We start from the raw sequence: 57,671 nt of genomic DNA on the forward strand, positions 1-57,671 counted from the left end.
TACTTCAAATTCTTCGCCAGTCTTTTTATTTTTGAGTTTTCTGGAAATTGTAGTTTTAATTATTTCAGTAGTGTTTTCTAAAATCTCCAAATAATTTGCTTCTTTTATAAAAAACAATGGCATCGCCCCCCTCGTCCTAAAAGTTCATATAATTCTATTTTTGGACACCATAACCAAATTCGATCGGACAGAGGGCTTTTATGTTATGGTGCCTAAAAATAGAACTATATTATTTTTTATGTGTTAGTTAAACAAAACAAACAATCACATATTAAATTAATTGCTTTTTAAAAAGAAAAAAGCAGTAAACTTAATTACTACTTTTTTTCAAATAAAATTTTGTGTCACCTATGGGGTACATTCTCTGTTTTGGTTTAAATTTATCGCCAATATACGAACCAAGTAAATAACATGGCAATGAAACAAAGCCGTAAACAGCTCCCGCAAATGAATATTCACTTGCTGACAAACGCAAATTGGCATTAATATTTGGGATATAGCTTTCCATAAAAAATGGAATTGCCATAATCACAACATAAGTTAAAGCCAATATCATTATCGGGAAATTACTTTTAAAGAAAGTTTTATACCGATTTTCCTTTTTAATTTTTATTTCCATAGAATCCTCCAATTCTAATAAAAATAAATTCCTAAATTAGTCATTCATGAGCTTTTAAGCAAAAATAAAGTAGTGGTATTTACCACTACTTTATTTTTATAAGTTTTTATCTTTTTCTCATCAATTTTCTAAAGATAAATTTTTCATGATTTTTATACATTGTCACATATAGAGTTAATCCAGCAATCAACCCAAAAGTAGCAAATCCCACAACTGTTAAAAGGATCAATTGATTTCCTCATTGACTAGCAACAATTGATTCATATCCTGTTGCAGGATCAACAATTGTCATTGTGTGTTTTCCTTCAATTTGAGCTTTGATAAGTCTGAAGAATGCATCTGGTGTAAAGGCAATTACCGAAATAAAACTTACTCCAGCTGCATAATTCTTATTATCAATTTTTAATTCAGCTCCAATTGGTGATCATCTAATAGTTACTAGTGCTCAAGTTAATAAACCTAATACTAATAAGTTTACACAAGCCACTACCGCCATGATAGTTTTAATAACCCCTTTGTCTTTGAAATCATTTCCAAATCCAGGTAGTATAACCGCAATCAACACTAGAACTATCCCAACGAATAGTCCAAGACATATTAGTCAAATGTAGGAATGTGATTTATCTGCTCTTTTACCAGCATATGACGAAATCATAAATCTCATTACATAAGATCTAAACACTCCCAGTAAGGTCGCTACAATAGTCATTACTCCAAAGATATTTGTTAAGTAACTCATGTATGAACTTAGTCCCATTTGAAGCATATAAACCCCAAGTACTAAAAAACCAAGTAATCATACTTTTCATGATTGAATAACCCTTAACAAAGCTTTGACAGAAAATGTTCGATCATTATTATCATCAATTCCTTTGATGAAGAATATTGTTAATAATAGTGAAGCTATTATTAGTGCCACATAAATAGTTACCAAGATAAAGAAACCTAAACTAATAGATTCACCTTTGTAGTCAATTGTTGGGAATTCTCCACTATTTGATAAAGCTAATAACAACATTCCAAGTAATGCTAAGAACAGACCAATAAATCCATTTGTAGCTCCTTGAAGCCCATTATTTGCTCCAACTCTTTTCTCTTTTTCATCTCCGATTAATTGTTCTGTATTATGGTTTTTAACAACTTTTCAAAGTGGAGCTCATAAAAGTCCACAAGTAGTAAATGCAAAACAACCAAAAATAATATACAGTTGAATCATCGTAGCTAAACTTGATGTATTAAATGGTAATGTCATATATCAAATTCCTAATAAACTTGTTAAAGATAACGAAATTATTAGAAGGTGTTTAGATTTAAATCTATCACCAATATATGAACCAATTAAATAACAAGGTAGTGATGCAAATCCATAAATGGCATTTGCATACGAATATTGATTGGCATCAAGACGTAAATTCTGACCGATATTAGGAATATAGTTTTCCATGTAGAATGGAATCGCCATAATAACAACATCTGCTAATGCCAGGATAATAATTGGAAGATTCAATCTAAAGAAACTTCCAAATTTTTTGAAACTTAAATTTTTTATATTAAATTTCTTTTGCTCCATAATTAATCTCCAAACTAGGATTATCACTGATAAATCCATTTAATAGTTCTCTCGGATATAAATTAATTACCTCTATTGCTTGATAGTTCTCTTTGAATGTTCAAATATTCATTTTCATATTTAATTCAGTGAAGAAATGTACATTTTTAAATCTCTTTACTAATCCATAATATGGATGGATGTAGTCAAATCTTTTAACTAAGTTTTTATCCATTTGACTCATTGTTTCAATTAAATACCCTTTTTTAAATAGTTCCCCATCTAATTTAGATATTCATATTAATGTGTTTCTACTAAATGAAGAAACAACAATTTCAGCTTCAGTTTTATCTCTCAAGATTTTTAAAGCTGCATATATTATGCCATAGTCTTCTTCTTTGTAATTGCCCGCTTTAATTTCAACATTTATAAAATCATACATATAAGCAATTCCGAAAATAAATTCTTCGACAAATCTTGGTGGCATTCAACGTGGATTTTCTTTGAAGAAATCCAATTCTAAGATTTCATTATAAGTTAAATCTCTAACCAATTTGTCAGTATTACCTATTCTTTTAAAATTATGATCATGGAAAATTATTAATTGTTTGTCCTTTGTTAATCTAATATCAAATTCAACTGCACTACAAGTTTTTAACGCTTGGATAAAATCTTCCATGCAGTTTTCACCCTTAGGACTTCTAAAGCCTCTATGTGCTACTAACATATCAATATTCCTTTCCGTGAAATAACCTTTAGTTACTTCTACTTATATTATTAACCTAAATTAAATGATTTAATATAGTTTTTATCTCCATTAGAAATGTATTAAGGACTGAAAAACAATTAAAAGATAGATTCGTTTAATTATATTTTATATCATAGAACAATATGTGAAGTTTATAAAAAATACCACACACTTTTGTGAATGGTATTTACTTAAAGTTTTAATAATGCTAATGCGATATTGAATTGATTTTTTCTATTAACAATTATCTCATCTATCATTTTTTTAATAATAAGTTTGGGTGAATTAGAATCAAATTCATTACCGCTTTCTTCAATTTCTTCTAACTTGAATACATGATATATCAACAATAAATCGTCAAGAACTTTATCAGAATTAAAATCGGCTCGATAGTCACAGTATCATTTAACTTTCGCTAGTTTTAAAATAATTGCCAAATAATCATCAAAAACAATTTGGTTTTTCTTTTCATTATTAAAGATATTAAAAATATCTTCATCAATCCCATTAGTTAGTGATTCCAAAAACATATCATTATCTGCAATTTCGTGCTCTTTTTTAACAAAAATATAAAATTCTTCAAATTGAGATTGTGTAATCCTATTTTGTCTTAAAAATATTTTAAGAACGTCCGATAATAATTTATTATCGCCCACAATATTGATATTATAATTTGCATAAACTCAGATTTTAAAGTGTTCTAAATAAAATTCTTCATTAAAGTGGTATTTTATTCTGTTCGAAAATTTAATATCTTTTGCAAATTCCAATCAATTGATGGCATTTTTAAAAATAAGTTTATAACCTTCGATTAGATTTTCTAAATCTTCATTATCATGAGAACCATTTTTGAAATCATTCTCCAGTTCTATCATTTTTTCTAAAGTATCAATATTGAAATTGATAAATTCTTCAATATCATCAATCGATGATAATTTCATATTCTTTTCTAAACTTCTCTCTGCTAAAAAATCTATTAATTTATTAAAATTCTCCACATATTCTCCTATATATTTTTAGTTAATTATTCTTCTAGCTACAATTGATAAATCAGTGGCTGCTTTTGGTAAGAATTGGTCAAATTGCAATTCATTTGTTTCATCCCCACCAACAACATCACTAACAATTTTTAAGGCTGCAAATGGAACATTGAATTTATATGCTGTTTGCATAAAAGCTGTACATTCCATTTCAGCAATTGATACTTTAGCATCAATTCTATTTGTGAAGTTATTAATTTTATCTTGTGATTCAAAGAATGTATCACTTGATGCAGTATTTCCAACGATGTATTTAAAACCATCTAAACTAGCTTTAATTTTGTTGATTAATTCTTGATTTGAAGTATAGAAAGCAGGCATTGATGGAAGTTGTCCATATGCATATCCCATTCCAGTTGAATCAGCCATTGAGTAGTATCCGTTTTCAACAACTACAAAATCTCCTTGGTGTAATTCGTTTTTATCTAAACATCCAGCAGTTCCTAAGTTTATAACGTATTCAACTTGTCCTTGATATTTAGTTAATAAATAAGCCAATCCTGTTGAAGCATTTGCTAACCCAATTCCAATTCAAGCAAGAACTACAGTTCCCTCTTCATTGATAAATTCATTAACAATCGATCCTTCAACTTTTTTCATATTTAAATCACTTGCAATTTCATGTAATTCTTCTTGCATAGCTCCAATTAAAATTTTCATAATATTCTCCTATTCTGTTTCGTTTTTTATTCAGTATTTAACTGTATTATTTAGCATCTTACCAATGCTATCAACTCCATGAGCTTCAACTGCTCGATCATATTGCATTTGTAATAATTCTTTAAATCCTTGATCTAAATCTTTAAAACATAATGCTCTATAGTATTCAACTTCAGGATAATCTCTTTCAACTGATACTTTATCAGCACAAAAGACAATTTTATCTAAGTTAGTCATATCTGGAGAACCAACTGTGTGGTTAAAGACCGCTTGTAAGATTTCTGGATCTTTCATTAATCAATCTTTTTGTAAATGTAAGTATCCTGTAAATGAATGTCAAACCGGAGTTGGTTCTTCTAAAAGAACTGGCATATATCTTTTTAGATATCATACAGCCTTATCAACATCTCAACGTTTTGTAACATCGTGTAAAGTTCCGGCAATAAACGCTTTCTCTTCATCTTCACCATGTGAATTTGCTAACATTTTAGCCATCTGTCCAACATTTAAACAATGTAAGTAACGTTCTTCCTCCATTTGTTTTTCAACGCGTTCATGAATGTACATTAAGTTATAGTTAACATAATCATTGATTTCAGGAATTTGTTTATTTAAATCAATTAAGTTTCTAATATTTGTTGATGATAAGAAATTATTTTCAAAATCAAAAACTTCTAAATTATATTTATCGATAACCTCTTGATTAATATCTTCACTTCTTCTAAAAACTTTGAAATCAATCATTTTGATTAAATCATCAAAATGATCTCAGTTTTCAAAACTATCTAATTGATCACTTCCCATAATAAAAGCAAATTGATGTTCTTGATAGTTTTCCAAAATATAACTAACTGTTTCATGAGTATAAGTTGGACGATGATTTCTAATTTCAAATTCGTTAATTCTAATGAAGTCATTTTGTTCTTCAACAATCTTCAACATTGATAAACGATCTAAAATTGTACTGTTTTGTTTCTTTTTAAAAGGATTTAAATAAGCTGGTATTAATCAAACTTCATCAAAACCAAGTTTGTCGTGACAAGCTTTAGCAATATTTACATGATCTGTATGGATTGGATCAAATGATCCCCCAAATAAAGCAATTTTAGCCATTGTTTCTTACCATTCCTTCTAAAACTTTCCCAACACCGTTGTTTTCTATATTATCACACACTTCGTACGCAACTGCTTTTAATTCTTCAACAGCATTTCCAACCGCATAACCTTTGTTAACTCCACTAACCATTTCAATATCATTATGATTATCTCCAAATGTGACAATATCACGATAATCAACTCCGATGATTTCAGCTCACTTTTTAATCCCAGATAATTTGTTAGTACCCTTATTCATAGCATTAAACATTTGTGGTAATGATTGAGCTGTATCGAAGATATCTGTATATTTATCAAAAATCATTCTAGCTACTTTTTGTTTAGTTTTGCTTGATGAAAAGACTACTAATTCAACTGGTTTAACCTCTTCATTTTCAATTGCATCAGCAATTGCATTTAAATCAGGATAATAGTTGATATCAAATTTTTCTTTTTTCTTAACGGTTGTTAAATAGTTTTCTCAAGTAGTAAGTCTTTCACTACCTTTAACCCCAACCATAGCTCCAGGAACATAAGCAATAATATCAATCTCTAATGTAGCAGCTTCTCTAAAAACGGCCGCTGTTGCTGTTTTATCAAGATAATCTGCAAATAATACATCATTTGTAATTAAATCAGTAATAATCGCCCCATTACAGGCAATTATCGGCATTTGCACTTTAAGTTGTTTAGCAATTTTACGGTTTGCAACATCAAGTCTTCCAGTTACAAAAGCGAATTTATAACCACTCTTCTTTTGATATTGTTTAATTGATTTAATCGTATCTTTATCAATACTTAAATCATGGTGTGAAATTGTTCTATCACAATCAGACAAGACAAATGGTAATTTATTACCAAGCATTAGTCTTCAATTCCTTTTCAGTTTCCTTCAGGAATGTAGTTTTCACCTTTTTGAACTTCCACTTGACTTAAATCTAAATAGTCTCATTGACGTAAAACTTCATAAGAGACAATTCCAACACAATTTGAAATATTAATTGAACGAGCTTCAGCTACCATCGGAATTCTGAAAGTTGTCTCGAAGTTATCTTGTAAGATTTGTTTTGGAATTCCTGTTGATTCACGTCCAAACATAATAAAGACATCATCATTTATTTCTTTAAAGTTGTAGTTACTAATTGGACCTTTTCCATATCTTGATAAACAAAATAATGTAACATTTGGATTTAACTCTTCAAAGTGAGCTCAATCATCGTATCGAACCATATCTACATATTTGTATTCGTTAGCACTTGGTCTTGATAAGTGTCTTTCATCAAAAGGAAATCCTAATGGTTCAATAATATGTAATTTAGCATTAGTAGCTACACATGTTCTCATAATAGCTCCAACGTTTTGAGCAATTTCAGTTTCATATAAAACTATATTTAATCTTCTTTTATCTGTATTCATCTTAAGCCTCTTGTTCTATAACGTAATTAATCAACGCTAATAATTCTTCTTTTACTTCTCTTGGTGTTTCAAACTCATATTGAAAGAATTCCATATCAATTGGAAATTCATTTACAAAGTCTAATTTTTGTTCATCATCCATTTGATCTAAATAAATTCCAGTTTCAGCAATTTGCTCTGTTATTCATTCTTGGATAATTTCTAATTGTTCTTCATTAAACATCTTATACCTCGTAATTATTAATAAATTCTTTAAAAGCTCTCACAGCTAATTTTCTACTTGAACTTTTGTTTTTAGTTTTACGTCCAAGTTCAGCATATGTTTTATGACCTGGAGTTGGAATGAAAATATTGTCATACCCGAACCCTTTATCAGATCTAATTACTTGTTTAGCAATTTTTCCAACGACACTTTTCTTAACCATATACTCTTGTTGGTTTCTAGCATCATAAAATGCTAAACAAGTAACCATTCTAGCAACACGCTTATTTGGTGTTGCTGATTCATCTATTTTATCTACTAAAAGTTGAGAAATTTCATTTCAATCAGTTAATGGTTCAGCTCATCGTTTTGAATGGATCCCTGGAAAGTTATCCAATGATTCAATACAAATTCCTGAATCATCTCCCACTGCAATTCCTTTTACATGGATTGCTAAGTCTTTAGCTTTAATCATGGCATTCTCTTCAAATGTAGTTCCATCTTCTTCAATGTCATGATAATCTGTTAAGTCCAATAAAGTCTTAACCTCAAATTCTGGTAATAAGTGTTTGAACTCATCAGCCTTTCCTGGATTACTTGTAGCAATTCATAATGTCTGTCTTTCCATTTAATTCTCTCCTTGGTGTAAAATAAATTTATACATAAGTATATTTTAGAGGTTTAAGCATGGAAAATAAACAATTTGAGGGATTAACTAACGAATTATTTTTAGATAATGGTTATTTAATAAAAAAATCTAATAAAACAAGTGATTATTTCTTAGATCGAGCAAATGAAATCAATTTATACGAACAATTAAAAAACAATCCCAATAAGTTCTTTTTAACTCCTTTATCTTGAGAATTTAACAAAGATAATAATTTCATCTCTAAATATCAATATTATCCAGAAGCTTATACTTTACATGATGTGTCAATTTGCAAAAACAAAATGCGCATGGTTGTTAATTTAATTGATAAATTTCACCATCAAGATGTGGTTATTAAAAAGTTTAATCCCAAAGAAATATTAGATAAGTTCAAATCCAAAACTAACCCTATTTTTGATTTAAGTCAATGAGACCGACAAGTTGAAGAAATTATTAATAACTATGAAGATGGTTCTCAATTTGTATTAAGTCATAATGATTTAGTATTAGGAAACTTTTTAAAGGCTAAATCAAATTGAATCTTAATTGATTTTGAATTTGCAAGCATGAATCACTACTTATTTGATTACGCTAGTTTTATGGGTGAATCTTTACCAATGTCTAAATGAGATAAGTTCTTATCTATTTTGAATTTAAATGAAGCTGAGACAAAGAAACTTTTTGATTTAATCACTTATCAAAACTATCTTTGAAGTTATTGAGCTGCATATATGTTTCAAGAAACAAATAATGAGATTTTTAAAGAAATTGCTTTAGATAAATTAAAAAAACTAGAAGGTTAATCCCTTCTAGTTTTTTGTTAGTTCATTAATTAATTCAATAGTATTATCAAATTTTTCTTTTTCTAAGACACTTTTCAAAAGTCCAAGTTTACTTAATTGTCCTAATTCTTGAAGATACATTTCTTGGAAGTTTTCATAAACCTTTTTAGGTAAACTATCAAGAATTTTGTAATCTCATTCTTTTTGTTTAGGAACTAAAACTTTATTGAAAGTGTCTAAATACATTTTATGATACTTAGTTCCATTGATATTCAATGGTATTAATCCTAGATGCATTAGCATAGCATCCATCACCATTCTCCCAATTCTTCCATTCCCATCCACAAAAGGATGAATTAACTCGAAATTAATATGAAACAGAATAACTGCATTAAATTTATCAATAATGTTAATTTTAGGATTGCTGATTACTTTATTATAGTTATTTAATATCGTTGTAATATAACCTTCAATTAATCGATAATTCAAAAAATGAATTTCCCCTTTAGAGATATTTATAGTACGATACTTTCCAACTTCAGACATTTTAGTAAATTGATGAGTTTTCTTATCTAAATAACTTGCAAACCCCGGAACAAATTCTTTAGCAATAAATGTATAGTCCATTCCCGCTAAAAGAATTCTACTTAGATCTAAAATATCTTTTTGGGTAACTAAAACATCCTTTTCAAAGATCTCTCTTTCGAGATGAAAAATAGTACGACGATAATTGGTAATTTCTAATTCAGTATATAGTTCCAATTTTTCTTCTTCACCCATTTCATATCATTGTCTTCAATCTTTTGCTTTATCCAGTATTAATAATGAATAATAACTATTATTTACATAATGTAAGTATTTCTCTTTTTCTAGTTTAGGATTCTCTAATAAATTGCTGTTATAACCACATTCATCTCGTCAATATTTCATATAATTTTCCATACTATCACGCTCCATCTATCCCCATCATATCACTTGTTTTTAGAAGTTTAAGATATGAAATTATTGGTAAACAATTAAAAAACTAGGAAGTTGAAATTCCTAGTTTTCTTATTATTATTTCTTAGAAAGAGCTAACAAAATCTTAATCATTCCTGGTTCTTTTATTATGTCTTGGGCATTCTTGTCAGTGTTCTTGAAAAATACTGAAGAATCAACTTTTTTAATCTTTATCATGTGGTAACTCCTTCTTATAATATTCATGGCTTATCAATAGAATGCTATCGAGAAATTCCATTACACTTTTTAAGATATCGACAATCCTATCTCTTCTTTCATGTCTTTCGACTATTTGATTGATTAGATCTTCTCATTTACTTTCATTATGATAGACAGAATTATATTTCACAAGTAACCCTGCATTCCTTAAGAATAATATAAACGTAAACATCGCTGTTCTTTTATTCCCGTTATAGAAGTATTGATTAGTACTTAAAATGTATAACAAATTTATCGCCATATCTAGTAATCCATAGTTATCATCATATCTCATGATAATAATTCATTTTTGTACCAAACCAAATATCATCGAACTTAAATGTTCTATGTTTTTAACACCATATAAATCACTTTTATTAGTCCCTATTTTAGTAGATATTACATGAGCCTCCACAATCAATTGAGTTAGTATTTCACAATATTGTTCATCTAAATTAATAAGTAATAATTCTAAATCCATTTTACACTTCAATTGTGGAAGAACTGTAAAAGTTATGTGATCCATTTTATTTTCATTAACTTCGATACCAGGAGTTATTCTGCTTAAATACTTAAATACTTCAAAATCACTTTCTGAAAATAACAATCATTGATATTTCAAGATCACCACCCCTATCTATTTCCATCATATCACTTGATTTTGATAGTTTAAGGTATGGAATTATTGGTAAACAATTAAAAAACTAGAAAGTTTATCTTTCTAGTTTTTCTTATCTTTATTTCTTTGTTTAGCTTCTTTAGCATTAAGTTTTTCAAGTCTTTTTTTAGCTTTGATATCTTCATCTCTTTTATCATATGATTCAATTAACTTCTTATCTAATTCAAATTGGAATTCTTCAAGTTCTTTTCTGCGTTGTTCTCTTTCAAGTTCAGCTTTTTCAGCTCTTTGAATTTTTAACATCGCTTTACTTGGGACTGGAAGTCCAGCTCGATAAGCTTCTAAGATTTGTTGTTGATCTTCTTCAACTTTGTAAACATGGTTTCTAGCAAATGTTGTAATAAACACTCCTAGGAAAGTAGCCATTGAAGCTACTCCAATTGTTATTGCAAATCTTACTAGGATTTTAATCATTTGATTTTGAATGGTTCAATCATAAATTCAAGAACCATTCAAAATAATACAAGCACCAGCAAAAGCTAGTCCTGTAGTATATGTGAAACTATCGGCTCTTTGAAGTTTTAAAACCACTGTAACAGCATTTAACCCTAAAGATGTAATTATATAACCCAACAGGATTAAAGTTAAGAATCCAGCATTATTATTCCCTAGTTCTAAGTAATGGTTAAAGCTATATTTTTGAAAATCAGCTCCTAAGAATAATCAGATTAGGATAAACGGAATAATTGTAAATAATACTTCAAATCCAAAGTTGACTCAAAACCCAGTACGATACATTGCAAAGTGTCTCATCTTAGATCAATAACTATCTTCATTTGTTTTAATGTTATCTTCCATAAATCCTCCTGTATTTAATAATTATATAATTTTAGATAAATAAAAAAAGGAATATAGATAATCTAATAAAAATCAAAATAAAAAAGTGAGATGTTCTCACTTTTAAAATTAATATTATTGGGCATATTACTCAGATGAAATAACTCCTTCAAGATGTCATTTAAGTTCAGGCGGAAAACTTGTTTCAATAAAATTGTCATCTTCCATTTCGAGAGCAAAACTCATGTATTTAATTTCTACTAATATATCAATGAAATCAGTTCCTTCTCTGTATGATTCTTGATAAGTTATTTCAAGATCTTCAGCTTCGCTATATTTAATAAATTCAGGAATGTCTCCGTAACCCTTTTCTTCCAGGTTTTGAAAAACCTTTTCTATTACGCTACTTCAAATAGAGTCTTCATATATACTCCTCAGGTATATACATTCCGGTACGATAAACCCCATCATTAACGTTGTCAACGACAGATGAACGTAAATCTTCCAAGATTTCAGCGTATAATCAACGATCTTCATCAATTTCATTTCTAAGCTTAACTTCTTTTTTTCAGAATTTTATCTTCTTAACATCATTGAGATCGTTTTTGTTTGTTATTGTAACTGTTGATTGGTAATTAAGGTGAATATCTATTTCAATTTCAAATTCCAAACCATCTGGTATGTCATTATTCTCCACAATTGTTTTACGAATTAATTCTTCGTCAACGCTTCTAAATTCCGAACTCAGATAAATTGTTCCTAATTTTGAAATTGAATCTTTTACTGTTGGACCAGTTTCTGCTCGAACCACTTCTATTGTGAATTTTCCTTTGATTAATTCTGAATCTTCATTTGCAGCCACAGTTATTAAATTACCTGCCGCACTTGTGTCTCCATCTATCGAGTAGTCTTTAGAAATTTCTGCATTCTCTGATATTTTTTTGATTTCTTTATCTATATCTTCTTTTAACATTTCAAAAGACAAATCAACAGATACAGATGTCATATCAATACCACTAATCAATTGGTGTTTCAGGATCTGTTCCTGGTTCTTCGCGATCAATTCCTGGTTCTTCAGGTTTTTCACCAGGATTTTCTGGTTTAAGTTCTGTATTAGTATCTTTCAAAAAACAATAATCCGATTGGTGATGACACCAAAATAGGTCCTCCTAATAAAGCTAATTATTTCTTCATATAATTTTCTCCTATATTTTTTTCCTTTTATTATTTGTCATATTTTTATAATCTTCCAATACTTTAATTTGTTCAAATGTGAAATTTGGTTTAGGCTCAGTTCATGAATCTGCACCTGTAGCAAAATCTCTAGCACTTGTTACATTTCCAACTTTTCAGCCACTTAAATTTCGATTAAAATCTATCGAATCCATGAACATCTCATCCATGTTTTTAACATTTGACGTATCTCAATTTTCGATATCGTGTTCAATCCAAAACCTTACCCCTTTAAATAAACCTGACATATCCTCAACATTTGAGGTATCCCATTCTGCAATCTCGGGATTATCCATATGTTTTTCAGTTGAATCTTCCAAATAAATTTGTAGTTTTTTAATTTCTGGAGATATCCAGTTTGGCAATTTTCAAAAATCCAAAAATGTAGATGATGCCCCATTTTCATCATATCCTATTTGTAATATTCATAAACTGAACAAAGTATCTTTATCATAGATATCCTGTTCTCCTCCAGGATAGATTTTAAAATCACCATAAAAATCAATAGCTAAATTATCATTTTCCTTAAGTTCTTCTGGGAAAAGTAATTTGAAAGTCAAATCAACAGTTCCTGTATGTTTTGGACTTAAATCAGACATATCTCATACTATCGATTCCGTTGTTCTCGTGTTTCATAGAACATCTTCTCTTAAGTAATTTTGTATATCTTCAAGAGTTTGATCAGATAAATGGGGATTTTTAAGTTTAACAGCGGCTGCTAGTGTTTCTGTTTTAATATTTTTAACGTCTCCTAAATCAACATTTGTTATTAATTCTGCAATATCTATTTTAATAACATTTATATGAGAATTAAAGATTTCAACTTCATCATTTCAGTATCTGTCTTTTGATTTAATTTTAGCTTCGAAAGTCGTGTCACCACTGCTATTATCTCTCTCAAATCCAATAACATCCAAATCATTTTTCGCTTCTTCTAAATCATCATATAGCCCAGGATTTTCTTCAAATAAAACTCTTTTTAGTTCTTCTTCGTTATTGTCTGTGTCTTTTATGACATAACCTCCGTGTTTCTTAATAGCTTTAGATAAAGTTATTTTAACAACAATGCTTGTTTCTCCAGTTAACAATTCAGAATCTTCTATAGACCTAACTACAATAATACCCTCCCCATTCATGTTTCCAATAACCGTAAAGTCAGTATCTATTCTTGCCTTTGGTTCTAATACTTTGATTTTTTCACTAATCATTTCTATAATTTCATCATATTTCTTACCATCTTCATGAGATGAGTCGGAAAGAACTGGTTCAAATTCTATTGTAGAAATATTTTTTCTAATCGTTGTTCAATCAGATGTAACTATTCATGTTAAATTCACAGTTCCGTCATATAATGAAGAAGCCAAGGTCTTTCCTCTCAAGATTAAAGAATCCAAGAAATCTTCTTTAACTATTTCCAATATTTTAAATCCATCGTTTTTATTATTTAATTCTCAAACTTTTTCAAATATTTTATTATTATTGAAATCTTCACTAGCAAATTCACCTAAATCAATCTCGGTAATTAATTTATCAATAGTTCATTTCTCAGCAGGTTCAATTGGAACTCAAGGATCACTTGGATTTCCTGGCTCTTCAGGACCAATTCCTGGTTCTTCAGGTTTTTCACCAGGAATTTCTGGTTTAAGTTCTGTATTATTATCTTTCAAAAACATCAATCCGATTGGTGTTGATACTAAAATCAACCCTCCTAATAAAGCTAATAATTTCTTCATATAATTTTCTCCTAAGTATCATTTTGATAATTATATAAAAAAACTACTCAAAATAATCCATTTTGGAATATTTTGAGTAGTTTTATATTCTATTCAGGCAAATTAGGTTTTTTACTTTCTTCTCAAGCAATAGCGCCTTCACTAAAGTAATCGCAATCAGTTAGATTAGTAAATATTCATCCAGATAGATCTTGGTTGAATGAAATAGCATTCTGAAACATTCCCACAGCGTTTGAAACATTTTCAACATTTCATGTAGAAATATTTTGATTGAATGATTCGGCATCCATAAACGTTCCATCCATTACCTCAACATTCGAAACATCTCAAGCTACGTATTCTTCCCCATCTTGTCCAACAACTTTTTTTGTAGAGATATCTTGGTTAAATAGCGTTGCCCCCATAAAAGTTTGTGACATTGATGTCACATTAGATGTATTTCAGGTTGTTATATCTTGGTTGAATGAAACAGCTCCATTAAATGTATCAGTTAGATCTTCTACTGAACTTGTATCTCATTTAGAAAGATCTTGGTTGAATGAAGCAGCTTCATTGAACATACCATACAAACTAATCGCACTAGATAAATCTCAGTTCCCTATTTCTGAATTAAATGATTCAGCGGCAGCAAACATACCCTCAAATGACTCACCGTTTGAAGTATTTCATTCCGATATATCCAAATTAAAAGCGTAAGCTTCGAAAAACATATATGAAAAACTTGTAACATTTTCAGTGTTTCAACCTGATATATCCGCATTAAATTCATAAGCTGCAGAGAACATATCTGCCATAGTTGTAACATTTGAAGTGTTTCATCTAGAAATGTCACCATTAAAGTTCATAGCGTCTTTGAAAGTTCCGGTCATGTTAGTAACATTTGTTGTATCTCACTTAGACACATCACCATTAAAATTGTCTGCAAAATCAAACATCATTTCTAAACTAGTTATATTTGGGGAAATATAATTTGGCACTTCCAATATTGTCTCCGGCATTGGATAGGCAATTCCTTCGCTATCATATCCAATTCATAAAACTTCAGTTGTACCTTCTGGAGCACTACCATCAATTGTCTGAATATCACCATTTTCATCTAAATAAACTGTTTGATTTTCTGCAGCACCTTCAGGTGGTTTTGTAACAATAGGTTCAGAAACTTCAATTGTAAATGATCCCTCAAGTAAGTTTGATTCTTCAACAGCAGACACAATTATTTCTCCAACTAAATCTGTGTTTCCTTCAATTGTGTAATCTTCAGTAATCTTAGCTGTTTGCTCTATTTTATTTATTTCTTGAGCAATCAATACTTTTAATTCTTTGAAGTCCGTTCCGACCTCTACTCAATTCATTTTGATATTACTGATTGTTGTCTTTTCAACTTCACCTGGATTTTCAGGTTCAGTTGGTTTTTCTGGTTGGGTTGGTTGTTCGTTTGCTTTTTTATCAGAACAAGCAACAACAGCTGCCCCAGCGGTAGCTGTTAATCCAATTGCTGCTAATATCGTTAATAATTTTTTCATTTTGATTTCCTCTTTTTTTATTTATCAAACAATTTAAAAAGTGAGAGATTCTCACTTTTTAAAGATTATTTAGTTGTTGGTCATATCGGACATTGTTCTTTAGTTAAAAATGTAGCTCCTATCGCAAAGTCATTTCATTTTTTAGCGCTGTCAGTTTTTCAATTAACTAATGAAAATTTGAAGTTTTCACTATCTCTAAACATAGCATCAAACATTTCGATTTTAGAAGTGCCTCATCCAGAAATATCTTGATTAAATTTCTTAGAAGCATTAAACATTGATGAAACAATTCTTAGACTAGATATGTCACTTCAATCAAGTTTGCTGTTAAATGCCTTACTTCCGTTAAACATTAATGTCATATTTTCGACACTTGAAACGTCTCAGGCACTTAAATCTTGATTGAACTTAGTTGACATTCTAAACATTGATGTCATATCAGTAACATTTGAAACATTTCACATAGAAATATCTTGATTAAAAGCTTTTGCCATTGAAAACATACCAATCATAATAGTTACGTTGGATGTATCTCATTTTTTAACTTCTGCTCCATTGAATTGTGTTGTTCCACCAAACATAGCAGTTAAATCGGTTATTTTAGGAGAAATATAATCCGGAACTTTTTTAATTGAGCCAGGAGCTCTGTGAGCGGTACCAGAATCATCATACCCAATTCATAATATTTCTTCAGTTCCTTCAGGGGCACTTTCATCAACAATTTTAATCTCTCCTGTTGTCACATCACGATATACAGTTTGATTTTCCTTAGCATCAGCTGGTGGTTGTGGAGCTTGTCCAACAATAACTTCTAGTTCAACATTTTCATCATCTAAACCTATTGCTGAAAAATTAGCTGTAGTGAAATAGTCTTCTTGTGCACTATGCATACTGAAGTGGAATTCAATCTCTCCGCTTTCTTCTAAATTAGTGATCATTGCTCAACCAGCATCACCAATTTGAACATCCCCAACTTGTAGTGATTTTATTTTAATATTTTTAAAAACAATCATAAAAGTACGTTCTCCAGGAGTTTTTAAATCAACTAAATCTTGTCCATAAGCTGATAATTCTCCAGCTTCATGAGAAACTTCGGGTTCTTCTGGATTTTCGGGTTCTCCTGGATTCTCTCCAGGGTTTTCACCAGGTTCTTCAGGATTTCCTTCTCCTGGATTTTCTCCAGGGTTTTCACCGGGTTCTTCAGGATTGCCTTCTCCTGGGTTTTCAGGTTCTTCAGGTTTTTGAATTGTTTTATCTTCACTAGCTAAAAATAACATCCCCACAGGAACAGCTAATAATCCAAGTGAAGCTAGTAACGCTAAGAATCTTTTGCTATTCTTATTATTTTTCATAAAATAAATCTCCTATAAATGTCTGCAACATTATAGTAATTATCTTATATTGAGATACTTTCAACAATGGAAATACTTTTACTATCACAATTGGAAAGTTTTGGAATAAATACTCCAACTAACTAAAGCTAAATAAAAAATTCCACACTCCTTTGGATGCGTAGAATTTATTTTTCACCATTTAAACGTTTGTTTTCCTCTGCCATCTTTTCGGCTAGCTTATAAATATCTTTACCAATTATTTCATGGATTTCTTTACTTGGATGAACTACATCTCAGAAAAAGAATTTAGATTGATCTGCATTGTCATCGATTCGGTGAGCATTAACATTTACAATAACTTCTGTTTTATCTTGATTTATCTCTAATGTAACAGCCTCTTTAGCACTATTTTCGGGTGCTTTACCAAGCATAAATGCTGGATCAGTAACATTATTACCAATTGATTGATACAAGCTTAATAAGTGGTTTAATTTTGCTTTCAGATTACAATGCTGAATATTAACTTCAGGATAACGTTCAGCAATATGTTCAACAACTTCGGCATAAGCATCATTAAACATTGCACTAATTCTAGAAGCTTCTAATTCTTGAGGTCCGTTAACATATGCTGGAATTTTAGCAATATCAGGACAATTAATAGCTATGATATTTCTAACCCCATTATTAATTAAGATCAATAATGTATTTCTAATGTTAACCATTATTTTTGACATCAACTTAGCTTGTTGCTCTTCTTTCTTTCCAATCATGGCAAATAAATCATTTCCCCCGATTTCAAAAAGAACTAAATCAGTTGGATGAATTACGTGTTGTTTTACTAAATTTTTAGCTTGTTGGACTATTCTAAAATCATTTACAACAAATCCCATCATCCCATCTGCTTTATAAGCGACAGTTCCACCAGTGGCATAATTTTTTCCGTGTTTTACAAAACGAGTACTAAATTTATTAAAGTCATATCCTGGAGTGAAATCTTCTATTTCTAACATTTCAGCTAAAAGAGTGGCAGCTGTTTTACCATTTGTAAAAGTCCCTAATCCAGCTTTGTTAGCTGAAAAACCTCCAAATTGTAATTTAATGTCACCTTCTTTACCAATCTCTAAGACTTTATAAAACATTTCACGTTGTTCTTCGGTTAGTAATTTAGTAATTTGATTTGTCAATCTTTCGTTGGCAATAACAATATGTTTAAGAACATTTAATTCTTCGGTAATAGCCATTGTTAGAGTTCCATTATCACTTAAACTATCTCCAATTGTATAAAAGTTCGTAAACATTTTACCTTGAACACTATCATCAATTGCCTCAGATTTATCGATGTCGGTTCCGATTTCTAAATCATCATCTCCATCATTGTTATCTAAACGATAACCCAAAATTGATAAAGGAGATATCGCCATTAGAATAGCTCCTAGTAAATTTAAAAGTTTTCTCATGTTAACCTCCTTGTTTGTTATATTTTAATATATTTATCTCAAATAAAAAAGAAAGGTTGCCCTTTCTTTTATTTATTGTTTTTTAGATAATTTTTCAGCTAATTCAAATAAATCTTCTCCAACTATTTCATGAACTTCTTTATTTGGGTGGATTGCATCTCAGAAAAAGTAATTACTTGTATCTGTAATTCCTGGATTTTTTGTAGCATTTAAAGTAAGAATAATTTCATCTTCAATTTCTAAACCAAATGCAGGAATTTCTTCGCCATTTTCATCAACTCCAGCTTGTCCAAGTGTAACTGTGGCATCAGTGATATTCTTACCATCTTTTTCAAAATCACTAAGAATTTGATCAAATCTAGAAGCTAAATCATAAACTTCCATATTTACATCAAATTTATTGTTAACATATTCAAACACAGTTTCAAAACGCTTATTAAATTCCATACTCAAACGATGTGCTTCATCCTCTGAATCTGTATTTACATAAGTTGGAATTTTACTTACATCTGGAGCGTTCATTACAATGATGTTTTTAACCCCATTATTGATCAGTGTTAATAAACCTTTTTTAATGTTCGCCATTGATTCGTTCATCAAGATTTTTTGCTCTTGTTGTGATTTTCCAATCATTCCAAATAAATCGTTTCCACCAATTTCAAAATAAACTAAATCAGTTGATTTAACTTGGTGTTGTTGAATTAAAGTTTTTGCTTGATCTGCAATTTTAAAATCATTGACAACAACTCCCATAATTCCATCAGCGGTATTTGCAGTAGCCCCACCAACTGAATAGTTATTTCCATGAACACTTAAATCATTTCCAAATTTATCCAATCCAATTCCAGCTTTGAAATAAATCCCTAATTTATTTGCTAAGTTTTGAGCAGCTGTAGCTCCATTTGTAAATGCCCCCAAACATTGTGCATTTGCAGATTCATTTCCAAATTGGACCTTAATATTCATATCCTTGATTATTGGTAAGAACATTTCTACAAGTGGTGCGATGTCTTCGGGAAGAAAACTAATAATTTGATCTAGTAATTCTTGGTCATTTACAATTGTAGTTTTTAATAAATTCAATTGTTGAGTTAGAGCTAAAGTAAGTCCCCCAGTATCACTTAGACTATCTCCAAGTGTATAAAAGTTAGTGAATAAACCTTCATAATTTGAATCATCTATTGCTTTAGATTTATCAATATTTTGTCCAACGAGCAAATCGTAATCTACACTATCTTGTTTAATTCCACAAGCAACCACTGTAGCCCCAGCCACCACCGTTAAAGAGATAGCCCCTAAGAAAGTTAGTAATCTTTTCATTATTCAGTTACCTTACCTTTCTTTTTAAGCATGATTATAGCCCCAATACCAGCGATTGTTGTAATTGGGGTAATAACTAATAGGAATACTACTCCAGCAATCGTTATTTCGATTCCTTGAGTGAAGTTCGGATGATAAAAATCATCAGCTGTTACATAATCTGGAAGATCGTTTTCATTCAAGTCTTTATTTTTGAAAATTCCTAAACCAGGAGTCATCGCAAATTTAATATTTGATCTTTGCATATTCATAAATCAAACTTTCGAGTTAACGATATTAACTCCCATTGAGTTAGTTACTTTTATTCCTTCTAATCCAGGTCCTTGGACATCAATAAATGAATTATATAAATCTTGATCAATGATAGTTTGTTTTTTTAACGCATCAGTATATAAAGAGCTATCTTTTAAATTAGGATTTAATAATTGACTAATTGTATTCTTTTCGAAAATTCAACTAATTCCAGCTTTTGTATATCCTGGATTACTATATTTTTCTCCAAAGTCATGATCTAGGTTGATTAAATCTAAAGAGACATCATTTAAATCTATATCAATACCATTGTCACGATTATGCCCTCACCTTTGTTCAAATCTAGCTTCAGCAAATTCTTTATATTCTGCAATGTGTGAAACTTTATCTGGATTACTTCAATCTGTAATTGATAGAACATCAGCTACATAACTTGTTTTAATAGCACTATTAACAACAAACTTAAATAATGGATTGGTACCATCTAAAACAAATTTGTTTTTTGGAATTTTTTCATTAATTTGTTTTTCTATGGAGTTGATAAATTTTAGAGATTCAAGCCCCATTCCAGGAGCTGTTAAACCCAATCCAAGAATCGGACTAATTGCCATCCCTGCTCCAATTAAACTAAAAGTTAATTTCCTCTTATTGATTTTCATACTTACCTCTATATTCTCTCATTTTGATAATTTACTAAATTATAAATCATATATTCTCATTTTGAGAAATTAAACCAAAAAAAATTAAATTCATTACAGAGGTATAAAAAGACGAAAAAAAAGAACTCATTAAGAGTTCTTTGTTTGTTTACTAATGGAGCAGGTGAAGGGAATCGAACCCTCACAGTCAGCTTGGAAGGCTGAAGTTCTACCATTAAACTACACCTGCATGTTTAACACTCTTATAGAATACTAAATATTTTTAAGAGTGTCAATATTTTTTGTTAATTTTTTTTAATTTTTGAAAATTAAGTGAATTATTTTCTTAATCCTAATTTTTCAATAATTGATTTGTAACGGTTAACGTCATTTCTTGCTAAGAATTGTAATAAGTGTCTTCTTTGTGCAACTTTTTTAAGTAATGTTCTTCTTGTAGGAACATCTTTTCTGTGAATTTGTAAGTGAGCTGTCATGTTTTTGATATCTTCTGTTAAGATAGCAATTTGTACTTCAGCTAAACCAGTGTTTTTTTCTGATCCACCAAATTCGTTAATTAATTCTAATTTTCTTTCTTTTGAAACCATTGTATAGTTCTCCCTTTTCTTTTTTTGATTTTTAGCGTTTTATCAAAGTAACATCTCGGGAAAGATAGAAACTCTGGTAAACAATCACCTTTTAAATAATATCATGGTTATTTTTGAATTTCATCAATATAGCCATTTAATTTTATCTTTTTAACAACTTCATCTTTCAAAGTATCTTCTTTTACAAAAGATACCTTTCTATCTTTATCAATTATAACTGATGTCATTAAAAATCCATCCAATACAGCGCTGTATTTACCCGGTTTAATATCAATTAAAGGTTTGATAATTTGATATTGATTATTATCTAATTTTTCAACACCAACATTAAATGGAATCCCAAGCATACGATTAGCATCAAGCATCCCTCCATTTGATATCAATGATTTAATTATCGAACTAGACACTTCTTCGTGTCTTGGTTCAATAATTACGTTCTCTTCTCCGAATACTTCTTTTAAGTATTCAACATTCCCGCTAGCTTTTGATCCAAATTTGAAATCTTGACCTTCGACTAATTTAACCACATTTAGTTCATCTTTTAAGATGTTAGCAAATTCTTCTTTAGTTGTATTTACAAGATCTTGGTCCGTTTCTATTTCAATAAAATGAGTAACTTCAGGATATTGTTTCATTAAGTAATCATATTTATCATCATAGTTAATTAGTGATAAATCACAATCATTGAAAAAGTCGATTACTTTCTTACTAAATGTAATCACGATGAAATTTAAATCTTCATTTACAGCATGTTCTTTAGCTATATCTAAAAGCTTTTGGTGATATAAATGAAATCCATCAAATATCCCAATTGTAGCTATTGAGTTTTTTTCTGTCTCTAGTTTTTGTAAGTCTTTAATATTAGTTCTAATTATTTTCATATTAAATACCTCCCTATGTAATTATTTTAATACTTTTTCTTTAAAAGTGGTTGTTTTAAAAAATGGGTTGTAAAATGAAAATAAAAGGAGGGGTTATTATGTGTGATCATTGTGAAAATTCATCTTGCATCGAGTGCGATGACAAGTCAGAATATATAGTTGATGAATGTTCTTGTGGATGTAGCGGGAAACAAAATTAATATAATAATAAAAGAACTCTTCATAAGAGTTCTTTTATTAGTTATTTAATCCACCACGTTTACATTTAAACAGGCTATCTTTTTCTCTTTCATAACAAGCTGCAATGTTGTTATCGGCATCTCCGATAAATACCACATCTGCACTTTGATCTTTTAAGATAATCTTTTTACCAAAGTTTACATCTCTTAAATCATCTAAAACAACAATTGGATATTCATTCATTTTGATTGTTTCATATAGATTAATGATGTTGCTTTCATTTGCGTCATATGGTTCAACAGCGTGTTCGATGCTAAATTGTCCACTCTTAACTCTTCTAAGCATTGTAACGTGTGCCACAGTCCCTAAATCAGCTGCAATATCAACAATTAAACTTCTAATGTAAGTTCCTTTTGAACAAGCGGCTCTTAAAGTGATTTCATTAGTTTCTTGATTATAAGAAACTAATTCTAATTCGTTAATAGTAATGTTTCTTTTTTTAACTTCAACTTCTTTACCTTCACGAGCATATTCATATAACTTTTTACCATTAACTTTAATAGCTGAATAAATTGGTGGCGTTTGGTTGTAGTTTAATCCATTGTATTTTTTAACTACGTGTTCAACGTTTGCTAAACTAATTTCAAATGGTTTTTGAGATTCAGTAACTTCTCCATCTGAATCATAACTATCTGTTGCTGTAAATAGTTTCATAGTTACTAAGTATTCTTTATCCATATTTAGTAAGTAATCACTTACTTTTGTTCCGTTATTAATCAAACAAATAACTACCCCTGTAGCCAACGGATCTAAAGTTCCAGCATGCCCAACTTTTTTAATCCCTAAATTTCTTTTAACTTTTTGAATAACTGTATTAGTACTCATTCCTGTTGGTTTATCGATAATGATAATTCCTGATTTGTTCATATTGTCTCCTTTGTATAAACATAATAAAAAGAGGATATCCTCTTTTTATAATTATTTTAAATCGCTTAAGATTTTTTCGATTCTATTAGCATTATCTAAAGATGTGTCGTAGATGAATTTTAAATCTGGCACTGCTCTCATATTTACTTTTCTTGCTAATAACATTCTAATTTTTTTGTGGTTTAATTCTAATTCTTCAGCAACGATTTTTTCGTTGATGTTTTCTCCACTGAAAGCTAAGAATGTGTAATAAACTTTCGCAAGTTCTGCATCACTTGTTAATTTAACTTCTGAAATTGAAATTGATCTTAAAATATCATTTTCCATTCCTCTATTTAAAATTAAAGTTAGTTCTCTTAAGATTAAAGATTCTTTTCTTCCTTGAATTTTTGGATTTGCCATATTCATTCACCTCTTCTATATTATGATTATAAATTATTATTAAGTATAAACAAATAAAAATAGGTATCCCTTTCAATAAATATAAAAAACAAGTGATATTATCACTTGTTTAATATGTCATTAAGCAGCTCTACGAGCTTTAACTAACATTGTTGTGTTAATTCCACCTAATAATAAAGTTGGAATTACTGCTAATAATAAGTTAATGATTCATTTTCAATCAAGCATTTCATATTTAGCTGCAAATCCACCAACGAATAATAAAACGAATAATACTGAAGTGATCAATAATACTCCTAATAAGAAGTTGTTGATTACTAAGAACATTCTTACAAATTTATTTTTTTGTAAGAATATTGAGAATACGATTGCGATAATTTGAATTACTGCAATTACTGCCAATAAGAAAAATGAAATTCCCCCTAATCATTCTGCTGCTCTAAAGAATCAAGGTCCATGCATTGTTATTGGACCAACGTCTACTGTAGCAATATTAGTAATTTCTTTATATGAGTAAATATCAAAGATTTTGATTCCCCCAATTGCTAATGGAATACAAATAATCAATAAAGCTGTTAATGTAATTGAAATAATGTCATTAACACCAAAACGGTTATTTGATTTTTTTGCTTGTTTTTGTTTTGCCATAATTTAAAATCTCCTTTTCTATATATTACCTTTAAATATATAGATGTGAAATTAAATAAATAAAAAACACTTTCGTGTTTTTCAAGTTAAATGCTATTGATTAATTTCTTTTGTAGTTCACTAATATGATCAAATATTTCTCTTTTAGTCATTTCTCTTAATGATTCTTTTTTAAATTTCACTTTAGTTCGACTTAATTTACCTCTTAAATTATTAGCCATTTTTTGAAGTTCCTGACGAGTTTCTTTTATTTCTTTAGACCCATCTTTCAGCGCTCTTTTTTGAGCGTGTGTTAAAAATTCTTTAGTTTTAGGAGCGTTTGATTTGGTATGTTTAGCTTTCTTTTTAGAAATCACTTCTTTAACAGCTTGTAAATTTCTATTAAATATCGGATTAATTTCTTCATCACCATAAGTTGGAGCATCTTTATCTTCAATTTTAGCTTTAACATCCCCTTTTGATAACTCTTTCATCTTTCTAGCTAACTCTTCACGTTTATCGGCGAGGTTATCAATCCCTCTTTCATATAAAACATTTTGTTTAGTTTTAAAGTAGTATAACAATGACAGAATTGTTAATCATAAAAAACCAGGAACTAAAAACAAGAAGATATTTGCAACAAAATCTACATAAACTGCAATTGGTTCAATTGAATTATTTTTAGCAAATTCTAAAGCTTTATTTAATTTATCTATATTAATAACCATTTCTTCAGTTGGACCTATTAAAAAGTTTTTATTAACTCCACCTTCTAAGTTAGCTATCGGATTAAATATCTTCATTAAAAAGAAAATCACTAAGGTTATTGTAAAAGCATTTAACAATATTCAAAACAAATATTGAGCCATCTTTCTTTTTCTAATGGCATTTAAAAGTCTATCACTCATAAGTTCACCTCGCACAACCATCCTGTCACGATATTATTGTTATTTTTAATGATTAATTTTTTAACCATTTATCTAATTATAGATTTAGGGGTGGTAGCAAGCAAACGTATGACCCCTTATCAGAGAAACTTAAAACTAGTTCAAAGGGTGTCGAACTAGTTTTAAGGCAAAGAAAAAAAGCTGACTAAGCAGCTTCTAAATATTTTTCTAAAAGATCTACGATGGATTTGATTTGTTCATCACTATTATTTTGCATTTTTTTAGCAAAGAAAAGGAAATCTTTTATAATCCTCTTTTTGTCATTGAGGTTTTCATCGTCATTATTTATTAAAAAAATAATTTTACCGAGCATGTTTTTACCTTCAGTTTTATTTGTTCTTGTACACAATTTACAAAAATTCACATGCTTAGCATTTTTCGAAAATTTTTCTATATGCACAAGTTCCTCATAAAGCCCTTTTCTAAAAGAGGTTCCTACATTAATTGTATTTCCGTTTTTTCTTCTGTTTATATTCAAACCTAAAAATTTAACGTGATTGGAGTTATCGAAATTTACTAATATAGTTTTTTCATGATTAAGTTGTAAATTATTTTTTTCTAAGTTTTCTTCTACAATTGTTTTCACTTTTCACAAGAAATAAGAATCTTTAAATTTCAATTGCTTTTTTTTGACCAAGGAAATAATTATGTCATCCGCGTATCTGGTGTACTTAACACCCCGATAGATACTTTTAAGTTCAGAAACGACAAACGAATCAAATTCATTAAGATATAAATTAGCAAGAGTGGGTGAATGTCTTAATCCTAATGGTAAACCTTTGGAAGAGATCCCTAAAAGCTTTTTCCATATAAAGATATACATTCCAGGATTTTCCTTATATGTTTTTGAAGCATAACCTTTATATATATCGTTTTAAAAGTTTGTTTAAAAGCTTGTCATTATCAATAGATTCGAAAAAACTTTTAATATCAAGTTTTACAAAACAGTCCGAATTTCTGTGGACTTCTAATGTTTTTTTAATATTAGAATCTTTTATATAAGCGTAAGCATACTCATTTCACAAAGTTTTCTCATATACAAACTTTGCTAATTCATTATGCAGCATTTTGATTTCACTAATCACATTATCTACCTTGTAACCAATTCCATCATTTCTATACGTTGATGAATATTCGCTTCAATCATTGTACTTTTTAAAATTTCTTATTTTTTTATTTTTGGTGACTGAAAAATAACTATAAAAATAGTCTTTTGGAAAGTTTAACATTATTTTAACTAATTTCTCATTTTCAATTTTAAAGTCGGCAAGATTATTAATTTTTGTAAAACTTTGGAATAAAGATTCTCTTTTTAAGGGTAATCTATATACAGATTTTTTCCTAACTCCTTTAGTTAGCAAGTTATTTGCAAAGGCGAAGAATCCATCATTTATTGCCATTAAAATTATTACTGTGTATTTTAAATTATTTCTCAAATCTTCACCAATATTTGAATTCAAACTTATTTCTACGCCATGAATATTGTTTGTAGCCTGTGAATTGTACAAGAAAGTTAATTCATCCTTATACGATTTTAAGATTGAGTTCAAAAATAAATTTTTACTATCTATTTTTCCATCCTTCAACCTATTTTTTTTATATTCAATTTCCACATTTTGCAAAAATTTGTCTTCTGAAATCAATTGATATAAATGTCTAAATATGACTTTAGCGTTTAAGTCAACTTTTAAAATAGATAATTTATTTTCATGAAAAAAAGCTCTTTCTTTAATAGCTTCCTTTTGCAATCACTTATCAAAATAACTAAACCTGATATCAAAGATTTGAGAAGCCCTCTTAAATGAAACGATGTGGCCTAAATTTTTCTCAAATTCATCTATATACCTTTTATTTTTTGAAAATTTAAGTCAAGTAGATTTTATATTGCTATTTTCCATCCAAGGACTCTCTTTAGGTATCCTGCGTTTAGTTGCTGTAGAATCTGGATTTCGTACTTTTATTGTGAGATTAGGGTATTCAATGTTTGATATTCAAAATTTTCTCAGATTTAGATCATCATCATCTTTGCTTTCAGAAAAGGATTCATACATTTTCTTTATTGGACCTACATTTAAGAAAGTTCTTGATTTATTTATGTCGTCTTCCATTTTTTTAGGCGATAATATAATATTTTTAAAATACCCATCCTCAAAAGAATCAAAAAACATGCCATACTCTACAATTGAAGCTGTGGAATCAAAAAAATTCAAATTTAGATCAGATACTGCTGATAAAAATTTTTCCAATTCAAAAGTAGGTATATTAATTTCGTTTAAGAATTCATTTTTCTTATAACCTGCAATTTTATTAAATTTTTCTTCAATTTCTTCAACTATCATTGGGCATAACTTGATTGTCTTAATTGGCTTAGTTCCTGCAATCTGCGGCAATTCAAATTTGGCATTTAAACCTTTTAAAAATTGCATATCAGAGCATTTTTTGTTTGGTTCGAACTCATTGATATACTTCTTCAAATCAACTACTTTAATACCAGCAGTTAGGTTAAAAAAAGTAAACAAACATTTAAAAAGTCTTTTATTTTCATTAGAAATTTCAGCAACTATTTTCTTTATTCTAATTTCGTTAGCTGTATTGGGCTTTTTTATTATTTCAAATATTTTTGAATAATCATTAAAATAAGAATTTTTACCATTATTCTGCTCTAATATATTTTTCAACTGTACACGTCTATCATTTATATTTTTCGGATCATAATTAGTACCTAGTAAAAATAAAAAAAAGGGAGCTTCATAAGTATGATTTATTCAAAAATCGCTCATAGACACTCCTTTTTTAAAAAATATACATAAATATATACATATATTCATATATGTATATACAAACGTAAATATTATGATGAATAACATTTACATCTATACGTAGTACAGGGTTTAAAAATGTACAACATACTCTTCCAAAGAGATTTCCTATATTTTATTTTATTATATCATTTTGAACAATAAAAAAGCTGACTAAGCAGCTTTTTTAGTTTCTTCTTTGTAGGCTTCGATAATGTCGCCTTCTTTAATATCATTATAGTTTTTGATTGTCATTCCACCTTCAGAACCAATTTTTGCTTCTTTGATGTCATTTTTCTCATGTTTTAATGATGAGATTTCACCTGTAAAGGCAACAATACCATTTCTTAAGATACGAACTTTAGCATTTCTTGGAATTGATCCATCAATAACGTGGAATCCACCAATTACACCAATATCAGTATGTCTGAATGTAGCTCTAATTTCAGCTTGTCCTAAAACAATTTCTTCAACAATTGGATCTAACATTCCTTTTAATGCTTCTTCTAATTCTTCAATAACTTTGTAGATAATGTTGTGTAAACGTATTTCAACACCATCTTCTTCAGCTTTTTGACGAACTGCGGCATCAGGACGAACATTGAATCCATAAACAATAGCATTTGATGCCATTGCTAATGTGATATCTGAGTTTGAGATAGCTCCAACTGATCCACGAATCATGTTCAATTTAACACCTTCAACATCGATTTTAGCAAGTGATCCTTTTAATGCTTCTACAGATCCTTGAGTATCTGCTTTAACAATAATATTAACGTGTTTTAATTCACCATCATCAATATGTTTTTTAATTGAGTCTAATGTAAATGTTTGTTTTGATTGACGTTCTGCTGCCAATTGTTTTTCAGCCTGTGCTTCAGCAATTTGACGAGCCATTTTATCATCGTTCATAACAATAAATTTATCCCCGGCTTTTGGTACTTCGTTTAATCCATAAATAACAACTGGTTTACTTGGTTCTGCTTTAAGAACTTTTTTACCATATTCGTTTTCGATATTTTTAATTGAACCGAATGTTCCTCCAGCTACAAGTGTATCTCTCATTTCAAGAGTTCCTTGTTGAACTAGAATAGAAGCTACTGGTCCTTTAGATTTGTCTAAGTGTGCTTCAAGAACAACACCAGATGCAAATTTATTTGGGTTAGCTTTTAAATCTAACATTTCAGCAATTAGTAATAAAGTATCTTGTAAGTTATCTAAACCGATTTTTTGTTTAGCTGAACCTGTAATGAAAGGAATATCTCCTCCGTACTCTTCAGCTACTAATCCATAGCTCATTAATTCAACTTTAACTTTTTCAGGATCAGCTCCTGGTTTGTCAACCTTGTTTACGAAAACAACGATTGGTACATCCGCTTGTTTAGCATGATCAATTGCTTCCTCAGTTTGAGGCATAACCCCATCATCTGCTGCAACAATTAAAATTACGATATCAGTAGCATTTGCTCCACGAGAACGCATTTCTGTGAAAGCCTCGTGACCTGGAGTATCGATGAATGTAATTTTTTTCTTATCTTCACGTACCACTTGGTAAGCTCCGATTGCTTGAGTAATTCCCCCAGCTTCTCCTCCAGCTACATCAGCATTTCTCATAGAATCTAATAATGTAGTTTTACCATGGTCAACGTGTCCCATGATAGTAACAACTGGTGCACGTTCAACTAAGTCCTCTGGACGATCTTCAACTTGTAATTGTTCAAAGATATTTTCTTTAGTTAGTGATTCTTCTTTTTTGAAGTCAAATCCGTATTCTAAAGCTAATTCTCCCATTTGTTCTTCTGATAAAATCATATTTTGATTCATCATTAATCCTTGTGAGAAAAAGTATTTTAAGATTTCTGCTGCAGATTTTCCAATCTTACCAGCGAAATCAGCAATTGATAGAGGTTCTGTGAAAACAAATACCCCATCAATTAATCCTGTAGCAACAACCTCTTTCAGTTGTTGTTTAATATTTTTAGTATGCTCTCTTGCTTTAGCTTTCGCTTCAGCGGCATTTTTAGCTGCGATAGTTTTTTTATTTTTAGCCATGTAAATTTTCCCCTTTCTTTTATTGATCTAGATTAGATTTAATTAACTTAATAAAGTTAAAATTGTTAAATCCTACTGCGACAATAGTGGTTCTTCCACATGCTTGTGCAATCTCTTCGATTGTTAAAATATCATCATGATATTCAATTTCGTGAGATTTACACTTGTCTATTAATTTCTTCTTTTGACTTGGTCCCATGTTAGAACCAATAATTACAAAAGAAACTTTGTTAGCTTTGATGAAGTCTAATAATTTCGCTCCATAAATAACATTTGTTGATCCGTATGCCATACCAATGGCATTAAGTAATTTTTGTTTATCCATTAATTACCTTTTCTAGTTGATCATAAATTTCGTCTTCCACCTTAGTTTTTAAACCACGAGAAATTAAATTACGTTGTTTTGCTTTTTTAAGTGAAGCATGATCAGGTTTTAAATAAACCCCACGTCCTTCAGCTTTAAAAGTTGGATCAATAAAGATTTTTCCATCTTTATTTTTAACAATTCTAATTAATTCTTCTTTGGGAAGCATTGTATTTGAAGCAACATCTTTTCTTAAGTTTGGGCTTTTAGCTGCCATCTTAATTTTCGTAGTAATCGTCGTATTCGTCGATTTCTTCTTCGTCATCTTCAATTTCGTCTTCATCAGCGATTAACTCATTGAAGGCTTCTAAATTAGCTTTAATTTCATCTAAGTTTGGTTCTTCTACTAAAGATTCAACAATTGTTTCTTCAACAACTGGTGCGAATTCTTTTTCAATTGAAGCTTCAACTAGTGATTCTTCTAATTCGTTTTCTTCAACGATTTCGTTTTGTAACATTGCTAATGCATCTAAGTCAATTCCAGTGTTTTTAGGACGTGAAACTGTGTTAGTTTTAGCTGTTTTTTCTTTACGTCTGTTAATGTTTGCTAAGAATTCTGGGTTTGATAACTCAGCTTCTGTAATGTTTCCATTTCATAAGATTTCTAAAGCATCTTCTTGAGCATTTGCATATGAGTAGATGTTAACTCTAATTTTTAATAAGTTAGCAACTAAACGTGCAGCAATCCCTGATTTACCAATAGCTAATGATAATTGTTCATTTGGAACAATAACATCACATTCACCATTTTCTTCGTCAACTGATACTGAAATAACTCTAACTGGAGCCATTGCGTTCATTACAAAGTTTTCCATGTTTTCATCTCATTTAACAACATCAATTTTTTCACCTTTTAACTCTTTAGAAATTGAGTTAATACGTGCACCATGTGCACCAACACATGCTCCAACTGGATCTACGAACTCATCGTTTGAGAATACAGCAACTTTTGCTCTTCTTCCTGGTTCACGTGAAACTGCTTTAACTTCAACAATTCCTTCAGCGATTTCAGGAACTTCATCTTCTAATAATTTAGCTAAGAAGTTTGGAGCTGTTCTTGAAACCATAACTTGACTGAATTTGTTATCTCTAGCAACTTCATCAATGTATAAAGTAATGTATTCATTAACTTCAAATTCTTCACCATAAATAATTTTTTGGTTTCATAATGAAGCCACTGTTCCATCTAAATCAACTAGGTATGAAGTTCCTTGTTCATTTTGACCAATAACTTTACCTTTGATGATTTCACCTTGTTTGTCGATGAATTTTTCATAAACTTTAGCACGTTCTGCACCTTTAATTTTTTGTTGAACGATTTGACGTACTTGGAATACTGCTAATCTTGAGAATTCTTCATTGAATTCAATTGGACGATTTAATAATTCGTTTAAAACTACATGTTCTCCAAACTCTTTTTTAGCATCTTCTAAAGTAATTTCTAATCAATCGTCATCAACTTCTTCAACAACTAATAACTCTTGAGACATTTTAATTTCTCCAGTTACTTCATCGATTTCTACTTTAACAATTGCATCTGTATCAAAGAAACGTTCGTAAGCTTTTTGGAAACCTTCGATTAATCCTTCTAATACAACTTCTTTATTAATATCTTTTTCTTCAGCAATCATACTGATAGCTTCTAATAATTCTGCACCGTTTACCATGCAATCCTCCTAAAATTTAACTGCGTATCTTACAGCTCTAATATCTTCTCACTTGATAAGTGATTTTTTCTTTTGACCTTTGATAAAGTATTCAATTCTGAACTCATCTGTTTCAGAATTGTAATCTGCCACAATACCTTCAATAGTCATTAGTTTGTTAACTGATTTATTAAAATCAAAGTGAACATATCCACCAATTGATCTAATTAACTCGTCTTTATTTCTAATAACTTTCTCAATTCCAGCACTAGCAATCTCTAACATGTAAGGTTTTTTGATAGATTCAAATTTATCCATCGCATCAGAAATCTTTTCATTAACATCAGCTAACGCATCAAAATCTAATGGTTTATTTGGTTGAGTAGCATCTTCAACTAAGATTTGTAAAACATCACTTTCGAAATCATGTAAGTTATTAACTTCATAAACTCTTAAATTATGTTCTGCTAAAATGGCATTTGCCATGTTTTCAATATCGTTTTTAACATTTGAAAAATTTCTCATTTTTCCCCCTCCATAAGGCCAATAAGAAAGCAAGGCTTTCGCCTTGCTCAGATTTATTAATCTTATGATTTAATATTACAACTTTTTAACCGATAAATCAATTACATTGCTTTAGTTAATTTATATTTACGTGAACTTGTAACTACAAGAACCGCTGAAACTACAATTCCTGAATAAAACAGAAAAGACATAAATCCACTTGCCCCATAATAGCCATTTTGATATGAAGGAAAAACAATATTTGAAACTATTGTTCAAATTAAAATTAAAACCCCAATGAATCACTCCACTGATGCAGATGCCTTAAAAATTTTAGATGTAGTTTCTTCTTCCACATATTTAGTGTTTAGAGATATAACATCTAAAACTATAACACCAAAAATTACTATAGCCTCAATAACATGTGAGACCAACACTCATATATTTCAATCATAGAATCCGTGACTACCAATCATTACCATAGTAGCAATTAATGAAGTTGCCAATAATGATGCAAATACAATCGAAGTAATTGTCATTTTCTTAAATGCCTTAAGTTTTTGTGTTCTAACAGCAAAACTACCTGAATTTGGTTTAGGTTTCTCTATAGAACCATCCTCATTGCTTTCTGGAAAACCAAAAGCACCTGCGTTTTGTTTCATTCTCTTTAATCGCAAGATTTCCATTTCTGTCAATTCTTCTGGTGCATTTGCAACTTTTGTCTGTTTTAATTTTTGAAGTTCATCTTCTAATTCTTTGATCTTTCGTGCTTTGACATCATCATTAAGAATGTCTTCATTTCTGTTATTCATCAATCTTCTCCTTGAATTTTTTACTTTACAAATTTAGCATATTCTTCATAAGGCATTCTAACTTTACCCTTATCAAAACTTTCATCTCGATATCCTAAAGCTAAACCTAGTGCAATATTTTGATCGTCATCCATTAATCCTTTTTCTCTAAGAACTTTAGTTAAACCAACTAGGTCAAACCCTTCTTGAGCACAACTATCAATTCCTAAATCAGCTGCCGCCACTGTCCCTATTCCTAAAGCGATGTATGATTGTTTCAAACTTCATTCATCTGGATTCATATTTGCATATTCTTTTCCAAATTTATAATTTCAAACATTATCAATGTTTGAAACAAAACGATCTCTCTTATCTACCATTTCACCAAAAATAGCATCAGCTGATCTTGGGATAGTCACATCCTTAACTTTTTGTCCATTGTCATTTATTAAGATAATATATGCACTTGCAGTTACAAAGTTTGGTTGATTATAAAAGATCGGTGCCAATTCATTTAGAAATTCCCCTCTTTGAATAACAATCACTTGTGAGTTAAACATCCCATAACTTGCCGGACTCATTCTCATCGCTTCAACAATTGCTTGTAAGTCTTGTTCACTTACATCTTTATCTGTTAAAAATTTACGAGCACTATGACGTTCTGTCATTAATTCTGTTACTGATTTTTTCATTCTTCTTTTCTCCATTAAAAAACTTATCAAATAATATTGATAAGTTAATATATATTATAAATCAATTGAAACACAATGGAATATTTAGACCTTAATCATTTTATTATATGTCTTAAGTTTGACTACTCCAATAACTAGTGTAGCTATTCCAACCCCACTAGATAAAATACCAAATATAATAGCCATTGTAATATAAAGACTTGTATACTCATGTCCAAATTCAGATTCAACAACAGAATAAGCAGCCACCAATACTATTGTTGCGATAAATGATCCCAAAATTTCCAAACTTCCAAATACAATTTCAACTATTGAACTTGCCTTATATGTCCCTGGTATAACATTATTAAGATTCACACCTTTTCCTATTATGATTGAATTCAATACAATAACCACGATATAAAAGCCAAGTCCAAAAATATTCATTACAACAGCTCCCGACTCTAAACCAACAAAGCTCATTATTGTTGAAAAAGCAAATACACAACTTAACGACAATGTTGCGATTGATAATTTCCTAAATTTCTTTATTTGAACATTGAATTCATCTTCTCGCATTTTATTTTGAAATAATCTGGCGTTTTCTTGTTCGTTGTCTTCTATTATTTTATCTGTATCCATAGTTTCACCTCAAAAATATATTATCATCTACAACACCTTTAATTGAGTGTATTTTCTCATAGTAAAACTGTTAAATAATAAAAAAGCAATAAAATTAAGGCAAATAAAAATAGCTCCTTCTATGGAGCTATTTCTTATTATTTTTTGTAGTTTGCGCACCTTGAATGTTTTTAACACTATGAGGGTGTGATTCATTTAATCCAGCATTTGTGATTTGCACAAATCTAGCATCAGTTCGTAATTCATCGATGTTGTGTGATCCAGTATAACCCATACCAGCTCTTAACCCACCAATCATTTGGAAGATAACATCTGCTACTGGTCCTTTATAATCAACCATTGATTCAATTCCTTCAGGAACTAATTTTTTATTTCCTTTTTGGAAGTAACGATCACTTGACCCACGTTTCATCGCAGCCATTGAACCCATACCAACATAAGTTTTGTATGTTTTCCCATCAATTGTGATTTCACTTCCAGGAGTTTCTTCACAACCAGCAAACATTGAACCTAACATTACCACATTTGATCCAACAGCTAATGCTTTAACAACATCTCCAGAATATTTAATTCCTCCATCAGCAATAAATGGTATATCTACTGTTTTACAGTATTCATAAACATTTGATAATGCCGTCATTTGAGGAACCCCAACTCCAGCAACAACTCTTGTTGTACAAATACTTCCAGGACCAATTCCAACTTTAACAGCATCAGCTCCAGCTTCAACTAAGTCTTTAGCACCTTCAGCAGTAGCGATATTTCCCGGAATTACATCTAAGTTAGGATATTTAGCTTTAACCGCTTTAACAGTGTTTAAAATACCTTCTGAGTGTCCGTGAGCTGAATCGATTACTAAGAAATCTAATCCAGCTGCCACTAACGCATCAACTCTTGCAATTGTCTCTTCACTAACTCCAACCGCAGCACCAGCAATTAATCTTCCTTGTTTATCAACAACTGCCATTTGATCAACATTTTCAAATTCTGCTGCTTTAACTAACGCAACTTCTTTGGCTTGATCTTCAATAGATAAGTTCTTATGAATAATTCCAGCTCCACCCAATTTTGCAATTGCAATAGCCATTGCTGACTCAGTAACTGTATCCATAGCAGCCGATAAGAAAGGAATGTTTAATGTGATGTTTTTTGTTAATCTAGTTTTCAAATCAACTTGACTTGGTAACACATCACTTTTTGCAGGAATTAATAAAACATCATCATAAGTAATTCCTAATTCTACTAATTTTCCATTTAAATTGTTTTCCATGTTATCTCCTATTCTCATTCAATTGTTCCAGGAGGTTTAGATGTAATATCATAAACGATACGGTTTACATTTTTAACCTCATTAATAATTTTATTAACTACACCATCCAAGAAATCTCATGGTAAGTGAGTAGCTGTTGCTGTCATAAAGTCAATTGTATTTACACAACGTAATGCAGCAACATATTCATAAGTTCTGTTATCTCCCATAACTCCAACTGTTTTAACTGGTAATAAAACAACGTGAGCTTGAGATACTTGTGTATATAGTCCAGCTTCATGTAAAGCTGTAATGAAGATGTCATCAGCGTCTCTTAAAATATCACATTTCTCTTTTGTAACTTCACCAATTACTCTAATTCCTAATCCAGGACCTGGGAATGGGTGGCGATCAATCATGATATCAGGAATTCCTAATTCACGACCAACTTTTCTTACTTCATCTTTGAATAAATCTCTTAATGGTTCTAATAATTCAAATCCTAAATCTTCAGGTAGTCCACCGACGTTGTGGTGTGATTTAATTGTTTTTGAAGTATGTCCTTGTTTTGAAGATTCAATAACATCAGGATAGATTGTTCCTTGAGCTAATCATTTAGCGTCTTTACTTAGTTTTCTTGCTTCTTCAGTAAATACATCAATGAATAATTTACCAATTAATTTACGTTTAGCTTCTGGTTCTTCAACACCTTTTAAGTTTGAGTAGAATAAATCAGCAGCATCAATTTTAATAATATTCATATCAAAGTTTTGAGTATATGTATCCATTACTTGTTGACCTTCGTTTTTACGTAATAGTCCAGTGTCAACAAAAATACATGTTAATTGTTTACCGATTGCTTTTGAAATTAAAGTAGCCGCAACTGATGAATCAACTCCTCCACTTAATCCTAAAATAACTTTGTCAGCTCCAACTTGAGTTTTAATTTTTTCGATTGCATTATCAATGAATTTTGACATGAATCAATCTTTTGTAGATCCACAAATATCAAACACGAAGTTATTTAACATTTGAGCTCCGAATTCACTATGAGTAACTTCGGCATGATATTGAATTCCATAAATTTCTTTTGTCTCATGTTTAATTGCAGCAATTGAATTATCACTATGTGCAATTTGTTTGAAATCAACTGGTAATTTAGTAATGTGGTCAGCATGACTCATTCAAACATCTTTTTGATCTGGTACATCTTTAAATAATTTATTAGTAGTATCATCTAAAAATAATTTAGCTTTACCAAATTCTTGTTTATCGGCAGATTCAACAACTCCACCAAATAAATGAGTAATCAATTGTAATCCATAACATACTCCTAAAACAGGAACTCCTGCTTCAAAAATTTCTTTATTAACAGTGTAAGCTTGATCTTCGTACACACTTGCAGGTCCCCCACTTAAAATGATTCCTTTTAAGTTTGGGTATTGTTTTAACCCTTCTTTAGTAATTGTGAAATCAATAACTTCAGCTAAAACATTTTGTTCTCTGATTCTTCTAGCTAGTAATTGAGTATATTGACTTCCAAAGTCTAAAATAATGATTTGTGTTTGTTCCATGTTTCTCCTTTTATAAAAAAATGCTAATGAAAAACTCGGCCACACAGTGTATGACAAAAACTTCTCCAAGAGCATCTTCTTATAGATTTGCATTGGTGCAACGTAGAGACACCGACCCATTATGTCGGCTTATACAAGTTTTTCATTATTAAATTATTATATTGATATTACTAAATTAAAATAAAAAAACAACCCTATGATATTCAAAATATGAATTATAGTCGATAAGACCATTCAATTTGAAATCAAAAAGGAGATAATATTACTAGTTCCACACACAAATGCAGGTTAAAGGAAAATTATCAAAATTATATACTCAGAGAACTCTGATGTAGTGGTTTTTTGGGGAAAATAAAACAGAACTAAATAGACGTGACTACATGTTAGTTAGAAATATGTTTACTGGTGGATATTCTACTGAAGATATCCGAAATGATGTTGACCACATAAGAAGCGTTAAAAAAACCATTGACAAAGGCCACATAGACTTTTTTAATAAAACAACGGAAAGTATTTACTTTTCAAAAGTGAAGATGTATATTTAAAATAATCAAAGAGATTTGGTGACAAAGTTTAGTGGTGTACTCCACAGTAAAAAAAGAGGTTCAGGCCTCTTTTTTTATATATAGGAGCTTAGAGATGACACAGCACTAATTTTAATAAGAACTGAGTCTAACTTTTTGAAATAATAAAAAAAGGAATATTGATATTCAAAAAATATATTGCTTCCGTAATGCATTTTTATTTAACTAAATTCGAAACGATTTTCTTATCACCAAGTCTAAGTGCGAAAAAGAAAATAACCCTGAATATAAAAGTTGTTAAGAAGAAAATTATTCTTCATACCAGAATAGGAACTATAAGGAATAATGTAAACACATCTACAGCAAAGTCAAAAGATTTTTCGTGATCATTAAGAGATCTGAAACTACAACTGTAAAAGTAATCAATTGGCCCAGTTCTCATAGTGTTGAATTTTGTATTAAAAACTCTATTTGTCGTAAATAATGCACAAACCATCATATAACCACCCTTAGCATTACCCCTTTTAAAACTTAATCTCGCTTTTAACAATCCCACACCAATGTTGACAGATAAATTCAAAGAAATAATTACAGAAACAATCAATGAGATGGTTCTAATTGGAAAGTCCTCATTAGTTTGTAAATAATTAGCTATATCAAAAGTCAAGAAAATAATTGACACAACTGTCCAAATTACAGATAATAGAAAACATGCGAAAAGCATATTGGTAAAAAACTTTATATTTTTTGACATATTTCCCCCACTTTATTTTAAGTATAATCTCAGAATAATATTATTGTGAGATATTGATCATATAATAAATAAAAAAATAACCTCTCGGTTATTCTTGTTCTGAAGAATCTGTTTCGATTGCAATGATTTCTTCTTTTTGCATCACTTCATTATTTTCTACTTTTCTTGAAAATTTGATTTTGAAGTACTCTATTTTAATAACACTTGTTAAGTAAATTCCGTATCCTCAAATTGCTAATAAAATTATATTCAATACGAAGAAAACATAATAAATTGAAACAACACTATGATCAATACCTTTTCTAGCAGCAAATGTTAATCCAAACATCACAAACATAAGGATAAACATTATAAATCATGAAGCGAAGTTTACAATTCAATACTGGCTATTAATCTTATCATTACCTTTTCTTTGTTGCGTAATAATAAAAGTTTTGTAAAATGCCAATATCACGAAAAGCAATCCCATTATCAATGATAATGTCCCTAAACCAGATAGTTTAGTTAACTTCAAATTCTCAGCTATTTTAGCTTGGTCCATTGAAATGAAACCTTGACCTATTAAAACAAACCCAAACACAAACATTACGATAGTTGAAATCAACATCAAGAACATTCCTGTTTTATTTTTTTCAAAATTATTTCTCATAATACCCTCCCATAAAAGTTACATATATATTTTTAATTATATAAGTAAAACTCCAAAATAAAAACGAATTCCTTCGCTTTTCGTTTTTATTTTTTTATTAACTTTTTTTAATTAATATAGAGTACTTTTAAATAAATTTCTAATTAATTAAGACTTTTATATTAGTTGTCAATATTATCATCGTGTCATCTATTTTTCCAGGTAGTCCATGACTTGCACTAGATCATATTATTTCAATTACTATAATCCCTGTTATAAATCCAATAATGGCCAAAGTTGCAAGAATAAGAAATACTATTAAAATTCGTTTGCGTCATTTTTTCATATTTTAGATACCACCTCATATTTTCATGATAACACCATTAATAAATTAGTCCCTAATCAAAAATTAATAAAAAATCTACTTTCATTTTACCGAAAGTAGATTAATAAAATTAGAATTCAAATGTTAATTGTTCATCTCCTGATAAGGCATCAGTGATTTTTAAGTCTTCAAATATTTTTAATTGAGTTTGAGTTACTTGAGTTCTATTTTTTAAATCCGTAATTGAAGAGATTGGTTTAATTTCTCTTGCTTTTACAATAGATTCTCCAGCAGCTGTTCCTAATGAATCAATAACATCAAATGGTGGAATAATAACTTTGTTCTCGTCTACTACAAATCTTGAAGCTAATGATTTTTCAAAATCAATGTTTTTAAATTTGATCCCACGAGCAAACATTTCTAGTAATACCTCATATGATATTTTTAAGTCATCATCTTTTTTAGTCATTTTTTCACCATGACTTGAACGGTATTCCATCTCTTTAATTTTGGCAGCAACTGCTTCATAACCACCAAGAGCTGCTTTTAAATCGAAAGCATCAGCTCTTGTAGAAAAGAATGTTGCATAGTATTCAGCAGGATAATACACTTTATATCATGCAATTCTATATGCCATTAAAACGTAAGCTGTAGCATGGGCTTTAGGGAACATATATTTAATTTTTAAACATGAATCGATATATCAATCCGGAACTGCACATTCATGCATAGCATTAATTCATTCCTTAGTTAAACCTTTACCTTTACGAACTGATTCCATGATTGTGAAAGACATAGTTGCATCCATTCCCATGCTCATTAAATAAACCATAATGTCATCACGACAACCAATAACAGTTGAAATGTTGGCAATACCTTCTTTAATTAATTTTTGAGCATTCCCTAATCATACGTCTGTTCCGTGTGATAATCCAGAAATTTGAACTAAGTCAGCAAATGTTTTAGGTTTTGTTTCTCGTAACATCCCTCTAACAAATGAAGTTCCGAATTCAGGAATTCCGATAGCCCCAGTAGTTTCACCATTGATTTTGTCAGGTTCGATACCCAATTGGTCTAGTCCTGAGAATAATGAATAAACATTTTCATCATTTGTTGGAATAGTGATTGGATCAACTCCTGTAATATCTCTTAAAATTTTAAGAGCAGTTGGGTCAACGTGTCCCAAAATATCCATTTTTAATAAGTTATCGTGGATTGAGTGGAAATCGAAGTGAGTTGTTTTTCAAGCAGCACTTTGATCGTCAGCTGGATAGTTAACAGGTGTAAAGTCTTCAATGTCGTATTCACTTGGAAGAATAATAATTCCACCTGGGTGTTGACCAGTAGTTCTTTTAACCCCTTCAGCTAAACTAGCTAAACGCTCAACTTCAACTTTACGTGGTTGATTAAATTCGTCGTATTTTTCTTCCATATAACCTTTAACATAACCAAATGCTGTTTTGGCAGCAACTGTAGAAATTGTTCCGGCTCTGAAAACATTGTTTTCACCGAACATTTCTTTTGTAAAGTTGTGAGCTGTAGGTTGATATTCTCCTGAGAAGTTTAAGTCGATATCAGGAACTTTATCTCCATCGAAACCTAAGAAAGTTTCAAACGGAATATCGTGTCCATCACCAATTAATTGTTCATTACATTCAGGACAATTAGCTTTTGGTAAATCATATCCACATTTTACTTCAGGTGGAGTATCAAAGTTTGAGTATTTACATTTCGCACAACGGTAGTGAGCTTTAAGTGGATTAACTTCGGTAATATTTGAAGCTGTTGCTACAAATGAAGAACCAACAGAACCACGTGATCCTACTAAATATCCATCGTTTAGTGATTTCTCTACAAGTTTGTGAGAAATTCAATAAATAACAGCAAAACCATGTTTAGTAATAGATGATAATTCTTTTTCCAAACGAGCTTCAACGATTTCTGGTAATACTGGTCCATATAAATCATGGGCAGTTTCATAACATTTATCTCTTAATAAAACATCTACATTCTCAATATATGGAGTATATGAACCATCTCTAACAGGTACTACATCTCCATCAATCATGTCATTAATAATGTTTGTATTTTCAATAACAATCTTATTAATTAATTCTTTATCTTCTAATCAAGCAAATTCGCTTAACATTTCAGTTGTTGTTCTAAGGTGTTGATCAGGGTTATCCTTAACACGACCTTTAAAGTCGTATAATGGGTGTCTTCTTCCCCCTAATCCCTTAGCTGATATATAAACTTCACGAATTTGTTTTAATTCTTCATCAGTATAATGGGCATCACTTGTAGCTACTACTAATTTATTATGTTTTAAAGCAGCATCAATGATTATTCTTACTGTTCTCTTAAGTTCATTTTCATCCAATGAATCATTTTGTAGTAAGTTTTTATAAACGCTTAGTGGTTGAACTTCTACATAGTCATAGAATTGAATTCTTTTTTCTAATTCTTCAATTGTATTTGTTCTAGCTATATCAAAGATCTCTCCATTAACACAACTTGTTCCAAATAAAAGATTCCCATTTTTTTGTAATTCTTCTAATTGTTGTTTAAAGATTTTTGGTCCACCAAAGTATTGTTCGGTATGAGTTAATGAAACTAATTTATAAAGTTCTTTTAACCCTTTCATGTTTTTAACCAATACAGTTGTATGGAAACCACGTGAACGAACATAGTTCATGTTATCTTTATCATTTTCAGGATTTACTTTATTTCAATCAGTATCAATATCAATACTCATAGTTTTTCTTAAATCAGCTCACATGTGCTCGTAGATGTCAGTTAGAACATCGGCATCATAGTCCCCACGGTGAGCAACTTTATCATCGTATAAAATACCATTTTTCTTAGCAACTGTTCCTAATCTGTGATTTGAAAGAGTTGGATACATCGCTCTGGCAATTGTTAATGTATCAATAACTGTATTTGTTAACTCTGGATATCCTAATTTTTTAGCATAACTATTCAAGAAGTTGAAGTCGAAGTTGGCATTGTGGGCAACTAAAATAGCTCCATCAATAATTTCATATATTTTCTTAAATGCTTCTTCAATTCCTGGTTTATCCTCTAACATTTCATCAGTGATGTGAGTTAAGTCTTTTGTAAATTGTTTTAATGGTTGTTCTGGTTTGATCAAAATGTCGATCGCTTCTCTTGAACCATTTTTATAATCATAAATTACAGCTCCAAACTCGATGATTTCATCAAATTCTGGAGATAGCCCTGTAGTTTCTAAATCGTAAATAACTAATTTGGTATCTCTTAAACTTTGACCTTTTGGGTTTTTAACATATCAAAGATCACCTGGTAACATTGTCATTTCTAAACCATAAATCATCTTCAATTTATTATCTTCAGCACGACCTCTATTAGCATTTTTAATCGCAGCATATGCATCAGGATAAGCTTGTACATTGTGGTGATCTGTTAAAGCAATAGCATTTCAACCTCATTGATCTGCTCTCTTAACATAATCTCCAACGTTTGAAACGGCATCCATCGCACTCATTTTTGAGTGAGTATGCAATTCAACACGTTTAATTGGAGCAGTATCTTTTCTTGTTTCAACTGCTTTGTCAAGTTTTTGAAAGTTGTCGATATAGAAAACTTGTTCCATGTCGTATTGAGAGAAGTTTGTCTTACCTTTAATAGCAATTCAATCACCTTTATTAATGCGTTGTGCACGCATTTCTTTGGCATTATCTGCTGTAGCTTCTTCTTCTGTTAAATCATCAAATAAGCATGAATTTTCATCTTTTGCAAAGTAGATAGCTTTGATAGATGATTTGTGATCAGTTATCCCTAAAGAGTAAATTTTTCTTCCGGCTTTAGAAGTTTTAACATCTTTAGTCAATACCATACCATGAACAACAACATTCTGAGCATCATCATCTAAATCTAAAATCGATTCATAAGTTGGGGTATCTAATTTAACCGCAAAACGTTTAAAAGTACTTCCATTACTTTGGTAAGTTGGTTTTGAATCTTGTCCACCAAATTGGTTTTGCATTGCTGCAGCTTCAGCTTTTTTAGCAGCAGCAGCTTCTAAATAAGCTTTTTCTTTAGCAGCTCAATATTCATCACTTATTGGAGTTACTTTAATTTCAAATTTAAGACCTTTAAAACCATATTGTTTTAATTTAGCATCACTATAATCTAATTCTCTTTGTAATTCTTCTTTTTGAGTTTCAGAATCTACATCGAAAATGATTTTGTTTTCGTCGATATCAAATTTATAAGCGTCTTTTTCAACAAAGTTTCAAGCTCCACCTTTATTTTGACATTTCTCTTTTTTAATAAATTCTAGATAATCTCAAATAATATCATTTTCTATCATTTGGTGTTTTACATTTACTATCAACTTCATCTTAATGTAGTCATTTTTACTAAATTTATCATTAATTTCTTTTAAGATTCTTATTGGTAAAAAGTTAGCTACTCCAATATGGATATAAGCTTTCCCTTTAGTTTGAGAAATAGCAATTTGTTCAACTAATTTTGCATTTTCAAAATACCCTAAATCTAGCTCATCTAAGCTAATTTGAAGTCTATCAAAAATATTTTTTATTCTTTGATCCATGTTATTTCTCCTATCCTAAAAATAAATCTTTTAATGTGATTATTAAAAATAATCCGATAAATAATATTGCTCCAATTGAATAAGCAATTATTTTATATTTACCACTTAATTCTTTTCTAACCACAGCTTCAGCTGCATTTTCTAAGAATTTGTATCCATCCAATGGAGGAATGGGCAACATATTTAACATAAATAAGTTAGCCGATATTCCTGCCACATATAAAAAGAATGTGTCTGGTGCTTTAATCATATTAGCTGTTTGATTGGCCATACCAAGCGGACCTGACAACGCTTTAATATTACCAGTAAACAATTGCCCGAATGCCTTAAGTAATGCAATTGTTTGTTCACCAGTTTCTTTTCACCCGTATGCATATGCCTGAGTTGTGTTTTTGAAAATTCTACTTGGTGGTGTGATTCCTACTGATATTTTATTATTAGCTTTTCAAGATGAAGAATCATTTACCCATTGTGTTGTTTTAAAGTCTTCTGCTTTAAATTTACCCATATGAGGAACGATTAACTCACGATATGAAAAACGTATATAAATCTTTTCAAAATTATCTTGTTTTTTAAAGATATCTTTGTCAAACGCATTAATAAAATTATAAACAATTTTACGGTAATTAGGTGCTCACATTCCCCCATCAGAGATGGTTTCGTCAGTTTGTACCCCACCCTCAATATTTGTAAAAATTATATTCGAAGGTTCATCCAAGTAAGCTTCCCAACCTGTAATTACAAAGTTTTGGCTTTCAATTTTAAGTTCAGGTTCATTTTCTTTTATTGCTTTATAGGCAATACTTGTATCATCAAATCTTTGCCCATAAAAACTCATATCGTTTGGTTTGGCTAAAGTTGCCATAAAAATAGTTGTTATTAAAAACACAGCAAATAAGAAGTTCATCAATGGTCCTGCAATAATGAATAGAGCTTTTTTTCAACGCTTTGTGTATTCCATCTTTCTTTCATCAGGAATTAAATCAGCTTCATCTTCACGACCAACCGGTGGATCACTTCTATCTGAAGCAATTGAAACAAATCCTCCTAATGGAATAATCCTGATTGAATATCATGTTTCCTTACCTTTGTAAGTAAAGATTCTTGGTCCAAAACCAACTGAGAACTCATAAACGAAAGCTCCAGTTAATTTAGCAACTAAAAAATGTCCAAATTCATGGAGCATTATTAGGAATAAAATTGCTAAGATACCTATAAAAAAGGCACCAACTATTAATCCTGCGCTCATGAATGGACACCTCTTTCTAGTTCATTGCGAATGTAATAAAGAACATTACAAAGAATACTAACATGAATGAATCTAATCTATCTAAAACTCCTCCATGTCCTGGAATTAAGTTTGAATAATCTTTGATTCCAAACATTCTCTTAATTGCACTAAACATTAAGTCACCCATTTGACCTAAGATTGAAATTAAAACAGTTAAGATAACATATAAGAAACCTGGAGCTCATGATCCAATGTGGCTTTCCATAGGTTCAAATATTTTGTAAAATGGAGCATATTCTTTTGAACCATCAACATAGAATAATGTTAATGTAAAGATAATTCCAAGTGCGATAGCAACACTTGAACCAATTATGGCACCTTCTCAAGTTTTTTTAGGACTGATTTTTGGCGCTAATTTGTTTTTACCAAATTTACGTCCACCTAAGTATGCGAAAGTATCTGTGAAGATAATTGTTGATCAAATTCAAATAATACTTGTAAATGAATATGTCGGAATGTATTCTGCTAACTCGTTTCCAGTTCCTACGAAATTTTCAGGTTCAACTGATAATGAAATATTTGAGAAACCTTTCATCGCAAATACAATAACAATTGTAATAGCAAAACTGATGAAAACATTTTTAAATGAAGCATTTTCAGCTCATTTAAATACCCCAAAGATGATTACAACTAACGCAAGAATTATTAATAAAGAAACTCATCATGTTGCCATATCAGGAACATCAATTGCTCTATACAAGAAGACTTTACTTAATGTAGTTCATGTCCCCATTGGCATAATAAATACAAAGATTGCAGCCGCAATTAAAGTTGCGTGATGGTATCAAACCTTGATTCCTAGTACTCTGTTGATTTCAAAGATACTCATTCCGATAATTGCTGATGTAATTATAATTGCAATATATCCTGGAATGTCTTTAACGACATCATTTATTTCTCCTCTTAATAATTCTGTATGAATTATCGGAAGAGCTAAATAGATAGCCATTAAGATAACCATAACAATAGCTGAATATAATCTAACCTGTAAATCAGTTTTCACTTTTTTAGGCTCCATAGCTTGATTATCTTTATTTTTAAATAATAATTTACCCATTTTTCCTCCATAAACAATATTAGTATTATTTTATCAATTTTTGGGTCAAAAGTATATTATCTCCCCTGCTAACTTTGAACTTTAAACTTAAATTATCTAAATAAAAAAGTAAACCTTTGACGGTTTACTTTATTGTTTTTATTTATTGTTGATGAATAATAGTTCTCTAGGTGAACTTGTTAACATTTTGCTTCCTTCAGTAGTTACAATAACGTCATCTTCAATTCTTACTCCACCCAATCCTGGAACATAGATTCCTGGTTCAACTGTAATAGTCATGTTTTCAGCTAAAATTGATTGGCTTGTCCCATTTTCATATGGTTCTTCATGAATTTCTACACCAATTCCATGTCCTAATCCATGATCGAAGTACCCTTCATATCCAGCTTCAGCAATAAATTTTTCAACTTCTCTATGAATATCTCCAGCATTTTTACCAGCTTTAACTAAAGATAAACCTAAGCTTTGAGCAGCATAAACTGTATCGTAAATGTTTTGTAATTTAGCATCTAATTCATTTCCTAAAACAAATGTTCTAGTTTGATCTGAACAGTACCCGTTATAGAAACATCCCATATCTAAAGTGATTAATTCACCCTCAACTAAAACTTTATCAGTTGGAACAGCATGAGGCATACTTCCGTTAATTCCACTAGCAACAATTGTGTCAAAACTTAATTTGTCAGCTCCGTTTGCAAAGAATCTATCTGAAACAAATCTTGATAGATCTTTTTCAGTAATTCCTGGTTTAACTCAAGCTACAACTTCTTCAAAGACAGTGTTTGTAATATCGCAAGCTTTTTGAATTTGAGCCAATTCTCATTCTTCTTTAACCATTCTCATTTTTGAACAGTTAACAGGAACTAATGTTTGTTCTGCAAACATTTTATCAAATCCTTGATATTGGTTATAAACAACTCAATCAGATTCGAATCCTAATGTTTTAACTCCATCACGAGCTAAAACTTTTTTCATTTCTTCTCAAACGTTTTTACCGAAGTGAATTACTTCTGTAATGTTTTGTAAATCAGTTTTGTTTCTAGCTGCAGTTATATATCTTCCATCTAAAAATAGGTATGATCCTTTTTTAGTGATAATTAAATATCCCATTGATGAATGAAATCTTGAATATCAGTAACGATTTTCAGGTGAATATAAGATAACAGCATCTGTATTATTTTCTTCTAATAAATTAAGTACTTTTTCATATTTAGTCATAATTTTATTCTCCTTTTTACCCTTTGGGTATTATTAGTATTTTATAACCAAAAGCATAAAAAAAATAGTCTTTTATTAAGACTATTTTTTTTGTTTATGAATTTCGTGTTTGTTACAGTTTGAACAGAATTTTGAAACTTCGATTTTTGGTAATTTTTTATCGTTTTTTCCAATGTAGTTTTCATTTTTACATACTGTACAACGTAAAATATATTTATCGCGCATATTAACATTCACCTCTCTAAATTCATAATATTACTAGAACATTATGCATATAAGTCTTAAACTTACTTGCTTTTTAATAATATCAATTATCATTCTACTTTTCAACATAAAAAAACTTTTTTTGTATTAATTATTTATATTAATAATTCTTTATTAGTTCTAATTATAGTAAAATATTATTAATTATTGATTTATAGGTATATTATATCCTATTTAATAAATGGAGGTAATTATGAAAAAGTTATTAGCAATCCTTGGAGCTGTTGGTTTAACAGCAACTGCTGGTTTAGCAGTTGTCGCATGTAGTGACAGTTCTGATAAAGATTTTAAGAAAGTTCAATCATGAATTGAAGACACTAAAGTTCAATACAAAGATGGAAAAGTTACTAAAAAAGGAAGCTCAATGGTTTTATACATTGGTGCTAAAGATAATAACTCTTCTCTTTCTTTTGAAAGTGCCATTAAAGAATTTGTAGGAGCTGGATCTGATTTACAAACAAACTTAGATGTTTTATCAAAAATCACTAACCCAAACGAAGGAACTACTAAAACTACTAAAGCTTGATCTGATATTTATACAGGTTGATCTTCACAGTTAGGTAATCCATCAACACCAAATCAAGAAATTGCTTGAAATCAAACAAACGAAGTTAAATGAAATAAAGATAAATCTTTATGACAATTATCAGATACTTCTCAAGAAGGTAAATACATCGGTTATAACACTGAAGTTGAAGCAATGGATACAAACGTAAACTTCAAAGCTTTAACAATTAAAGAAATTGCTGATTTATTCAAAAGCGGATCAACTAAGTCATTACTAAGTGATTACGTTAAAAAAACTGTTGCTCAAACACTTTACACATCAAACCAAGCAAGTGCTGGAGATGTTAAAGCTAAAGAAATAACAGAACAAGTTGATGCTATTGTTAATAAATTATCTAGCAAAACAGGACCAATGTTCTTAATCATTAAAAACGGTGTTTTAACTGGAATGGTAAATGGATTTGAAACATTTATGGAATTCAATAAAAATACAGATAAATCAATTGATGGACAAAAAGGTATTTCAAAAGAAGAAGCAAAAGCTATTAGAGAAGAATCTCTAATTACCCTATTTAAAAATATTGCCAAAGAATTTAACGGATCAATCGTTGATTCAATCGTTAATGGTCAAAGAATTAACTTAACAGTTAACTCAGATCAAAGCGATAATGAAACTGGAACAACTTATAAATGACAAACATGAGATAAAGGTGTTACAAATGATGAAGATGATGCATCAAGTGAAACTCCAAATGAACCAGAAGAAGAAACTGAAGAAGAATCAACAGATACTTATTCATTCAAAAACATTTCAGATAAATACTTATAATAGTTTGAATCTCTTCGGAGGTTCTTTTTTTATCCCCTCTTTACTAAAGATAATTTTAGACAAAAAAAATCAACCCGAAGGTTGATGTAATTTTCGAATGGTCCCCAAGGCCGGACTTGAACCGGCACGGGATATAAAGCCCGCTGGATTTTAAGTCCAGTGCGTCTACCAGTTCCGCCACTTGGGGATAAAAAATCCTAATATAAAAATAAATGGTGACTCGTCGGAGATTCGAACTCCGGACCCACTGGTTAAAAGCCAGTTGCTCTACCGGCTGAGCTAACGAGTCATGATTGGTTGGGCTAGCAGGATTCGAACCGGCGCATGAAGGAGTCAAAGTCCTTTGCCTTACCGCTTGGCTATAGCCCAATAAAAATGGTGGAAGGGGAGGGATTCGAACCCCCGAACCGAAAGGAAGTGGGTTACAGCCACCCGCGTTTAGCCTCTTCGCTACCCTTCCATATTAATAATTGTGCTGACTTCAGGATGAACCTTCAAGCTGAACCAGTTCAGCTATTCGTCTGCTTTGTTTTTTGTTGTCCCTTTAAGGACTTTATTATTATACAAAACTTATCCTTAGTTTGTCAATCCTTTTTTAGCAATAATTGATAAAAATCAATTACTTTTTAATTATTAAATAAATGGGCTTAAAAATCAATATGGAATATATAAAAAAATAAAAAAAATCGTTGATTAGTCAACGATTTTGAAAAGATCTTTAAATGATTTTTTCTTTTTACCTTTTTTAGCATTTTTCTCTGCAGCTTTTACTTCACGTTCTAAATCTTTGATGTCTTTCTTAGTTAATTTTTTTAACTCGTATTTCATCTCTTTGTTTTCTCATTCAGTCATGTTTGCCACTACTTCTTTTCTAACATTTTTAGTTAAATCTTCAGTTTTTAAAGAAATATGTTTAATTGGCATAATTGGTTTACCAAATACCACTTTAACTTCGACACGTTTAGGTCTGTCTTGGGCAAACACTTGGTGTGAGTTAATAATTGTTACAGGAACAACTGGTGCATTAGCCATTTGAGCTACTTTCATTGAAGCTGGTTGGAATTCTCCAATTTCTTGACTTCCACTTCTTGTACCTTCAGGGAAGATAGCTAATGAACGTCTATAGTCAACAACTAAGTCTTTTCCTTCTTTGAATGCTTCTAATGCACTTCTTGGACTCTTACGGTCTAAAGGAATTGCATCGATTAATCTAACGAAGTTTCCAAAAGTTTTATCTTCTCATAATTCTTGTTTAGCAATAAATGCTAAAGGTTGTTGTTTTGAGAAATCATTAATCGCTAATAAGATTAATGGATCAATATTTGATTGGTGGTTAGGAGCTAAGATAATTCCTCTATCTAATCAGTTTTCTAAACCTTCAACTTTAATATCAACATTTAATGTATATAACATTTTGTTAACAGCTTTTTTTAATCATTCATATCTATACTCTTCTGAATATGTATTTGGATCATTTCTGTTTTTCTTAACAATTTTTTTAGCTTTTCTTTTGATATGTAAAAGTGGAACTCACATGTAAGTCATCTTTAACGGATCTAAATTGTTTTTCTCTTTATTCTTTTCTCTAGTTTCAACTACTTTATCAGTTGAAACTTCAACTTCTAAATTAGCTTCTTCTTTTATGATTGTTTTAGCCATCTTAGTTACCTCTATAATATTCTATGTAAAACTCATCAAAGTCGATTTGTTTTACTTTACTTAATTTATTGTAATTGAAATTACTTATATAAACATCACCTTTATAAGGTTTTTTAATAATACTTCTAATTATTTCATCGGTTTTATCAAAGAATAAATCAAATACTTGACTACCTCCAATAACATAAAGGTATTTATCCGGAACACCTTTATATTCAGCCACTAATTCATCAATAGACTCAACGAATTTAAGATTATCTGTTTCTTGTCCCTGATACTTGCTAGCGTCTCTTGTAAGGACGTAATTTAGCCTTTTAGGCAGTGCTTTACCATTCATCGATTCAAATGTCTTACTTCCCATTAAAATACTGTGATTTAGGGTTGTTTGACGGAAATGTGCCATTTCTTCTTTAATAGATCAAGGTAATTGATTATTAGCTCCAATTACCCCTTCTTCAGTTTGTGCTCATACTAGACTAATCATTTTCTCTTACCGCCATTCCTACAGAATAATTATTTTCATGTGAAATAGATATGAATATTTTCCCTAAGTTTTTATTCAGAATTATTGGTGCTTTACCATCATATCCAATTTCAATTTCATTAGGTGGAATATACTCATGATCATCTAAAGTTTTGATGATTGCTTCTTTAACAGCTCAACGTCCAGATATAAATCCTAGACGTGCTTCATCGTTTTGAAAAGTTGAAATCCTTTCAAGTTCTGAGTTAGTTAAAAACTTTTTCAAAAACTTCTCATCAAGATTAATTCTTTGATTCTCAACAATATCAATTCCTACTTTTTTAATCATATTTATTCCTCCTGATTCTATTTTATCATTTATGAGTAATAAAAAAGTAATAGATTACTCTATTACTTTTGTCCTGTTACTTGAATGTTAATTTCTAAGTTTGGTAATTGTTCATAGACAACTCCAGCAGCATCCAACATCTTACGAGATGCCACACACTCTTTTGAGTCATGATATTTATCTTCCATGAAATAAATCTTTTTAATACCAGATTGTAAAACAATCTTAGTACATTCATTACATGGGAATAAAGTTACATATAAATCACAATCAGTTAAGTCAGCTCTCGCACTAACAATTGCATTTAATTCAGCATGAGCTACATAAGGGTATTTTAAATCCCCTCAATCTCCCTCTGCATTATCTCAAGGGAATGAGTCATCATCAACCCCACGAGGAAAACCATTATAACCAGTTGAAATAATTTGATTTAATTTATTTACAACAACCGCTCCAACTTGAGTTGAAGGATCTTTACTTCTCATAGCACTGGCAGTAGCTACGGTCATAAAATAAGGTTTTCATGATAAATAATCTTGTCTTTTCCCCATATTATTTAACCCCTCATATATTAGCAACAACTTGACTAGATAAAGTTAAAACTTCACTATATTGATTAACACCATAGTTAATAAATACTTGTCCATTTGATGCCATTTGGAATTTAATGTCTCATCCAATATTTTGAACGATTTCATTCATTCCATCAATTTTACCAAACACTTTATTTTGAGCATAGAATTTCAATGCTAATAAAACATCATAATTATAAGCTGGAATTAAGTGTGGTTTGATAATGAATACTAATGAAGCCACTAAAAGCGCTGCCAACATTAAGAACATTATCATATGAGTTCAATTTCATTTCTTCGGCTCTGATTTTAAAATACCATAAGCTGCAGATCCGATTGCAAGTGATAATAATGAAATTGCAATTTCCATAGAATTACCTTTTAGTAAAGGAATTAAAATCAGTAATACAACTGGTCAAATAGCTTTCATTTTTGAAAACTTAGCCGCTGGTGTTTTATCTCCAGCAACATCCATGATTAAAATACCAGAAACTATTCCAAGAATTGGCATAATTCCACCAGTTGATACTTTTGGTAACGTTGCTGATGCAAATAGACCAATTAGGATGTAAGCGATGATAAATGCTATTGCAAATTTACCAGCGCCATATTTTTTCGCATTTAATCTAACTTCAGTTATTTTAGAAGTTGTAAATAAGGCAAATCCGGCAAAAAGTGTAAATAATACACCCATTATCATTCCACTATAAGTTGGTGCAAATCCTCATGTAAAGATTCTTCATCATTGACCACCAAGAATTGTTAGTGAGTAATTAGTACCACCAAAGATAATTGTTGATAAACCTGCAAAAGAATTAGTTTCAGCTGCAGGAACTACGAATGTTGAAATGATTGTAAACAACAATGGTGTAATAACAAATAAGAATAAAATAAATCAACTTACCGTAACTTTATTATGTTTAACACTTGTTACGAAGTTTTTAAAACTTTTGATAGTCTCTTCTGGTGATTGATTTTCATCAAAAGCATTTTCTGCACTGGAATCTTTTTTTGTTTCAAACTGAATTAAATCAGCGTTTGCAAAAAATGGTTCCAATGAGGCTTTAACACCTTCGATATCTGTGATAATTCTTATCATTGTTCCATTATCTTCAAATACTTTTTGTTCTTCATTATTGATAACTAATTTTAAAACCTTAACTTGTTGACGCGAATTAGCTTTAACCTTCTCAACGATATAGTTTAATTCTGTCTCTTCTAAAGCATCAGAAACTTTATTTGAAATTTTAATAACTTCGATTTCTGATTTAGGTGAATATAAATAGATAACGTCTGAAGAAACTTTAGATTTGTAAGTTTTATAGCTTTCATTTTTAGTGAAAAACTTAACTAACCCCTCTTTAATTTCTTTATAAGTAAAATTCATTCTATTCAACTCCTCTCAACTCATTAATTCTATCAAGCATTTCTTGAGGTAATGGAGCAGTAAATGTCATTTCCTCTTTTGTGATTGGGTGATTAAATACTAATTTTGATGCATGTAAGAATTGACCAAAATCAGTAACTTTATCAGTTAGACGTCCATAAACTGGATCATTCATAACTGGGTGTTTAATGAAATTGAAATGTACTCTAATTTGGTGAGTTCTTCCAGTTTCAATTGAACATCTAATTAATGTTGAGTTATCAAATCTTTCGATAACCTCAAAGTTTGTTTTAGCGTTTTTTGAATTTTTGTGAGTAACCATCATTTTTTTACGGTCGTTATTGTGTCTTCCAATCGGAGCATCAATAATTCCCTTATTTTCTTTGATTTCTCCTCAAACAATAGCTTGATATTCTTTGTAAACTTCATGATGTGCAATCATTTCTGACATTACTCGGTGAGCCACATCGTTTTTAGCTACAATTAATAATCCTGTTGTTTGTTTATCAAGACGGTGAACAATCCCTGGACGTTCAACTCCACCAATTGATGATAAGTCATCAATAGCTTCCATTAAACCATTTACAAGAGTTCCAGAAGTGTTTCCAGCTCCTGGGTGAACTACGACATTATTTGGTTTGTTAATTACTAAGATATCTTTGTCTTCATAAATAATTTCAAAGTCTACTTTTTCAGCAACAATTTCAGTTGATTTAGGAGCTGGTATGTTAACAATAACTACATCACCTGGAAAGATATTAACTTTTTGTGATGGTGCTACTTCACCATTGATTTCAACATGCCCATCTTTAATTAGTTTTTGAATAAAAGCACGAGAATAATCGTGACCTTCTTTCAACCCTTCAGATAAGAACTTGTCTAATCTATCGCTTTTAGCAGTAGCTTTAATTTTTATAGTTTTATTCATACTACACCCCTTTTTCATTTCTTTGTGTTGCTATTTTGATTAATTTATAAAGTGGAATACCACCAATGATGGTAAATCCTCCACCGATTGCAAATCCTAAGATTCACTCATCGATACCTTTTATACTCATTATTATAATTGAAGTTATCAATAAAGAAAAACTTATAACTGTAATAATTGCGAATATGACTAACATTCTTACTAAATTAGCTTGAATACCTTTATTTCAGACCTTATGAAATCTTCTTTTGTAAAATTCATTTCATCCTTCAAGAATAGCTGCTAGTATCAATAATCCGATTCCTATATTAACTCACATGTCAGCCAAGTTGAAGATATATCCATTAGATCCTCATAAAGCGAAGTCCCAGACAAACATATCAACAACTGCCCCTTTTAATCCTTCTTGACTAGTTCCGATGATTGCTGGAGCTCATGCTCGAGCAATTAAGTTAGCTATTGAGCCGGCCATTAAGAAAGTTAGTGCAATTAATCACTTCTTATCATTTATGAAGATAAATGCAATTGTGATTACCAAAGTGGCTAATGTGGCTAATGTAATTGTTAATCCAAGATTATCAGCATTAGCTCCACCAGCACTCCCTGGATTTAAAATATATTGTAATTTAACAATCCCAGGGATAAAGTCCAATTTTTGACCTTGTTCCATGTAAGAAACTGTTAAACCTTTTGAAATTCAATCTAGTGCGACCAACACAACAAAAATTGGTGTACAGACAATAAGTTTGTAACGTCAATTATAGTTATGATTTTTAAGTCATGTTGTTATGTTTAATCACATAGAATGTCCTCCTATTTATTTACAACATCATTACAACGATCACAAATTTCATCGTTGATTAATGTATCAAATACTCCTCAACATCTTTCACATTTTAGACCATCACGTTTTTCAACAGATGTAAATGAAATTTGTTGTTCTGTAAATTCATTTGTTTTTTCAACAAAGTTAATTTGACTTACGATGAACAATTGAGCTAAATCAGTCAAAGCAGATAATTCTTTAAATTCTGGTTTTAATTCAATATTAACAATCGCTTCAAACCCTTTGTTAATTAATTTGCTTTCACGAGCAACTTCTAACGCTTTATTAACATCATCACGCAATGTTAATACATTATTTCATTTAGCTACAAATTCAGCATCACATTTAAAGTCTTGAACTCTTGAGTCTAATAAGTGAACTGATTTTTCTTTATTTGCTAATGGCATTGCTTGGTAAACTTCTTCTGTTGTGTGAACCAAGATTGGTCTTAAGATATCAATTAAAGCTCATAGTTGTTCAAATAAAACTGTTTGAACTTGACGACGTCTAATGTTATCTTCAGCTTCAATATAAAGAATATCTTTAATGAAATCTAGGTAGAATGAAGATAAATCTTTTGTTACATAGTTGATTACTAAGTTGTAAACTGTGTTGTATGATAATTTATCAAATGCTTCACTCGCTTTGTTTTTAAATTCTGTTAAATTATTTAATGCAAATTGATCAACTTCAGTTAATGATGTTTGATAATCTTTTGTTGCATCAAAATCAGATAAGTTAGCTAAGATGAATCTCATTGTGTTTCTTAATTTTCTGTATGTTTCAGAAACTTGTTTAATGATATCTTGTCCAATTTTTTGATCATCAGTGTAATCTGTTGACGCCACTCATAATCTTAAAATATCAGCTCCAAGATCATTTGAAAATTCTGTCGGATCAATTCCATTTCCTAATGATTTAGACATTTTACGTCCTTTTTCATCAAGAGTCATACCACATGATGTTAAGTGTTTGTAAGGTTTTGTTCCACCATAAACTGTTGCATTAATCATTGAAGCGTTGAATCATCCACGGTATTGATCGTTTCCTTCTAGGTAAAGATCAAATGGTAGATTATATTCTGGGAAACGATCTTGTAAAGCAATTGCTGAAGATCCTGAATCGAATCATACATCTAAAATATCTTTTTCTTTACGTAAGTTTTGTCCACGGTATTGTTCAGGTAAGAAAGTATCTGCTGGTTCTTTGAATCAAGCATTTGTTCCCACTTCAGCAATTTTAGTAATTGCAAAGTCTAAGATTTCATTGTTTAATACTAATTCATCATTTTGGTCGTAGAAACCAATGATCGGTACCCCTCATAATCTTTGACGTGAAATTGTTCAATCATTTCTATCATCAAGTACTTGGTATAAACGTTGTTTAGCTCATTTTGGATTTGTTGTAATTTCATCAACGTTTGCTAAGATTTCAGCTTTAGCTTTATCTAATCCAATAAATCATTGTAATGTACATCTGTAGATAACTGGTTTTTTAGTTCTTCAGTCATGTGGGTATGAGTGAGTAACAAATTTTAATTTTAATAATGCTTTGTTGTCTGCTAATCTCATTCCAATTTCTTTATTTGTGTCATCGTAGAATTTACCTACTAATGATTCGTCATAAATTGCAATTTCATCTGTGAAACATCCTTGGTTATCAATTGGTGCAAATGGTTCCATTCCGTTGTTTTTAACGATCATGTAGTCATCTTCTCCAAATCCCCCAGCGAT

57 protein-coding genes, 5 tRNA genes and 1 riboswitch (1 of these 63 running past the window's edge) are annotated in these 57,671 nt (G+C 30.2%); of the genes, 2 read left to right on the top strand and 60 right to left on the bottom strand.

The window, feature by feature from the left end; translation table 4 throughout:
• Positions 1-310: 310 nt before the first annotated feature.
• The 10 genes from G319_RS0102175 to G319_RS09335 all read right to left on the bottom strand — a co-directional run bounded on the left by G319_RS0102175 (position 311) and on the right by G319_RS09335 (position 7,957).
• The gene (locus G319_RS0102175; RefSeq protein WP_026389487.1) at positions 311-619 is read right to left on the bottom strand and encodes a hypothetical protein; all 309 of its coding nucleotides are present in this window, start codon (positions 617-619) and stop codon (positions 311-313) included.
• A gap of 106 nt (positions 620-725) precedes the next feature.
• Entirely contained in the window at positions 726-2,189 is a 1,464-nt protein-coding gene (locus G319_RS0102180) for an MFS transporter (RefSeq protein WP_035358809.1), read from the bottom strand.
• Positions 2,170-2,895, bottom strand: coding sequence for a glycerophosphodiester phosphodiesterase (locus tag G319_RS0102185; protein WP_026389489.1), 726 nt, complete (start codon positions 2,893-2,895; stop codon positions 2,170-2,172). The genes G319_RS0102180 and G319_RS0102185 overlap by 20 nt, the downstream gene beginning before the upstream one ends.
• 212 nt (positions 2,896-3,107) lie before the next feature.
• Positions 3,108-3,914, bottom strand: a complete 807-nt coding sequence (locus G319_RS09325; protein ID WP_026389490.1) for a hypothetical protein — start codon at positions 3,912-3,914, stop codon at positions 3,108-3,110.
• 18 nt (positions 3,915-3,932) lie between these two features.
• The gene (gene mtnN, locus G319_RS0102195) at positions 3,933-4,616 is read right to left on the bottom strand and encodes a 5'-methylthioadenosine/S-adenosylhomocysteine nucleosidase (protein ID WP_026389491.1); all 684 of its coding nucleotides are present in this window, start codon (positions 4,614-4,616) and stop codon (positions 3,933-3,935) included.
• A 9-nt stretch (positions 4,617-4,625) separates the two neighbouring features.
• Positions 4,626-5,729, bottom strand: a complete 1,104-nt coding sequence (locus tag G319_RS0102200) for a nicotinate-nucleotide adenylyltransferase (protein WP_026389492.1) — start codon at positions 5,727-5,729, stop codon at positions 4,626-4,628.
• Positions 5,722-6,576 (bottom strand): Cof-type HAD-IIB family hydrolase, encoded by an 855-nt coding sequence (locus G319_RS0102205; protein WP_026389493.1) that lies wholly within the window; start codon positions 6,574-6,576, stop codon positions 5,722-5,724. Before G319_RS0102205 ends, G319_RS0102200 begins: the two co-directional genes overlap by 8 nt.
• Positions 6,576-7,127 (bottom strand): tRNA (cytidine(34)-2'-O)-methyltransferase, encoded by a 552-nt coding sequence (locus G319_RS0102210; protein WP_026389494.1) that lies wholly within the window; start codon positions 7,125-7,127, stop codon positions 6,576-6,578. The genes G319_RS0102205 and G319_RS0102210 overlap by 1 nt, the downstream gene beginning before the upstream one ends.
• Position 7,128: 1 nt before the next feature.
• Entirely contained in the window at positions 7,129-7,350 is a 222-nt protein-coding gene (locus G319_RS09330; RefSeq protein ID WP_026389495.1) for a hypothetical protein, read from the bottom strand.
• Position 7,351: 1 nt separating this feature from the next.
• Positions 7,352-7,957, bottom strand: coding sequence for a non-canonical purine NTP pyrophosphatase (locus G319_RS09335; RefSeq protein ID WP_026389496.1), 606 nt, complete (start codon positions 7,955-7,957; stop codon positions 7,352-7,354).
• A gap of 59 nt (positions 7,958-8,016) precedes the next feature.
• Here G319_RS09335 and G319_RS09340 point away from each other — a divergent pair, with 59 nt between their 5' ends.
• Positions 8,017-8,781, top strand: a complete 765-nt coding sequence (locus G319_RS09340; RefSeq protein ID WP_026389497.1) for a phosphotransferase family protein — start codon at positions 8,017-8,019, stop codon at positions 8,779-8,781.
• Positions 8,782-8,787: 6 nt separating this feature from the next.
• Here G319_RS09340 and G319_RS09345 read toward each other — a convergent pair whose 3' ends face one another.
• The 38 genes from G319_RS09345 to rpmG all read right to left on the bottom strand — a co-directional run bounded on the left by G319_RS09345 (position 8,788) and on the right by rpmG (position 48,379).
• Entirely contained in the window at positions 8,788-9,702 is a 915-nt protein-coding gene (locus G319_RS09345) for a Fic family protein (RefSeq protein WP_280123368.1), read from the bottom strand.
• A 220-nt stretch (positions 9,703-9,922) separates the two neighbouring features.
• A complete protein-coding gene (locus G319_RS09350; RefSeq protein ID WP_026389499.1) occupies positions 9,923-10,579 on the bottom strand; it encodes a Fic family protein in 657 nt (218 codons plus the stop codon).
• A gap of 99 nt (positions 10,580-10,678) precedes the next feature.
• A complete protein-coding gene (locus G319_RS09355) occupies positions 10,679-11,434 on the bottom strand; it encodes a DxFTY motif-containing membrane protein (RefSeq protein WP_026389500.1) in 756 nt (251 codons plus the stop codon).
• A 126-nt stretch (positions 11,435-11,560) separates the two neighbouring features.
• On the bottom strand, positions 11,561-11,881 hold the full coding sequence (locus G319_RS09360) for a hypothetical protein (protein WP_026389501.1): 321 nt from the start codon (positions 11,879-11,881) through the stop codon (positions 11,561-11,563).
• Positions 11,817-12,419, bottom strand: a complete 603-nt coding sequence (locus G319_RS0102255) for a hypothetical protein (protein ID WP_026389502.1) — start codon at positions 12,417-12,419, stop codon at positions 11,817-11,819. Before G319_RS0102255 ends, G319_RS09360 begins: the two co-directional genes overlap by 65 nt.
• Before the next feature lie 199 nt (positions 12,420-12,618).
• On the bottom strand, positions 12,619-14,379 hold the full coding sequence (locus G319_RS09365; protein ID WP_026389503.1) for a BspA family leucine-rich repeat surface protein: 1,761 nt from the start codon (positions 14,377-14,379) through the stop codon (positions 12,619-12,621).
• Between the two features lie 89 nt (positions 14,380-14,468).
• Positions 14,469-15,902 carry a BspA family leucine-rich repeat surface protein gene (locus G319_RS09370; protein ID WP_051350865.1) on the bottom strand — a complete coding sequence of 478 codons (1,434 nt, stop codon included), beginning with the start codon at positions 15,900-15,902 and terminating at the stop codon, positions 14,469-14,471.
• 65 nt (positions 15,903-15,967) lie between these two features.
• Positions 15,968-17,254, bottom strand: a complete 1,287-nt coding sequence (locus G319_RS09375; RefSeq protein ID WP_051350866.1) for a BspA family leucine-rich repeat surface protein — start codon at positions 17,252-17,254, stop codon at positions 15,968-15,970.
• A gap of 167 nt (positions 17,255-17,421) precedes the next feature.
• Positions 17,422-18,693 carry an SGNH/GDSL hydrolase family protein gene (locus G319_RS0102280; protein ID WP_026389504.1) on the bottom strand — a complete coding sequence of 424 codons (1,272 nt, stop codon included), beginning with the start codon at positions 18,691-18,693 and terminating at the stop codon, positions 17,422-17,424.
• A gap of 72 nt (positions 18,694-18,765) precedes the next feature.
• Positions 18,766-20,013: an SGNH/GDSL hydrolase family protein gene (locus tag G319_RS0102285; RefSeq protein WP_026389505.1), complete on the bottom strand. Its 1,248-nt coding sequence runs from the start codon at positions 20,011-20,013 to the stop codon at positions 18,766-18,768.
• Positions 20,013-20,924, bottom strand: a complete 912-nt coding sequence (locus tag G319_RS09380; RefSeq protein ID WP_035358812.1) for a hypothetical protein — start codon at positions 20,922-20,924, stop codon at positions 20,013-20,015. Before G319_RS09380 ends, G319_RS0102285 begins: the two co-directional genes overlap by 1 nt.
• Before the next feature lie 155 nt (positions 20,925-21,079).
• A tRNA-Gly gene (locus G319_RS0102295) sits at positions 21,080-21,153 on the bottom strand.
• Positions 21,154-21,241: 88 nt separating this feature from the next.
• On the bottom strand, positions 21,242-21,508 hold the full coding sequence (rpsO, locus tag G319_RS0102300) for a 30S ribosomal protein S15 (protein WP_026389507.1): 267 nt from the start codon (positions 21,506-21,508) through the stop codon (positions 21,242-21,244).
• Between the two features lie 107 nt (positions 21,509-21,615).
• Entirely contained in the window at positions 21,616-22,389 is a 774-nt protein-coding gene (locus G319_RS04665) for a nucleotidyl transferase family protein (RefSeq protein WP_051350867.1), read from the bottom strand.
• 237 nt (positions 22,390-22,626) lie between these two features.
• The gene (truB, locus tag G319_RS0102310) at positions 22,627-23,496 is read right to left on the bottom strand and encodes a tRNA pseudouridine(55) synthase TruB (RefSeq protein WP_026389508.1); all 870 of its coding nucleotides are present in this window, start codon (positions 23,494-23,496) and stop codon (positions 22,627-22,629) included.
• 51 nt (positions 23,497-23,547) lie between these two features.
• Positions 23,548-23,898: a 30S ribosome-binding factor RbfA gene (rbfA, locus tag G319_RS0102315; RefSeq protein WP_026389509.1), complete on the bottom strand. Its 351-nt coding sequence runs from the start codon at positions 23,896-23,898 to the stop codon at positions 23,548-23,550.
• Between the two features lie 120 nt (positions 23,899-24,018).
• Positions 24,019-24,546, bottom strand: coding sequence for a hypothetical protein (locus G319_RS09385; protein ID WP_026389510.1), 528 nt, complete (start codon positions 24,544-24,546; stop codon positions 24,019-24,021).
• An 86-nt stretch (positions 24,547-24,632) separates the two neighbouring features.
• Entirely contained in the window at positions 24,633-25,433 is an 801-nt protein-coding gene (locus tag G319_RS09390; RefSeq protein ID WP_026389511.1) for a hypothetical protein, read from the bottom strand.
• 184 nt (positions 25,434-25,617) lie between these two features.
• Complete coding sequence (locus tag G319_RS0102330; RefSeq protein ID WP_026389512.1) at positions 25,618-26,295, bottom strand: reverse transcriptase domain-containing protein; 678 nt, start codon at positions 26,293-26,295, stop codon at positions 25,618-25,620.
• A gap of 37 nt (positions 26,296-26,332) precedes the next feature.
• Complete coding sequence (locus tag G319_RS09395) at positions 26,333-28,252, bottom strand: RNA-dependent RNA polymerase family protein (RefSeq protein ID WP_026389513.1); 1,920 nt, start codon at positions 28,250-28,252, stop codon at positions 26,333-26,335.
• Positions 28,253-28,444: 192 nt separating this feature from the next.
• On the bottom strand, positions 28,445-30,322 hold the full coding sequence (gene infB, locus G319_RS0102340) for a translation initiation factor IF-2 (protein ID WP_026389514.1): 1,878 nt from the start codon (positions 30,320-30,322) through the stop codon (positions 28,445-28,447).
• Positions 30,323-30,341: 19 nt separating this feature from the next.
• Complete coding sequence (locus G319_RS0102345) at positions 30,342-30,647, bottom strand: L7Ae/L30e/S12e/Gadd45 family ribosomal protein (RefSeq protein WP_026389515.1); 306 nt, start codon at positions 30,645-30,647, stop codon at positions 30,342-30,344.
• Complete coding sequence (gene rnpM, locus G319_RS0102350) at positions 30,640-30,903, bottom strand: RNase P modulator RnpM (RefSeq protein WP_026389516.1); 264 nt, start codon at positions 30,901-30,903, stop codon at positions 30,640-30,642. Before rnpM ends, G319_RS0102345 begins: the two co-directional genes overlap by 8 nt.
• 1 nt (position 30,904) lies before the next feature.
• Positions 30,905-32,353, bottom strand: coding sequence for a transcription termination factor NusA (gene nusA / locus G319_RS0102355; RefSeq protein WP_026389517.1), 1,449 nt, complete (start codon positions 32,351-32,353; stop codon positions 30,905-30,907).
• A gap of 9 nt (positions 32,354-32,362) precedes the next feature.
• Complete coding sequence (gene rimP, locus G319_RS0102360) at positions 32,363-32,857, bottom strand: ribosome maturation factor RimP (protein ID WP_026389518.1); 495 nt, start codon at positions 32,855-32,857, stop codon at positions 32,363-32,365.
• A gap of 101 nt (positions 32,858-32,958) precedes the next feature.
• Complete coding sequence (locus G319_RS09400; protein WP_026389519.1) at positions 32,959-33,648, bottom strand: hypothetical protein; 690 nt, start codon at positions 33,646-33,648, stop codon at positions 32,959-32,961.
• A gap of 20 nt (positions 33,649-33,668) precedes the next feature.
• Positions 33,669-34,319 (bottom strand): nitroreductase family protein, encoded by a 651-nt coding sequence (locus G319_RS09405; protein WP_026389520.1) that lies wholly within the window; start codon positions 34,317-34,319, stop codon positions 33,669-33,671.
• An 84-nt stretch (positions 34,320-34,403) separates the two neighbouring features.
• Complete coding sequence (locus G319_RS0102375) at positions 34,404-34,940, bottom strand: hypothetical protein (protein ID WP_026389521.1); 537 nt, start codon at positions 34,938-34,940, stop codon at positions 34,404-34,406.
• A 127-nt stretch (positions 34,941-35,067) separates the two neighbouring features.
• On the bottom strand, positions 35,068-36,210 hold the full coding sequence (gene guaB / locus G319_RS0102380) for an IMP dehydrogenase (RefSeq protein ID WP_035358813.1): 1,143 nt from the start codon (positions 36,208-36,210) through the stop codon (positions 35,068-35,070).
• Positions 36,211-36,218: 8 nt separating this feature from the next.
• On the bottom strand, positions 36,219-37,763 hold the full coding sequence (guaA, locus tag G319_RS0102385) for a glutamine-hydrolyzing GMP synthase (protein ID WP_026389523.1): 1,545 nt from the start codon (positions 37,761-37,763) through the stop codon (positions 36,219-36,221).
• 62 nt (positions 37,764-37,825) lie between these two features.
• Positions 37,826-37,920, bottom strand: a riboswitch (purine riboswitch).
• A 584-nt stretch (positions 37,921-38,504) separates the two neighbouring features.
• Complete coding sequence (locus tag G319_RS0102390; protein WP_026389524.1) at positions 38,505-39,041, bottom strand: hypothetical protein; 537 nt, start codon at positions 39,039-39,041, stop codon at positions 38,505-38,507.
• A gap of 88 nt (positions 39,042-39,129) precedes the next feature.
• Complete coding sequence (locus tag G319_RS09410) at positions 39,130-39,690, bottom strand: M48 family metalloprotease (protein ID WP_026389525.1); 561 nt, start codon at positions 39,688-39,690, stop codon at positions 39,130-39,132.
• A 139-nt stretch (positions 39,691-39,829) separates the two neighbouring features.
• A complete protein-coding gene (locus G319_RS09415; RefSeq protein ID WP_026389526.1) occupies positions 39,830-40,015 on the bottom strand; it encodes a hypothetical protein in 186 nt (61 codons plus the stop codon).
• Between the two features lie 109 nt (positions 40,016-40,124).
• Positions 40,125-44,588, bottom strand: coding sequence for a PolC-type DNA polymerase III (locus tag G319_RS0102405; protein WP_026389527.1), 4,464 nt, complete (start codon positions 44,586-44,588; stop codon positions 40,125-40,127).
• Between the two features lie 10 nt (positions 44,589-44,598).
• On the bottom strand, positions 44,599-45,837 hold the full coding sequence (locus G319_RS09420) for a site-2 protease family protein (protein ID WP_026389528.1): 1,239 nt from the start codon (positions 45,835-45,837) through the stop codon (positions 44,599-44,601).
• 16 nt (positions 45,838-45,853) lie between these two features.
• Positions 45,854-46,936: a phosphatidate cytidylyltransferase gene (locus G319_RS09425; RefSeq protein ID WP_051350868.1), complete on the bottom strand. Its 1,083-nt coding sequence runs from the start codon at positions 46,934-46,936 to the stop codon at positions 45,854-45,856.
• A gap of 138 nt (positions 46,937-47,074) precedes the next feature.
• A complete protein-coding gene (locus tag G319_RS0102420) occupies positions 47,075-48,154 on the bottom strand; it encodes a M24 family metallopeptidase (protein ID WP_026389529.1) in 1,080 nt (359 codons plus the stop codon).
• Positions 48,155-48,235: 81 nt separating this feature from the next.
• Entirely contained in the window at positions 48,236-48,379 is a 144-nt protein-coding gene (rpmG, locus tag G319_RS0102425; RefSeq protein WP_026389530.1) for a 50S ribosomal protein L33, read from the bottom strand.
• Between the two features lie 232 nt (positions 48,380-48,611).
• Here rpmG and G319_RS09430 point away from each other — a divergent pair, with 232 nt between their 5' ends.
• Positions 48,612-49,754: a lipoprotein gene (locus G319_RS09430; protein WP_026389531.1), complete on the top strand. Its 1,143-nt coding sequence runs from the start codon at positions 48,612-48,614 to the stop codon at positions 49,752-49,754.
• A 98-nt stretch (positions 49,755-49,852) separates the two neighbouring features.
• Here the strand turns inward: G319_RS09430 and G319_RS0102435 are convergent.
• The 12 genes from G319_RS0102435 to ileS all read right to left on the bottom strand — a co-directional run.
• A tRNA-Leu gene (locus G319_RS0102435) sits at positions 49,853-49,941 on the bottom strand.
• Positions 49,942-49,967: 26 nt separating this feature from the next.
• Positions 49,968-50,043, bottom strand: a tRNA-Lys gene (locus tag G319_RS0102440).
• A gap of 5 nt (positions 50,044-50,048) precedes the next feature.
• Positions 50,049-50,123 (bottom strand) — tRNA-Gln (locus G319_RS0102445).
• 7 nt (positions 50,124-50,130) lie between these two features.
• Positions 50,131-50,214, bottom strand: a tRNA-Tyr gene (locus G319_RS0102450).
• 233 nt (positions 50,215-50,447) lie between these two features.
• Entirely contained in the window at positions 50,448-51,413 is a 966-nt protein-coding gene (locus G319_RS0102455) for a lysophospholipid acyltransferase family protein (protein ID WP_035358815.1), read from the bottom strand.
• A gap of 1 nt (position 51,414) precedes the next feature.
• On the bottom strand, positions 51,415-51,897 hold the full coding sequence (locus tag G319_RS0102460; protein WP_026389533.1) for a dihydrofolate reductase: 483 nt from the start codon (positions 51,895-51,897) through the stop codon (positions 51,415-51,417).
• Positions 51,890-52,225, bottom strand: a complete 336-nt coding sequence (locus tag G319_RS0102465; protein WP_026389534.1) for a holo-ACP synthase — start codon at positions 52,223-52,225, stop codon at positions 51,890-51,892. Before G319_RS0102465 ends, G319_RS0102460 begins: the two co-directional genes overlap by 8 nt.
• A gap of 62 nt (positions 52,226-52,287) precedes the next feature.
• Positions 52,288-52,776 carry a deoxycytidylate deaminase gene (locus G319_RS0102470; protein ID WP_026389535.1) on the bottom strand — a complete coding sequence of 163 codons (489 nt, stop codon included), beginning with the start codon at positions 52,774-52,776 and terminating at the stop codon, positions 52,288-52,290.
• 1 nt (position 52,777) lies between these two features.
• On the bottom strand, positions 52,778-54,184 hold the full coding sequence (locus G319_RS09435) for a hypothetical protein (RefSeq protein WP_026389536.1): 1,407 nt from the start codon (positions 54,182-54,184) through the stop codon (positions 52,778-52,780).
• Between the two features lies 1 nt (position 54,185).
• A complete protein-coding gene (locus tag G319_RS0102480) occupies positions 54,186-55,112 on the bottom strand; it encodes an RluA family pseudouridine synthase (protein WP_026389537.1) in 927 nt (308 codons plus the stop codon).
• A gap of 1 nt (position 55,113) precedes the next feature.
• A complete protein-coding gene (locus G319_RS09440; protein WP_051350869.1) occupies positions 55,114-55,914 on the bottom strand; it encodes a signal peptidase II in 801 nt (266 codons plus the stop codon).
• 11 nt (positions 55,915-55,925) lie between these two features.
• Positions 55,926-57,671: the 3' portion of an isoleucine--tRNA ligase gene (gene ileS, locus G319_RS0102490; RefSeq protein ID WP_026389538.1), read on the bottom strand. Its footprint extends 984 nt past the window's final position; only the last 1,746 of its 2,730 coding nucleotides appear in the window; its start codon lies beyond the right edge, outside the window; its stop codon occupies positions 55,926-55,928.

The organism is Tullyiplasma multilocale ATCC 49900, assembly GCF_000483165.1.
Taxonomy (GTDB): domain Bacteria; phylum Bacillota_I; class Bacilli_A; order Mycoplasmatales; family Mycoplasmataceae; genus Tullyiplasma; species Tullyiplasma multilocale.